General features: G+C 46.2%; 57 protein-coding genes and 1 other annotated feature (2 of these 58 cut by a window edge). Of the genes, 8 read left to right on the top strand and 49 right to left on the bottom strand.

Features of this window, described 5'->3' with window-relative positions; all coding sequences use genetic code 11:
* On the bottom strand, positions 1 to 423 hold the beginning of the coding sequence (gene secDF, locus Q9R36_RS15840; protein ID WP_009796196.1) for a protein translocase subunit SecDF. 1,839 nt of this gene lie to the left of the window's left edge; 423 of the gene's 2,262 nt are visible here — the first part of the coding sequence; the start codon lies at positions 421 to 423; the stop codon falls past the left edge of the window.
* 265 nt (positions 424 to 688) lie between these two features.
* On the bottom strand, positions 689 to 982 hold the full coding sequence (locus tag Q9R36_RS15835; protein ID WP_009796195.1) for a post-transcriptional regulator: 294 nt from the start codon (positions 980 to 982) through the stop codon (positions 689 to 691).
* Between the two features lie 127 nt (positions 983 to 1,109).
* On the opposite strand from Q9R36_RS15835, the gene spoVB reads away from it, so the two are divergent.
* Positions 1,110 to 2,672: a stage V sporulation protein B gene (spoVB, locus tag Q9R36_RS15830; RefSeq protein ID WP_009796194.1), complete on the top strand. Its 1,563-nt coding sequence runs from the start codon at positions 1,110 to 1,112 to the stop codon at positions 2,670 to 2,672.
* Between the two features lie 42 nt (positions 2,673 to 2,714).
* Here spoVB and Q9R36_RS15825 read toward each other — a convergent pair whose 3' ends face one another.
* Positions 2,715 to 3,362, bottom strand: a complete 648-nt coding sequence (locus Q9R36_RS15825; protein ID WP_022544224.1) for a DUF421 domain-containing protein — start codon at positions 3,360 to 3,362, stop codon at positions 2,715 to 2,717.
* A gap of 210 nt (positions 3,363 to 3,572) precedes the next feature.
* On the opposite strand from Q9R36_RS15825, the gene Q9R36_RS15820 reads away from it, so the two are divergent.
* Positions 3,573 to 3,962, top strand: coding sequence for a TIGR04086 family membrane protein (locus tag Q9R36_RS15820; protein ID WP_009796192.1), 390 nt, complete (start codon positions 3,573 to 3,575; stop codon positions 3,960 to 3,962).
* A 73-nt stretch (positions 3,963 to 4,035) separates the two neighbouring features.
* Here the strand turns inward: Q9R36_RS15820 and yajC are convergent, their stop codons facing one another.
* The 5 genes from yajC to ruvA are packed head-to-tail and all read right to left on the bottom strand — an operon-like array spanning position 4,036 to position 8,260.
* Positions 4,036 to 4,320 carry a preprotein translocase subunit YajC gene (gene yajC, locus Q9R36_RS15815; protein ID WP_022544225.1) on the bottom strand — a complete coding sequence of 95 codons (285 nt, stop codon included), beginning with the start codon at positions 4,318 to 4,320 and terminating at the stop codon, positions 4,036 to 4,038.
* A 25-nt stretch (positions 4,321 to 4,345) separates the two neighbouring features.
* On the bottom strand, positions 4,346 to 5,485 hold the full coding sequence (tgt, locus tag Q9R36_RS15810; RefSeq protein WP_311225508.1) for a tRNA guanosine(34) transglycosylase Tgt: 1,140 nt from the start codon (positions 5,483 to 5,485) through the stop codon (positions 4,346 to 4,348).
* Between the two features lie 27 nt (positions 5,486 to 5,512).
* Complete coding sequence (gene queA / locus Q9R36_RS15805; protein ID WP_094766983.1) at positions 5,513 to 6,541, bottom strand: tRNA preQ1(34) S-adenosylmethionine ribosyltransferase-isomerase QueA; 1,029 nt, start codon at positions 6,539 to 6,541, stop codon at positions 5,513 to 5,515.
* Positions 6,542 to 6,595: 54 nt separating this feature from the next.
* Entirely contained in the window at positions 6,596 to 7,597 is a 1,002-nt protein-coding gene (ruvB, locus tag Q9R36_RS15800) for a Holliday junction branch migration DNA helicase RuvB (protein ID WP_009796124.1), read from the bottom strand.
* A 51-nt stretch (positions 7,598 to 7,648) separates the two neighbouring features.
* Positions 7,649 to 8,260, bottom strand: a complete 612-nt coding sequence (ruvA, locus tag Q9R36_RS15795; RefSeq protein ID WP_009796123.1) for a Holliday junction branch migration protein RuvA — start codon at positions 8,258 to 8,260, stop codon at positions 7,649 to 7,651.
* Between the two features lie 133 nt (positions 8,261 to 8,393).
* Between ruvA and Q9R36_RS15790 the strand changes: the two genes are divergently transcribed.
* A complete protein-coding gene (locus Q9R36_RS15790) occupies positions 8,394 to 8,912 on the top strand; it encodes a hypothetical protein (protein WP_009796122.1) in 519 nt (172 codons plus the stop codon).
* Between the two features lie 55 nt (positions 8,913 to 8,967).
* On the opposite strand, the gene Q9R36_RS15785 is transcribed toward Q9R36_RS15790, so the two are convergent.
* The 7 genes from Q9R36_RS15785 to nadB all read right to left on the bottom strand — a co-directional run bounded on the left by Q9R36_RS15785 (position 8,968) and on the right by nadB (position 16,707).
* The gene (locus tag Q9R36_RS15785) at positions 8,968 to 9,492 is read right to left on the bottom strand and encodes an intercompartmental signaling factor BofC (protein WP_009796121.1); all 525 of its coding nucleotides are present in this window, start codon (positions 9,490 to 9,492) and stop codon (positions 8,968 to 8,970) included.
* Between the two features lie 266 nt (positions 9,493 to 9,758).
* Positions 9,759 to 10,376: a YhcN/YlaJ family sporulation lipoprotein gene (locus tag Q9R36_RS15780; RefSeq protein WP_022544228.1), complete on the bottom strand. Its 618-nt coding sequence runs from the start codon at positions 10,374 to 10,376 to the stop codon at positions 9,759 to 9,761.
* A gap of 87 nt (positions 10,377 to 10,463) precedes the next feature.
* Entirely contained in the window at positions 10,464 to 11,453 is a 990-nt protein-coding gene (locus tag Q9R36_RS15775; protein WP_069358531.1) for a phosphotransferase, read from the bottom strand.
* On the bottom strand, positions 11,437 to 12,957 hold the full coding sequence (safA, locus tag Q9R36_RS15770; RefSeq protein WP_311225507.1) for a SafA/ExsA family spore coat assembly protein: 1,521 nt from the start codon (positions 12,955 to 12,957) through the stop codon (positions 11,437 to 11,439). Before safA ends, Q9R36_RS15775 begins: the two co-directional genes overlap by 17 nt.
* A 240-nt stretch (positions 12,958 to 13,197) precedes the next feature.
* Entirely contained in the window at positions 13,198 to 14,304 is a 1,107-nt protein-coding gene (gene nadA / locus Q9R36_RS15765) for a quinolinate synthase NadA (protein ID WP_311225506.1), read from the bottom strand.
* Positions 14,301 to 15,152, bottom strand: a complete 852-nt coding sequence (gene nadC / locus Q9R36_RS15760) for a carboxylating nicotinate-nucleotide diphosphorylase (protein WP_311225505.1) — start codon at positions 15,150 to 15,152, stop codon at positions 14,301 to 14,303. The genes nadA and nadC overlap by 4 nt, the downstream gene beginning before the upstream one ends.
* Complete coding sequence (nadB, locus tag Q9R36_RS15755) at positions 15,121 to 16,707, bottom strand: L-aspartate oxidase (RefSeq protein WP_311225504.1); 1,587 nt, start codon at positions 16,705 to 16,707, stop codon at positions 15,121 to 15,123. The genes nadC and nadB overlap by 32 nt, the downstream gene beginning before the upstream one ends.
* A gap of 104 nt (positions 16,708 to 16,811) precedes the next feature.
* Here nadB and Q9R36_RS15750 point away from each other — a divergent pair, with 104 nt between their 5' ends.
* Together Q9R36_RS15750 and Q9R36_RS15745 are read left to right on the top strand one after the other, a co-directional pair.
* A complete protein-coding gene (locus Q9R36_RS15750) occupies positions 16,812 to 17,969 on the top strand; it encodes an IscS subfamily cysteine desulfurase (RefSeq protein WP_248137448.1) in 1,158 nt (385 codons plus the stop codon).
* Positions 17,970 to 18,031: 62 nt separating this feature from the next.
* Entirely contained in the window at positions 18,032 to 18,574 is a 543-nt protein-coding gene (locus tag Q9R36_RS15745) for a transcription repressor NadR (RefSeq protein WP_009796110.1), read from the top strand.
* A 64-nt stretch (positions 18,575 to 18,638) separates the two neighbouring features.
* On the opposite strand, the gene pheA is transcribed toward Q9R36_RS15745, so the two are convergent.
* The 30 genes from pheA to Q9R36_RS15595 all read right to left on the bottom strand — a co-directional run bounded on the left by pheA (position 18,639) and on the right by Q9R36_RS15595 (position 46,315).
* Positions 18,639 to 19,517 (bottom strand): prephenate dehydratase, encoded by an 879-nt coding sequence (pheA, locus tag Q9R36_RS15740; protein WP_129612107.1) that lies wholly within the window; start codon positions 19,515 to 19,517, stop codon positions 18,639 to 18,641.
* A gap of 155 nt (positions 19,518 to 19,672) precedes the next feature.
* On the bottom strand, positions 19,673 to 20,128 hold the full coding sequence (locus Q9R36_RS15735) for an ACT domain-containing protein (RefSeq protein WP_035403585.1): 456 nt from the start codon (positions 20,126 to 20,128) through the stop codon (positions 19,673 to 19,675).
* Positions 20,129 to 20,238: 110 nt separating this feature from the next.
* Positions 20,239 to 21,531, bottom strand: coding sequence for a GTPase ObgE (gene obgE, locus Q9R36_RS15730; RefSeq protein ID WP_094766974.1), 1,293 nt, complete (start codon positions 21,529 to 21,531; stop codon positions 20,239 to 20,241).
* Positions 21,532 to 21,642: 111 nt separating this feature from the next.
* The gene (locus Q9R36_RS15725) at positions 21,643 to 22,191 is read right to left on the bottom strand and encodes a sporulation initiation phosphotransferase B (RefSeq protein WP_009796106.1); all 549 of its coding nucleotides are present in this window, start codon (positions 22,189 to 22,191) and stop codon (positions 21,643 to 21,645) included.
* Positions 22,192 to 22,460: 269 nt separating this feature from the next.
* Positions 22,461 to 22,751 carry a 50S ribosomal protein L27 gene (gene rpmA, locus Q9R36_RS15720; protein ID WP_009796105.1) on the bottom strand — a complete coding sequence of 97 codons (291 nt, stop codon included), beginning with the start codon at positions 22,749 to 22,751 and terminating at the stop codon, positions 22,461 to 22,463.
* Between the two features lie 12 nt (positions 22,752 to 22,763).
* Positions 22,764 to 23,096, bottom strand: coding sequence for a ribosomal-processing cysteine protease Prp (locus tag Q9R36_RS15715; protein ID WP_009796104.1), 333 nt, complete (start codon positions 23,094 to 23,096; stop codon positions 22,764 to 22,766).
* Between the two features lie 11 nt (positions 23,097 to 23,107).
* Positions 23,108 to 23,416: a 50S ribosomal protein L21 gene (rplU, locus tag Q9R36_RS15710; RefSeq protein WP_009796103.1), complete on the bottom strand. Its 309-nt coding sequence runs from the start codon at positions 23,414 to 23,416 to the stop codon at positions 23,108 to 23,110.
* A gap of 13 nt (positions 23,417 to 23,429) precedes the next feature.
* Positions 23,430 to 23,511: a sequence feature (ribosomal protein L21 leader region), on the bottom strand.
* Between the two features lie 82 nt (positions 23,512 to 23,593).
* Positions 23,594 to 25,072 (bottom strand): Rne/Rng family ribonuclease, encoded by a 1,479-nt coding sequence (locus Q9R36_RS15705; RefSeq protein ID WP_311225503.1) that lies wholly within the window; start codon positions 25,070 to 25,072, stop codon positions 23,594 to 23,596.
* A 53-nt stretch (positions 25,073 to 25,125) separates the two neighbouring features.
* Positions 25,126 to 25,992 (bottom strand): M50 family metallopeptidase, encoded by an 867-nt coding sequence (locus Q9R36_RS15700; RefSeq protein ID WP_101550413.1) that lies wholly within the window; start codon positions 25,990 to 25,992, stop codon positions 25,126 to 25,128.
* A complete protein-coding gene (locus Q9R36_RS15695) occupies positions 25,985 to 26,761 on the bottom strand; it encodes a M23 family metallopeptidase (protein ID WP_129612109.1) in 777 nt (258 codons plus the stop codon). The genes Q9R36_RS15700 and Q9R36_RS15695 overlap by 8 nt, the downstream gene beginning before the upstream one ends.
* A 433-nt stretch (positions 26,762 to 27,194) precedes the next feature.
* Complete coding sequence (gene minD, locus Q9R36_RS15690; RefSeq protein ID WP_094766970.1) at positions 27,195 to 27,998, bottom strand: septum site-determining protein MinD; 804 nt, start codon at positions 27,996 to 27,998, stop codon at positions 27,195 to 27,197.
* Between the two features lies 1 nt (position 27,999).
* Positions 28,000 to 28,680 (bottom strand): septum site-determining protein MinC, encoded by a 681-nt coding sequence (gene minC, locus Q9R36_RS15685; RefSeq protein WP_311225502.1) that lies wholly within the window; start codon positions 28,678 to 28,680, stop codon positions 28,000 to 28,002.
* A gap of 424 nt (positions 28,681 to 29,104) precedes the next feature.
* Complete coding sequence (mreD, locus tag Q9R36_RS15680) at positions 29,105 to 29,629, bottom strand: rod shape-determining protein MreD (RefSeq protein ID WP_009796094.1); 525 nt, start codon at positions 29,627 to 29,629, stop codon at positions 29,105 to 29,107.
* A 3-nt stretch (positions 29,630 to 29,632) separates the two neighbouring features.
* On the bottom strand, positions 29,633 to 30,499 hold the full coding sequence (gene mreC / locus Q9R36_RS15675) for a rod shape-determining protein MreC (RefSeq protein ID WP_311225501.1): 867 nt from the start codon (positions 30,497 to 30,499) through the stop codon (positions 29,633 to 29,635).
* A gap of 86 nt (positions 30,500 to 30,585) precedes the next feature.
* Entirely contained in the window at positions 30,586 to 31,605 is a 1,020-nt protein-coding gene (locus Q9R36_RS15670) for a rod shape-determining protein (RefSeq protein WP_009796092.1), read from the bottom strand.
* A gap of 158 nt (positions 31,606 to 31,763) precedes the next feature.
* Complete coding sequence (gene radC / locus Q9R36_RS15665; RefSeq protein WP_009796091.1) at positions 31,764 to 32,435, bottom strand: RadC family protein; 672 nt, start codon at positions 32,433 to 32,435, stop codon at positions 31,764 to 31,766.
* Positions 32,436 to 32,504: 69 nt separating this feature from the next.
* Positions 32,505 to 33,080 carry a Maf family protein gene (locus tag Q9R36_RS15660; RefSeq protein ID WP_224951586.1) on the bottom strand — a complete coding sequence of 192 codons (576 nt, stop codon included), beginning with the start codon at positions 33,078 to 33,080 and terminating at the stop codon, positions 32,505 to 32,507.
* Positions 33,081 to 33,257: 177 nt separating this feature from the next.
* The gene (locus tag Q9R36_RS15655) at positions 33,258 to 34,373 is read right to left on the bottom strand and encodes a hypothetical protein (protein WP_009796089.1); all 1,116 of its coding nucleotides are present in this window, start codon (positions 34,371 to 34,373) and stop codon (positions 33,258 to 33,260) included.
* Positions 34,374 to 34,483: 110 nt separating this feature from the next.
* Positions 34,484 to 34,942 (bottom strand): type II secretion system protein, encoded by a 459-nt coding sequence (locus tag Q9R36_RS15650; protein WP_022544235.1) that lies wholly within the window; start codon positions 34,940 to 34,942, stop codon positions 34,484 to 34,486.
* Positions 34,943 to 34,968: 26 nt separating this feature from the next.
* Positions 34,969 to 35,742 carry a pilus assembly protein PilO gene (locus Q9R36_RS15645; protein ID WP_311225500.1) on the bottom strand — a complete coding sequence of 258 codons (774 nt, stop codon included), beginning with the start codon at positions 35,740 to 35,742 and terminating at the stop codon, positions 34,969 to 34,971.
* On the bottom strand, positions 35,739 to 36,377 hold the full coding sequence (locus Q9R36_RS15640; protein WP_311225499.1) for a fimbrial assembly protein: 639 nt from the start codon (positions 36,375 to 36,377) through the stop codon (positions 35,739 to 35,741). The genes Q9R36_RS15645 and Q9R36_RS15640 overlap by 4 nt, the downstream gene beginning before the upstream one ends.
* A gap of 3 nt (positions 36,378 to 36,380) precedes the next feature.
* A complete protein-coding gene (gene pilM, locus Q9R36_RS15635) occupies positions 36,381 to 37,361 on the bottom strand; it encodes a type IV pilus biogenesis protein PilM (protein WP_009796085.1) in 981 nt (326 codons plus the stop codon).
* Between the two features lie 15 nt (positions 37,362 to 37,376).
* Positions 37,377 to 38,123 carry a prepilin peptidase gene (locus Q9R36_RS15630; protein WP_311225498.1) on the bottom strand — a complete coding sequence of 249 codons (747 nt, stop codon included), beginning with the start codon at positions 38,121 to 38,123 and terminating at the stop codon, positions 37,377 to 37,379.
* A 15-nt stretch (positions 38,124 to 38,138) separates the two neighbouring features.
* Positions 38,139 to 38,570, bottom strand: coding sequence for a prepilin-type N-terminal cleavage/methylation domain-containing protein (locus Q9R36_RS15625; RefSeq protein WP_311225497.1), 432 nt, complete (start codon positions 38,568 to 38,570; stop codon positions 38,139 to 38,141).
* A 115-nt stretch (positions 38,571 to 38,685) separates the two neighbouring features.
* Complete coding sequence (locus tag Q9R36_RS15620) at positions 38,686 to 39,891, bottom strand: type II secretion system F family protein (RefSeq protein WP_311225496.1); 1,206 nt, start codon at positions 39,889 to 39,891, stop codon at positions 38,686 to 38,688.
* A 1-nt stretch (position 39,892) separates the two neighbouring features.
* Positions 39,893 to 40,933 (bottom strand): type IV pilus twitching motility protein PilT, encoded by a 1,041-nt coding sequence (locus Q9R36_RS15615; protein WP_009796081.1) that lies wholly within the window; start codon positions 40,931 to 40,933, stop codon positions 39,893 to 39,895.
* Positions 40,934 to 40,943: 10 nt separating this feature from the next.
* Positions 40,944 to 42,605 (bottom strand): GspE/PulE family protein, encoded by a 1,662-nt coding sequence (locus tag Q9R36_RS15610; protein ID WP_311225495.1) that lies wholly within the window; start codon positions 42,603 to 42,605, stop codon positions 40,944 to 40,946.
* Positions 42,606 to 42,626: 21 nt separating this feature from the next.
* Complete coding sequence (locus Q9R36_RS15605; RefSeq protein ID WP_311225494.1) at positions 42,627 to 44,024, bottom strand: G5 domain-containing protein; 1,398 nt, start codon at positions 44,022 to 44,024, stop codon at positions 42,627 to 42,629.
* Positions 44,025 to 44,041: 17 nt separating this feature from the next.
* Positions 44,042 to 44,794, bottom strand: a complete 753-nt coding sequence (locus Q9R36_RS15600) for a PRC-barrel domain-containing protein (RefSeq protein ID WP_311225493.1) — start codon at positions 44,792 to 44,794, stop codon at positions 44,042 to 44,044.
* 78 nt (positions 44,795 to 44,872) lie between these two features.
* Positions 44,873 to 46,315 carry a hypothetical protein gene (locus tag Q9R36_RS15595; RefSeq protein WP_311225492.1) on the bottom strand — a complete coding sequence of 481 codons (1,443 nt, stop codon included), beginning with the start codon at positions 46,313 to 46,315 and terminating at the stop codon, positions 44,873 to 44,875.
* Positions 46,316 to 46,460: 145 nt separating this feature from the next.
* On the opposite strand from Q9R36_RS15595, the gene Q9R36_RS15590 reads away from it, so the two are divergent.
* Genes Q9R36_RS15590 through Q9R36_RS15580 form a run of 3 tightly spaced genes read left to right on the top strand, consistent with a single transcriptional unit; the run spans position 46,461 to position 49,510 of the window.
* Positions 46,461 to 46,961: a type IV pilus modification PilV family protein gene (locus Q9R36_RS15590; RefSeq protein WP_009796075.1), complete on the top strand. Its 501-nt coding sequence runs from the start codon at positions 46,461 to 46,463 to the stop codon at positions 46,959 to 46,961.
* Complete coding sequence (locus tag Q9R36_RS15585) at positions 46,945 to 47,529, top strand: PilW family protein (protein ID WP_148973640.1); 585 nt, start codon at positions 46,945 to 46,947, stop codon at positions 47,527 to 47,529. The genes Q9R36_RS15590 and Q9R36_RS15585 overlap by 17 nt, the downstream gene beginning before the upstream one ends.
* Positions 47,522 to 49,510, top strand: a complete 1,989-nt coding sequence (locus Q9R36_RS15580; protein ID WP_311225491.1) for a hypothetical protein — start codon at positions 47,522 to 47,524, stop codon at positions 49,508 to 49,510. The genes Q9R36_RS15585 and Q9R36_RS15580 overlap by 8 nt, the downstream gene beginning before the upstream one ends.
* 62 nt (positions 49,511 to 49,572) lie before the next feature.
* Here Q9R36_RS15580 and Q9R36_RS15575 read toward each other — a convergent pair whose 3' ends face one another.
* The 4 genes from Q9R36_RS15575 to Q9R36_RS15560 form a co-directional block, all read right to left on the bottom strand.
* Complete coding sequence (locus Q9R36_RS15575) at positions 49,573 to 52,395, bottom strand: VWA domain-containing protein (protein WP_311225490.1); 2,823 nt, start codon at positions 52,393 to 52,395, stop codon at positions 49,573 to 49,575.
* Positions 52,396 to 52,591: 196 nt separating this feature from the next.
* Positions 52,592 to 54,316, bottom strand: a complete 1,725-nt coding sequence (locus tag Q9R36_RS15570; RefSeq protein ID WP_253618077.1) for a diguanylate cyclase — start codon at positions 54,314 to 54,316, stop codon at positions 52,592 to 52,594.
* A 118-nt stretch (positions 54,317 to 54,434) separates the two neighbouring features.
* The gene (locus Q9R36_RS15565) at positions 54,435 to 55,748 is read right to left on the bottom strand and encodes a bifunctional folylpolyglutamate synthase/dihydrofolate synthase (RefSeq protein WP_253618078.1); all 1,314 of its coding nucleotides are present in this window, start codon (positions 55,746 to 55,748) and stop codon (positions 54,435 to 54,437) included.
* Between the two features lie 78 nt (positions 55,749 to 55,826).
* A protein-coding gene (locus Q9R36_RS15560) for a valine--tRNA ligase (protein WP_311225488.1) crosses the window boundary here: on the bottom strand, positions 55,827 to 57,671 show its 3' portion. The gene runs 798 nt beyond the window's last position; only the last 1,845 of its 2,643 coding nucleotides appear in the window; the start codon falls outside the window, past its right edge; its stop codon occupies positions 55,827 to 55,829.

Below are 57,671 nucleotides of genomic sequence, written 5' to 3'. Positions count from 1 at the left end.
GTTTTCATCGAAAGTCTGTTTAGCTCCGCCTTCTACAAGGTCAGACCCATTCATCATTTCACGGTCATTGACATCCCTGAATGACAGATTGGCTTCTGTGGAAAGCATCTCACGTGCCTGGTTTTGGTCTTTTACACCGGCCAGCTGGACGCGGACCCTGTTGTCGCCCTCAATCTGGATGATAGGCTCATTTACACCAAGGGCATTGACCCGGCGGTCGAGGGCCTCAGCTGTGCTGTTTAGCACCTCTTTTGTGGCTTTCTTTCCATCCTTGGTCTTTACATCGTAAAGTACCTCAAAGCCGCCCTGCAGATCCAGGCCGAGCTTGATATTATTCAGTATGTTTTTGGTTGTGCCTCCCATCAGACTGCCGATCAGAATGACAATCAGGAAGAAGGCGACAATCCTGCTGCGCTTTACCATTGTGCTGTTATATCCCCCTTAAACTTCCGGCCCCTGCAGGCATGCCCTCTTTCAGAGCATGCTGCAGCGCCGGGTGCTGCTTGCAATCTTTAAGCCTGCTCCGCTTTACTGCGGGCAGTCTTTTTCTATAAATAGACCGAAAAAACCAACATATCCATTATGAAATAGAATGGAATGGCTGTCAATTTGTCCCTTCATAATAAACTGGCTCTTACATTAAAAAAATGAATTGTACATACCGCAACAGCCGCTTACAATCCTATCCTCACTCAAGCAGCTTCCTTCTGTCTTCCTCACTCAGCTCGCCAAGGCCTTTTCCTTTAAATGCCTCGACTGTCGCATAGCTGAAATAGTCAGCCGCTTTCACTTCCAGGATACCGCCCACTATTTCGAATAGTCTGGCATCTTCATGCGGTTTCCGCCATTTTTTTTCAGTCAGATACCTCCAAAGCTCATCTTCTGCAACAGCTCCATAATTCAGCAGCCGGAATTCCTCGAGCTTGCTTTGCAGTGCAGGCTGAACCTGCCGGCGAAACTTTTCATATACATGGCCTTTCATCACTAGGGCTCCTCTCCCGCAGTTCTATCAAAAATAGAAAAATCAAGAACTTGTCATGCTTTGTCCTAATCGCGGCATATAGTTAATTGTATATGATTATACCTATTTTGAGAAGGCAGGGAACAGGATGTCTAAGTTTTTAAAAGGAACGATTATTTTACTGGCTGCCGGCCTGGTGACAAGGGTTCTCGGATTCATAAACCGTATTGTGATTGCCCGCTTCATCGGTGAAGAGGGTGTCGGCTTATATATGATGGCATTTCCCACTCTGATCCTCGTCATTACAATTACACAGCTTGGCCTGCCAGTTGCCATCTCCAAAAATGTAGCGGAGGCAGAAGCCAGGGGCGATACGGCAAAAATCAAAAAAATACTGGCTGTATCTCTTGCTGTGACCATTTCTCTATCTGCCATTTTCACGCCGGCCTTGTTTCTGCTCGCTCCTATATTGTCTGAAACTCTTTTCACTGACCCAAGGACACATCTGCCCTTGCTGGCAATCGCCCCCATCGTGCCGATTGTAGCTGTTTCTTCTGTCATAAGGGGATATTTCCAGGGAAGGCAGCAGATGAAGCCCGCAGCATATTCACAGGTTCTTGAGCAGATCGTGCGAATCGGGCTTATCGCCTTGCTGACGAAGGCTTTCCTGCCTTATGGCATCGAGTATGCCGCTGCAGCGGCAATGTTTGCATCTGTAATCGGGGAACTGGTTTCACTGGTTTATCTTGTGGCAGCTTTCAAACTGAAGAAAAGGTTCAGGCTGAGAAAAAATTTCTTCGGCTATGTCCAGTCCGGTAAAAGCACCTTCAGCGATTTGATGAAGATTGCTCTGCCGACTACGGGCAGCAGGATGATCGGATCGATTGCCTGGTTTTTTGAGCCTATTGTTGTCTCGCACAGTCTTGCGCTTGCGGGAGTAGCCGCCATCGCCGCCACAAAGCAATACGGGGCTCTGACAGGCTTTGCCATGCCGCTGCTGCTGCTGCCGTCTTTCGTCACCCACTCCCTTTCTACCTCGCTTGTGCCTGCAATCAGCGAGGCCAACTCGAGAAAGGATATGAAGCTGATTGAACACAGGCTCCAGCAGGCACTCCGGTTCTCTTTTATTACAGGGGGAATGGCAGTCGTGCTTCTCTACGTTCTTGCCAGCCCTTTGATGGAGGTTATGTATGGAAGTTCAAGCGGAGACCAGTTCATCAAACTGATGGCTCCTTTCTTTCTGTTTTACTATTACCAGGGACCGCTTCAAGCCACCTTGCAGGCACTCAACCTCGCAAGGGCCGCCATGATCAACAGCCTGATCGGGTCAATCGTAAAAATCGCCGTCATTTTTCTCCTAGCCAGCCAGCCGGCATTCGGCATCAATGGGGTGGCTCTCGGCATCCTGGTCGGCTTTGTTCTTGTCACACTGCTTCATTTCGCAACCGTACTGAAGACCATTTCATTCACTTTTTATATCATGGATTATGTGAAAACCTTTGCTGTCATGGGCCTTGCTGGCTGGGGTGGCCATGCTTCATTCAGCATGATGCCGGAGGAGATGCTTCTGGCCTTCAAGGTTATGATATCCACGCTGATCATGGGCATACTGTATCTGATTTTCCTGCTCATCTTCAGGCTGATTACAAAAGAAGATCTGCGGCGGATCCCGGTCATCGGCCAGCCTCTTTCAAGGCTAGCCTTCAAATAAAAAAATAAAAATGGCGTCCTGAACGCCATTTTTTTGACCATCTTATTTTTCATCGATGGGATCAATATAAAGGTTTCCGTTAGAGTAGCTGCAAAAAGATATCTGCTGTATTTCATCATAGCCTTTTTTCTTCAGCTGTTCTGCCAGCCACTGGCGCGATTTATGGACTGAAGCAAGATTGGCTTCCTGAAGGTTTCCGTCTATGATCAGAGGATGGTCTATGTCGCTGCCTTTCATATTGTCCTTTTGAAACACAGAAAGCTTGCCTGAAGGCTCCAGGATCGCAAATTCGACGTCTGCTATATTTTTAATATCTTTGTCCCGCAGCTGGGTGAGAAGATCATCGAAATTATATCGCTGCTGCCTCATCGTATTTTCATCGATTTTCCCCTGATTGATGATAATAGAGGGCTTGCCGTCCACGATATCCCTGAATTTTTTGCTTTTGAGTGATAGGATGGCCAGAACGATTTGTATAACCATGAGGAGCATCATCGGAAGTATGTTCTTCACCAGGCTGCCGTCAGGATTTTCAATCGCCACCACTGCCATTTCGGCAATCATGATATATACCACTAAATCCAGCACGCTCAGTTCGCCTATTTCCCTTTTGCCCATCAGCCGAAAGATCAGGAGGATGACCCCATATAAAAAAAGTGTCCTCGCAATGATTATCATATATTCCGCCAAAACTGCCTCCTCCTCTTTCATCACATTCCAACATTAGTATGCTTCACGTCCAGGACTGTCATTAAGAAAGCTTTTTCCATTTGGCACTGATGCTTAGCCCCTCCATTCAGGAGGAAAAAGCCCGCTATTATGCTAAATATTTAATTCTAAAAAGCAGCTGCTGCGAATATGCTTGTACTAGGATTTATCGTTTGAAGGGAGAGGAAATCAATGGAAGAATCCAAACATATGGGGAGTGCGGTGCTATACGGGATAGGGAGCATCTTTATCATTGCGATTGCCAGCAGCCTGGTGTTCTCGCTGCTCTTGAAGTTCACTTCAATGGATGAGTCATCCATAAAGCTTCCCGCTGAAATCCTGGCTTTCATTTCACTGTTTGCCGGCGGCTTCATTTCCGGGGGAAAAGGAAAGCAGAAAGGATGGCTGCTGGGGGGGCTGACTGGCGCCATATATACACTGGTCATTTTCCTGTTCCAATATCTCGGGCATGACAGCCTGTTTTCCGCGGAGCAGACCATTTATCATACGTGTTTCCTGCTGGTCTGTATGATGGGCGGGATCCTGGGAGTCAACATGTCTTCAAAGTCAAGGGCAGCATAGATGCCTAAACTGAAACGCAACGGTTTTCTAAAGCCATAAAAAAAGAAGCAGAACAAGGTCTGCTTCTTTTTTATTATGATTTTGCCAATGTTGTTTCGGCTGCTGCCCGCACTTCCCTGATCGCTGCGCGATCATATGTAAGTCTGCTGCCGTCACCGCATTTGATGACGATCTTATCTTCATCGATGGCATCGACAATGCCATGGAGGCCGCCGATCGTCACAATTTTATCTCCCTTTTTCAGATCCGACTGCATCTGCTGCACAGATTTCTGGCGCTTTTGCTGCGGACGGATAAGAAGGAAATAAAATAAGATGAACATCAGTAATAATGGTCCTAATGTACCTAAAATATCCATTCCTTTTTTTCACCCCTTTCGTGTATCAGAAATTTTTCGCATCCGGTTTATTGAAACCGTAACGTTCGAAAAATTCTTCTCTAAAATCACCCAGGCGATCTTCGCGGATTGCTTGTCTAACCTGTTCCATTAAGTTTACCAGAAAATAAAGGTTATGGTAAGTTGTAAGTCGTATGCCGAATGTTTCGTCAGATTTAATCAGGTGGCGTATATAGGCTCTGCTGTAATTACGGCATGTATAGCAGTCGCAATTTTCATCAATCGGGCCAAAGTCGCGGGCAAATTTGGCATTTTTAACGACAAGGCGCCCGTTGCTGGTCATCAGTGTTCCGTTGCGGGCAATCCGAGTCGGAAGGACACAGTCGAACATGTCGATGCCCCTGATGCAGCCATCAATCAGGGAATCCGGAGATCCAACCCCCATCAGATAGCGCGGCTTATCAGCAGGAAGAAGCGGCGTCGTGAATTCCAGCGCCCTGTTCATGACATCCTTCGGCTCACCGACAGAGAGTCCGCCCACTGCATAGCCCGGGAAGTCCAGAGATACAAGGTCACGGGCACTCTGCTTCCTTAATTCTTCGTATTCTCCGCCCTGGACAATCCCAAAGAGGCCCTGGTCATTCGGGCGTTCATGGGCATTCAGGCAGCGCTCAGCCCAGCGCGATGTCCGCTCAACTGATTTCTTCATATACTCATATGTAGCCGGATAAGGAGGGCATTCATCAAAAGCCATCATAATGTCAGAGCCAAGTGCGTTCTGGATTTCCATCGCTTTTTCCGGTGAAAGGAACAGCTTATCTCCGTTCAGATGGTTCCTGAAGTGGACTCCTTCTTCTTCAATCTTCCTGAATTGGCTGAGGCTGAATACCTGGAAGCCCCCGCTGTCTGTAAGGATGCTGCCATTCCAATTCATGAATTTATGGAGGCCGCCTGCTTCCTTGATAATATCATGCCCCGGGCGAAGCCAAAGGTGATAAGTGTTGCTGAGGATGATCCCGGCACCCATGCCTGCCACTTCCTCCGGCGACATTGTCTTAATTGTGGCCAGTGTTCCCACTGGCATAAAGACAGGCGTTTCAAATGAACCATGCGGGGTGTGAACCCGGCCGAGCCGCGCCCCTGTCTGTTTGCATGTTTTAATCAATTCATACCGTATTGCTGTCAAGTTATTCGTTCTCCTTCCGTTTCCATGCTAGATGATCAGCATGGCATCTCCAAAGCTGAAAAAGCGGTAGCTTTCCTTCACTGCTTCATTATAGGCGTTAAGCACATTTTCCCGTCCTGCCAGTGCACTGATCAGCATGATCAGCGTCGATTTAGGCAGATGGAAATTGGTAATCATCCCGTCAATTGCCTTGAACTCATAGCCAGGGTAGATGAAAATGCTTGTCCATCCACTTCCAGCCTCGAACCTGCCTTCATTGGCGTCTGCAATCGTCTCTAGTGTACGTGTTGAGGTAGTGCCGACAGTAATGATCCTGCCTCCATTTTCCCTGACCTCATTCAAAAGCCTTGCAGTTCCTTCCGTGACCTGATAGTACTCGGCATGCATACTATGCTCATGGATATCCTCGACACTGACTGGCCTAAAGGTTCCAAGCCCTACATGCAGGGTAATAAAAGCGATATGCACACCCTTTTCCCTGATTTCATCCAGCAGTTCTTCAGTAAAATGAAGCCCGGCGGTCGGGGCAGCAGCCGATCCCCTTTCTTTGGCATACACAGTCTGGTACCGTTCGCGGTCATCAAGCTGCTCTTTGATATAAGGCGGCAGGGGCATCTCTCCAAGCTGTTCCAGCACTTCATAAAAAATGCCTTCATAGTTGAATTTCAGCAGCCTTCCGCCCTGCTCTTCTGTACCAGTGCAGACTGCTGACAGTAGGCCGTCCCCGAATTCGATCCTTGTTCCTTCCTTGACTCTTTTTGCCGGTTTAATGAGCGTTTCCCATACATCGCCTTCCTGCTGTTTCAGCAGCAGAACCTCAATTTTGGCGCCGGTCCCTTCCTTGGCGCCGAACAGCCTGGCAGGCAGAACTCTTGTATCATTGAGCACAAGGCAGTCGCCCGGATTCAAATATTCGGGCAGATTTTTAAATGTTTCATGCTGCAATGCCCCATCTTCCTTGTCGAGCACCATCAGCCGGCTGCTCGTTCTATCTTCTAGAGGAGTCTGGGCAATCAGCTCCTCTGGCAAATGAAAATCAAACATTTCTACTTTCATGGTGTTTCACCCTATCTGTTTTTTTAACTCAATTTTATTTTTCCAGTAACAGCTTCAAGCCTCTGGCAGCTCAAGGTTAAGGTGATGGTAGACAAGGTGCGTCACAATCCTTCCCCTTGGGGTCCTTTGTAAAAAGCCGATCTGAAGCAGGTACGGTTCATATACATCTTCGATTGTATGGGATTCTTCCCCGATTGTAGCGGCTATCGTCTCAAGCCCGACAGGACCGCCGCGGAATTTCTCTATAATTCCTCTTAATAATTTATGGTCAATATGATCCAGCCCTAAACGGTCGACCTGCAGAAGTTCGAGAGAATCATGGGCAAGGGCTGCATCAATACTGCCGTCGCCCTTGACCTGGGCAAAGTCCCTTACCCGCCTCAGGAGGCGGTTGGCGATCCGCGGGGTTCCCCGGGATCTCCTGGCAATTTCAGAAGCCGCCAGATCGTCAATGCCTGTTTCAAGGACATCGGCCGTCCTTGAAACAATATTTTTGAGCTGACTCTCATTATAATACTCAAGGCGGCAGAGAACACCAAATCTGTCTCTGAGCGGTGCTGATACTGAACCCGCCCTTGTCGTTGCCCCCACGAGAGTGAATGGAGGGAGATCGAGCCTCACAGACCGCGCACTCGGGCCTTTCCCGATGACGATATCAAGGCAGAAATCCTCCATCGCCGGATACAGCACCTCTTCTATCGAACGCGGCAGCCGGTGGATTTCATCGATGAAAAGAACATCACCCGGCTCAAGCGCAGTCAGTATGGCAGCAAGGTCCCCCGGCCTTTCAATGGCGGGACCGGCGGTTGTCCTGAGATTAACCCCCATCTCATTGGCTATGATGCTGGCCAGCGTCGTTTTTCCAAGACCCGGGGGGCCGTATAGCAGGACATGGTCCAAAGTCTCTCCGCGGATCCGGGCAGCCTGGATGAAGACCTCCAGGTTTTCCTTCACTTTATCCTGTCCGATATATTGCCTCAGAGTCTGCGGCCTCAAGCTCTGCTCAAAGGAGACATCCTGAAGGTCCGCTTCACCTGAAATGATCCGATCTTCCATAAGCTGTATTCACCCCTTGGCTGCCGGGCGCTGCAAAAGGAGACTTCCGTCCTACTTAAGCAGCAGCTGCAAGCCTTTTTTAATATATTCATCTGTTGTAAGCTTCTCTTTTTCCAATGCCGGTTTGATGCGCTTGACCTCTTTTTCCGAATAGCCAAGAGCCCTGAGTGCCAGGATGGCCTCCTCAAGAAGAGCAGCGCTTCCTGTAGCAGCAGGCCTGGCTGCATCAGGATTGAACAGATTGGGAAAGAAGTCCGGAATCGCCTCCTGAAGCTTGCCTTTCAAATCAAGTATCATCTGGCGCGCCGTTTTTTTGCCCACTCCCGGGAATTTGACCAGGAACGCTTCATCTTCGTCCTCAATCGCCTGGACGACCTGAGCCGGCTCTCCGGATGCAAGGATCGCAAGGGCTCCTTTTGGCCCGATGCCGGAAACGTTCAGCAGCTTTGTAAACAGCATTTTTTCCTCACGGGAATGGAAGCCGTATAAAGCGAAAATATCTTCCCTTACATAATGATAGGTGAAAATCTGGATTTCCCCTCCCTGCTTATTTGAATAGCTGAATGGGTTGGGTGTGCTAATCTGATAGCCTAATCCATTATTTTCGACCACTATATATTCAGGGCCGATAAATTCGACCGTGCCTTTTATATATTCAAACAAATGTCTCGCTCCCCAAATTTTCTGTACCTCATTCTATCATACTACAAAGATTTGCCGAAGAAAAAAGTTGCAATTTTCAGGGTTATTTCTATATAATGGGAGAGGTTTTAAAAAATGACTGGGGGTCACCGAATTGAAGAAACTATTATCTCTTTTAGCAATTTTCACACTATTATTTGCCGTTGCAGGCTGCTCTTCAAATGAAGATGAGGGCAAAGAAGAAAAAGCTGCTGAAGAAAAGACAGCTGAACTGAATGATGCTGCTAAATCAAAGATCTATAATAGCGTCCGCATTGCGGAGCTGAAGGTAAACGAAGTATTCAACAAAGAAACCGCTGCTGACGAAGAAACGATCGTCATCAACTCAAGCTTTGCAGATGAAAGCTCTGCATCCGCATTCCTTTCAAAATACTACAGTGAAGATCTGGCAAAAGAAATGTATGCGCACTATGCTACAGACCAGAAATCTGAAGATGGCAAGATGATAGTCAATACTGAGCCGTTCTTCAATCCTTCTTTCCTTGACACAACACAGGAAGACGTTAAGATTGAGGGCGATGCAGACAAAGCCACTGTGACAACTGCCGAAAATGCAGCTTATACAGTGGAAATGCAAGACGAAAATTATGTAATAACAGGCTATGAAAAGTAATGAAGCCGGCCCTGGCCAATTGGACCAGGGCTTTTCTATCTTCACTCTGCTTATGCTACTGGCCGCTTCCGCTTTTTGAATAAGACTGGAAGGCCTCCAGCACCTCCACATACCTGTTCTTCGTCATGATTGGGATGCCCTTTTCAAGCTGTTCCCTTTTCTTGCTTTCAAGCTTCCCTATATCAATCTGAAAAAATGACTGGATGATTCGGCTTTTGTCCGGCCTGCCGTTATAGATGGTCAAAATGCCTTCATCCGTCAATCCAAAATACCCGTTCGATTTTAATAAAGGTGAAATGTCGTCCACCTGCTGGCGGAAAACCATTTGGCCTTCATCCATTTCAACCAGCTGCCATTCGTCATACTTGGACCAGAAATCCTCCAGGGACCACACGGTTTCCTGAATTTCTTCTTCGCTCATTTCCCCGTCGAGATACACTCTCTCCAGTATGACTGAGAGCTCGAGCGGGCCGCTTTCAGATGCACGCACCAGGATTCCTGTTTCTGTACCTGCAATTACAGCAAACCATACAGCTATCAGGAGAAATGAGGCAAGCAGCCGGATTGGATTGGTTCTCATAACAGATCACCCCTGGTTTGGTTTCCAAAACTTTATTTTTATTGTTTCCAGCTTCACATTAAATATGCCAATTTTTTTAGGGATAATAGGAGCTTCAATTTTAGAAAAACAGCCTCCTCAGCATGGATAACATTAAAAGGAAAGCGACGGTAAATAATATGACGACCAGAATTTTTTCCTGTTTATTTTCTTTTTTCAACTCCTTGTCCTCCCTTTATTTTTTTATGTAAAGAAAAAGCAAAGCCGCAGCTCTGCTTTTTCAAAAATCAGCGGCCATTGCCATTGAGCCTGTGCCTGAGCGAATGGAACATATCCTTGATGTCCAGGTCAATCTGCTCTCTTGGCCCGCCATCCCGCAGGTCATTGTCTATATTGCGGATGCGGCTGAAGGTGCCTTCGTCCGCAACCACTGTACAGGATCTGCCCCGCAGATAAGGGGACACAGCCTGCTGTATGTCCTGCTTTGTCTCCTCTTCCCTGCTGTAGTCGGCCAGATCGACTGCAATCAGGACATCGCTTCCGTAAACGACAGAACGGACGTCTTCCACATTGCTGACGGCTGCTGTTTCATCGCCTATCTTTTCCGCAAGCTGCCCTTCGTAAGCCGTATAATAGGATCTTTTTGCTTCCCTTGTATTATCATCAAGATGCCCGTGGTAGTTGGCATCACTGTGGCTGAAGCGATTATCATGCTGGTAGAAATTCTTATCATAGGCTGCAAGCGGACTGGACGGATTCTTATCCCGGTCCATGCCTGCCCCAAGCGACTCTGTGCGATGACCCGATTCAGAAGCTGTATCTCCGCCGTTTCCTCCCATAGCGCAGCCTGCAAGGCCAAGGCTTAATAATGCTGCAAATGGTACTGCCAGAAATTTCTGGTTCAAGCGGGTGACCCCCTTCGCCAATTTTGAGCTGTGCTCATTAATAGCTTTCCGGCGAAGGTTTGATTTCATCCTGAAAGTTTTGTCCAGCTAATCAGGCAGGTCATTCGCAAGGTCCATCAGCTCTTTGATGAAAGCCTTCCTTTCGGTAAACTGCCCTGCAGTCATATCGAGCAGCTGCCTTGTTTTATAAGGATCGTTGTATGTCCTTTCTCTGACTAATCTGTTCCATTCCCGGAAAATGTCGGAGGGAAACGCCAGAGCAAAAATAAACCCCTTTTTGCTGAGATACGGAGACAAAACATCATACTCTCTCAGCGCTTCGGCAGACCAGCCAATAAACGGCAGGATCCGGTTGGCATATTGAAGATAGTCCATGCATACTGCTCCGATGCTGATTAAATCAAAGTCGATCAAATGGACTTTACCGTTTTCATCCCTAAGAAAATTATGGTGGGCCACATCACCGTGAAGGACTGTTTCATTTTCAGCTTCAAAAAATGCTTTTTCCCGCTCCATGCCTTTCAGGGACCAATCCGCCCAGCCCATCAGCTCTTCAATCATTTCTTTCTGGACGAAAAATTTAACCACTGGCTGATTGTTCAGAAACAGCGCTGCCCTTTCTCGCCATTTTTCAATCTGGCTGAAACGCGGCAGGACACGATCATAGCGACCGGCCACCTTCGCAGCTGTTTGGTGGTACCGGCATAACAGTTCAAGTCCGGCACTGCGGTCAGCTTCATCATGATAAGAAAAAGAGTCACCCGGGACAATGTATTTCATGACTCCATAGTAATACATCCCATCATAAAGCGGCTGGACGGATGACACTGTTTCAAAGCTGCAGGCAGAATCAAAACCTTCTTTTTTGAGGGAAGAGGTGAAAGCCTCCTGAATTTTAAGGCGCTGATAAGAGGAATACCCTTTCACCACATACATGTCCTGCCCGGTATCAATCAGCATGACATTGTTTCTGACCGGTGAGAGTTCTTTAACGGGAAAAGGGAGGATTTGGCGTAAATAGGAGAGGAGACGATTGCAATAAGAATCGTCTCCCCAGCTTTTAACCATTAAATTCATAGCTTTCATCGTCAAAGCGCGGCATTCCGAATGCCTGGCCGCCCATCGGGCCATATCCCTGCGGCTGGCCCATGTATGGCGATTGGCCGAAGCCCATCTGCTGTCCATACTGAGGCTGGTACGGGGCTCCATAGCCCATTTGCGGCATGCCCATCCCCATATGGTGCATTCCTGGCTGCATACCATGGTGCATGCCCGGCATCATCTGCGGCATGCCTGAGCCGCATCCGCAGTCATCAGACATTCCCTGGACGCCCTGCTGAGGCATGAGCGGCATCTGGGCTTCGGAAGGCATGAGCGGCATTTGGCTTTGCGAAGGCATTAATGGCATTTGGGCCATAGAAGGAGACTCATATCCCTCCATCGCTCCCTGTACCATAGGCTGCTGAGGATATCCGTATGGCATACCCGGTTCACAGGCACCATAGCCAGGGCCAGGCATTACTGGTGAAACCGGGTGAAGGCAGGCTGGGTACGGAGGAAATGGATATTGCTGCTGCATGGCAGGCATGGTCTGCGTCGGCTGGAGCGGAAGCTGCTGCTGGGACATAGGAGATAATGGCAGCTGCTGCTGCTGATCTGACATTCCCATTACACCTGTAGGCTGGGCATACATCGGATTCGTGTTTGCCATAGGCATAAAAGATGAAGATTCTTCATAATGGTGCTGCATCTGGCCGGCACCTTCCATTCCAGGCATCATGCCGTATGGCATCTGCTGCTGGTATGGCATCTGCTGCTGGTATGGCATGGAAGCCCCCTGAACCTGTGGATAATGGCCAGGCTGCTGATAACCATGCCCCGGGTTCACCGGAGATCCTTGATAATAGTTTGGCTGATAAGGATACATAGGCTGTTTATAACCTCCTTGCAGCGGCATCTGCGCTGTTTCTGGACTTTCCATCTCAGGGCTTTCTTCACCAGCCGGTTTAATGCCGGGAAGAATATTCATTGGCTTCGGCGGCAGCTGCGGCTGCTGCTTTGGCATGGTGATCGGCATCTGGGCTGCCGGCTCTTCCAGAGGCTTCGGCTTGTATTCCTGTTTCGGCATGGCCTTTGGCTTTGGCTGCGGTTTAGGGGCAGGCATGTTCATCATATAGTAATTGTTGATATCAATATCCGGAATGATCGGCTGCGGCATTTTTGGAACAAAAGGTGCTTTCGGCTGTTCCATCTTTGGAGCCGTCACCTGCGGCTTTGGTGCTTCTTTCTTTGGCTGCGGCGCTTCCACAGCCTGCATTGGCTTTTCTTTTGCAAAAGGATGCTCTGTTGTTGGCATTTCCTTCTTCGCGCCCATATTGATTTTTGCTTCAGGAGACATTCCCATCGGGGCTTCTTTCTTTATACTTCCCCCTGCTGTAGGAACTTTTATCTTCATCCCGGGCATAATCATATCAGGGTTGCTGAGCTGCGAATTCATCTTCTTCAGCTCTTCAAAGTTCACGCCGTACTTCTTGGCGATCTTCCAAAGAGTATCCCCTTTCTGTACGATATGGATCTTCACTCTGATATCCCTCCTATGCATAAGTCCATACATTGTATGACGGAATGGGCAAATTGCTAATCATTATCAAAAAAACTTATGCGGTTCCGGATAAACTTTGCGCCTCAAGCCTTGCAGCCGTGCCATGCATCAATTGAAAAACTAAATAAAACAGTCCCTTCGTCTTCAATGATATGAATGGCAGGCTTGCCATATAACAAGGAAGAAGAGGGACTGCTGAAAACCTCCGATATTTATTTGTCAGGACCGTGCTAGCATCCTTTCAAGGGCAAGCCTTGCATTGGAAGCAACAGGCTCCGAAACTGTGATCCTGTTCACAGCATTTCCTTCCGCCGCCATCTCAAGCGACCAGGCCAAATGCGGAAGGTCGATTCTGTTCATGGTCAGGCAGGGGCACATATTCGGGTTGAGTGAGATGATCTTTTTGTCCGGATGGGATTGAATGATCCTGTTCACAAGATTCATTTCAGTCCCGATTGCCCAATGGGTCCCCGGAGCTGATTTTTCGATTGCCTGGATGATGAAATTGGTTGATCCGGCCAAGTCAGAACGTTCGACTACCTCTCTCCGGCATTCAGGATGCACGATGATTTTCATGCCAGGATAGTCTGCCCTGACCTGCTCGATGTTTGCCACTGTAAAGTTTTCGTGGACAGAGCAGTGACCTTTCCAAAGGATAACCTTTACTTCCTCCAGATTGCCTTCGTATTCAAGAATTTCAGAGATGGGATTCCAGACGGCCATTCTGTCAAGCGGGATAGCTAGATTGAAGGCTGTATTCCTCCCAAGATGCTGATCTGGCAGAAAAAGCAGCCTTTCTTTTTGTGTAAACGCCCACTCCACCATTTCTTCTGCATTCGACGAGGTAACGGTGGCCCCTCCATGTGCACCTACAAATGCTTTGATCGCAGCTGTTGAATTTACATAAGTCAGAGGCAGCATCGTATCGCCGAACATGGCAGATAGCCGGCTCCACGCTTTCTCAGTCTGGCGGATATCGGCCATATCAGCCATGGAACAGCCAGCCCTCATATCAGGCAGGTAGACCTTCTGACTTTCTGTAGTCAGGATATCCGCTGTCTCAGCCATAAAATGGACCCCGCAGAAGACAATATGCTCTGCGTCTTTATTCTCAGCAGAGAGCTGGGCAAGCTTCAGCGAATCTCCGGTAGCATCGGCAAATTGGATGACTTCATCTTTCTGATAATGATGTCCGGGGATGAAGAGCTTCTTTCCAAGCCTGCTTTTTACAGCCCGGACCCTTTCCTCAAGCTCTTCTGCTGACATTGTTTTATATTTTTCCGGCAGCATCACTGCCCCTTGCTCTGCTATCTCAAAAATATTCATCCTTTTACCTCCTGAAGCATTTTGACTTTCACACTGATATCCAGCGATTTGACAGAATGTGTGAGAAAACCGAGCGAGATATAATCAACATCTGTTTCCCCATAAGCGGCAAGTGTCTCCATCGTAATCCCGCCTGATGCCTCTGTTGTGATTCCTTCCGGGACGAGCGGCAGCCATTCCCGGATTTCTTTTGGTGACCGGTTGTCAAACATGATGACATCCGCCTTCACTTTAACCGCCTCAAGCACCTGTTCCTTCGTTTCTGTTTCAACCTCTATTTTCACCATGTGGCCAAGTCTCGACCTCACCGCTTCGACAGCATTAGAAATACTCCCTGCGAAGGAAATATGGTTATCCTTGATCATGACAGCATCATACAATCCATACCGGTGGTTAAAGCCTCCGCCTGTACGGACTGCATATTTCTCCAGCATCCTCAAACCCGGGGTCGTTTTTCTTGTATCCGTGATCCTCGTGCGGCTTCCGGCCATTAACTGTACGGCTTCATTTGTCCTTGTTGCAATCCCGCTCATCCGCTGCAGCAGATTCAGGATAACACGCTCCCCTTTCAGGAGGCTGTGAACCGGACCGTTCACCCTTGCAAGAGTCTGGCCGGCTCTTATCTGCCCGCCGTCCCTGGCGATTAAATCAATATCAATGCTGCTGTCCAGTAAAGGGAAGCCTGTCAAAAGGATATCAGCTCCGCAGAAAACGCCATCTTCCTTGGCCAAAAACACAATCTCCCCCTGCTCTTCTTCCCCAAATATTAATTCACTGCTCACGTCCCGGTCCCCGATGTCTTCAAGAAAAAATTGTTCAAGTAGCTGCCGCAGCTTTAATCTGTTCATTTTCCCCATCCTCTTCTTTTTGATCTTTCTGCTGGATTATTTGTACTCTCAGCCATTTCTGGTCATCCTCAAATGGAAAGTCGCTTCGGAAATGCCCTCCTCGGCTTTCGGTCCTTTTTAAGGCCGCTTCTGTGATGAGCCATGAGGCAATCAGCATGAAGATAACCTTCATATCCTCCCGGCGATACCCTTCAAGCGAAGCGCTGACCCACTTTTCCGCTCCAAATCTCTGCAGCCATTCCCTTTGTGCAAGAAGGCCGGAGGCGGTCCGGACAATCCCGGCATTCATCATCATTCGCTCTTTTATTTCCCCGATATTGGGCAGGTATGGCAAAGGGCGGGAATCTTCTGTCTCTACGCTCCTGGATCCCGCCTCATTGGGCTGCACCGGACATGATAAGATATACCGGGCAAGCTGCCTTCCAAAATAAAGTCCTTCGAGCAAAGAATTGCTCGCCAGCCGGTTCGCCCCATGGACACCTGTACAGGCAGCCTCTCCTATGGCATAAAGGCCGCTGACTGACGTCCTGCCGTCCAGATCGGTCCTGATTCCGCCCATCAGGAAGTGGCTGCCGGGAATGACCGGCAAAAGCCCCCGTTCAAGGGATATCCCGTTTTCCCTGCACATCTCCGTTATTGTCGGGAACCGGGAAGCGAAATTCCCGATAGAGGTAATATCAAGAAAAATGTCAGTTCCGCTATTTATATACTCGAAAATGGTTTGCGACACGATATGGCGCGGAGCCAGATCCTTCATAGGGTGGACGTTCTCCATGATCGCGCGGCCATCAGCTGTGACAAGCCTTGCGCCTTCGCCCCTCACAGCTTCAGAGATCAAGCCTGCGCCTTTTCCGCCGATTGACAATAATGTTGGATGAAATTGAATAAACTCCATATCTGCAACCTCTGCCCCAGCCCTGTATGCCAAGGCGATTCCGTCCCCCGTGACAGTTGCGGCGTTGGAGGTATAACTATACAGCTGGCCGCAGCCCCCTGTTGCAAGCACAATGTGATCTGCATAAAATTCAGCCTGTTTCCCATCCTGCCCTATGCCCCTCACCCCATAACAGCCGGAATCATTTGTCAGAAGATCATAGACAAAAAAGTCTTCAATGATCAAAGCTTTTTCATTTGTTTGTCCCAGTAAAAACCCTATCAGCTTTTTTCCTGTTGCATCGCCGCCTCCATGGACAATCCTTTTTTCCCGGTGTGCCCCTTCCATTCCCAGGAGAAGCTCCCCGGCTGTACTTCTGTCGAATGAACAGCCGGATGCAAGCAATTCATTGATCAATCCGGGAGCGGCTTCTGTCATACGTCTTGCTGCGTCCTCGTCATTATGCCAGCGGCCCGCTTCCAATGTATCTTTTAAGTGAAGAGAAGGGCTGTCCTTGCTGCCAAGAGCTGCCGCTATGCCGCCCTGGGCCATATAAGAATTGCTATCTGTCGCTTTAGATTTTGTGAAAATAATCACATTCATATCACGGCTGAGCTCCTTTGCCATTTGCAAAGCCGCCACACCGCTTCCAATGATAATCACATCGGTGCGATTTGCCATATTTTCTTCCTCCTGTTTTACAGGTGTCTTGACACCTATATTTACATAGAATTAAACTTATGACAAGTGATTTTTAATATTCATAGATTGGAAGCTGGTTTACGATGAAATATTTTGATTATGCTGCGACGTCTCCATTAGATCAGGATGCGGCAAATGTATATGTAAAAGCGGCCGGGGAATATTTCGGCAATACAGGCAGCCTGCATGACACCGGCAGCCGTGCAGCTTCCCTTCTCGAAAGCTGCCGTTCCCAGCTGTCCCTCATGCTCGGTGCCGAGAAGGAAGGGATTTTTTTTACAAGCGGGGGAAGCGAGGGAAATTTCCTTGCCATCCATGCACTGCTTTCTGCTGCGGAAAAGAAAGGAAAGCACATCATAGCAGGCAAGGCAGAGCATTCTTCTGTCCACAGTACACTCAGGCGGCTTGAGGAAGAAGGCTGTGATATAACACTCCTGCCTTTTGATGAAAAAGGAAGAATCAGAATTTCCGACTTTGAAGCTGCTATAAGGGAAGATACAGTGCTGGCTGTCATTCAGCACAGCAATTCCGAGATCGGGACCATCCAGCCAATGATGGAAATAAGCGCACTTTGCCGGAATAATGGAATTCTGCTGCACAGCGATATGGTCCATTCTTTTGGAAAAATGGAGCTGGCCGGCATTCTTGGACATGTCGACAGCCTTTCAATTTCTGCCCACAAATTTTACGGACCGAAAGGAGCTGGAGCTGTATACATCAGACCCGATCTTTCCTGGAAGCCTTATTATCCAGGCAGTTCGCATGAGAATGGTTTCAGGCCCGGCACTGTAAATGTCCCAGGGATAGCGGCTATGACAGAAGCCGCAGGCAAGGCATACAGCACCATGGCTGACTTTTCGGCGCTTGCTGACAGGCAGAGGAAAGAATTTCTTGGCGTGCTGAAAGAGGCGGACCTGCCTATTTCAGTATATGGTTCCGGCTTTTCCGGGGAGCAGCTTGCCTCTACGGTCGGGCTTGGGATCAGCGGGATTGAAGGACAATGGGTGATGCTTGAATGCAATCGGAGAGGATTTGCGATATCAACAGGAAGCGCCTGCCAGACAGGCATGCAGAATCCTTCCAAGACCATGCAGGCGATGGGGATAGAAGATGCTGCAGCAAAGGAATTTATCCGTATTTCCTTTGGGCGGGATTCTTCCTTTGAGGAAATCAGAGAACTTGGCAGCACAATTGCCGGCATCATCAGGGATTACAGCCGGCACAAGCCTGCCGCTGAATGATCGCTTTCAGGAAAATGCTGTGTTAAAATGGTTCATTATAAAAGGTGTTAGGAGAGTTTTGTATGAACGGACAGAAAAAAGTTCTGGGGGATGAACGGCGCTCTATGCTGCTGGATCTCCTGAAATCCCGCCAGGAGCCAGTCACAGGGAGCGAGCTTGCCAGAAAAGCGAATGTTAGCAGGCAGGTCATCGTCGGCGATATCACTCTTCTTAAGGCAAAGAATGAGCCGATCATTGCCACCAGCCAGGGATACCTCTATCTTCAGCAGGTTCCTCCCGCCCAGCTGTTCGAACGGACGGTCGCCTGCTCCCACTCTCCAGACAAGACAGAAGAGGAGCTGAATCTGCTTGTAGACCACGGGGCAACTGTTAAGGATGTGAAGATTGAGCATCCTGTATATGGGGACCTCACAGCATCCATCATGGTTTCCAACCGGCGGGAAGTCAAACAGTTTTTGGAAAAAATCAGGAAAACCAATGCTTCCTTCCTCTCAGAGCTTACCGGAGGCTTTCACCTCCATACCATCACTGCTCCTTCTGAGGCAATTCTGGATGCTGCAGAACAGGCCCTTTCGGAAGCTGCTTTCCTCGTTGACCTTCCGTAGAGCGGATGTTCATCCTAATACGCAAAAAGGCCGGGCTTCAGCAGCCCGGCCTTTCTTTTAGTAATTAATGCGCATTGGACGCCTTATCCCTCGTTTTCCTGCCAATCTGGTAATACGGATAGCTTCCCAGTATTTTCACTCCGCATCCCAGCGCTTCCAGCTCTGCTACCGCTCCCGGTATCAGGATATCATCGGCTTCCATATCAATATCAATGATGAAAAAATAATTGCCAAGCCCCGTTTTCATCGGCCTTGATTCAATCTTGGTCAAATTCAGCTTTCTCCAGGCAAATGCAGATAAAACCTGATGAAGCGCACCTGCCCGGTCTGAGGGCAAGGTCGCCATAACGGTCGTTTTAAAGCCCAGCGCCTTTGTTCTATCAAGCTTGACAGGCTTTTTCGAAATAACAGCAAAGCGGGTGTGGTTATATTGAAAATCATGAATATCCCTTTTTACAATAACCAATCCATATTCCTCTGCCGCGAGTTCATTGGCAATGGCGGCTGCCTTCATTTCCGGATTCTCTTTCACAAATTGAGCGGCAGCAGCCGTCGAGGTCATATTTTCTGACGGGATGCCCCTCAAATCCTGGTGCAGGAATTTATGGCATTGGGCGATTGCATGTGAATGGCTGTAAATGATTTCAGTATCCTGCCACTCTTCTGCATGCTCCGGATGCACCATCAGATGCTGGCTGATTGGAGCCGTTATCTCCCCGCAGATCGGCAAATCCACTTCATGAACCAAATAATCCAGCGTAATATTGACAGATCCTTCAAGCGCATTCTCAATCGGAACAACCGCAAAGTCAATTTCTTCATTCAAGACCGCGTCCATGCAGCCTGGAATGGTGCGGTAAGGGATAGATTCCGTCTCCGGAAACATCGCCCTTACTGCCAAGTCAGTGAATGTAGCCTTTGGCCCAAGATAGCCTGCTTTCATAGTCAATACTCCTCCCAAACAAATCCACAGTTCTTTTTATATACTTTAACACTTTACACTGTGTATGTCCTTAGTTTTCAAGATGGGAATGGATAAAACTCTACAAACCTGCAGGGGATGCCGCCCGGTTTTAAAAAAAGGCGCCGGGAATATGGCTATGCACCTGATCCCAGCACCTCTACTTTTTCAACAAATTCCAATTTTCTCAGCCTGGCCAAAAGCTCATCGATTTCAATTCCCATCCCGCTCGTATTGAGAGACATGGTGACATTCGCCCTGCTTTGCAGAGGGATGGTCTGATGAATCGTTAAAACATTGCAGCCTGAGGATGCAACAATCCCAAGCAGCTGAGATAATGTTCCTGACCTGTCCTCCAAATGGAAAAACAGGGTGATAAGCCGCTCTTTGATCACGGTATGAAAAGGGAAGACCGTATCCCGGTACTTATAGAAGGCACTTCTGCTCAAGTCGACCTTCTGGACAGCGTCCCACACCGATTCCGCTTTCCCTCTATCAATCATTTCCTTCGCTTCAAGCGTTTTTTTCATGGCTTCCGGAAGGACATCTTCACGGACCAAATAAAATTTCCTATCTGACTTATCCTGTCTCATTCCTTTCACCCCTTCGCGTAAAGCAGTGTCTATGTATGTATAATTTTTCCTTGAAAAAGCCATGAAGCCTGCACCGGCCCGTCACGGTTCCGGCGCAGCGGCTTTATATGCTATTCAACAAATTCAAATTCAAACTCAAGCAGCTTGATCGTGTCGCCATCCTTGGCTCCGCGTTCCCTCAGTGCCTCGTCCACGCCCATGCCCCTCAGCTGGCGCGCGAAACGGCGGACCGATTCTTCCCGTGAAAAATCGGTCATCTTGAACACTTTGATGACAGCATCGCCGGAAAGGACGAAGCTTCCGTCCGGATCCCTTGTGATTACAAACTCAGTCTGAGGCTTTTCATGCTTATAGACAACCCGGTTAATGCCATTATCCTCTTCTTCATCTTCCATGAGAGGGAATTCAGGCGTTTCCTCGATCTTATCTGCAACAGCAAACAGCAGATCCCTGAGGCCCTGCCTTGTAAAAGCGGAGATCGGGAAAATCGGGTGATCATCAGTCAGCCTGCTCTTGAATTCCTTCAGATTTTCTTCAGCTTCCGGCATGTCCATTTTATTGGCTACAATGATCTGCGGACGCTCTGTCAGGCGAAGATTGTACTCTTTCAGCTCTTTATTGATTGTCAGGTAATCCTCATACGGATCCCGGCCTTCCACTGCTGCCATATCAATAACATGGACAATGACACGGGTCCTTTCGATATGGCGGAGGAACTGATGCCCCAGTCCAACGCCTGAGTGCGCCCCTTCAATCAGCCCGGGCAGGTCTGCCATTACAAAGCTTCTTCCATCTTCTGTTTCAACCATCCCTAAATTCGGGGCGATTGTTGTAAAATGGTACTCGGCAATCTTTGGCCTTGCTGAAGACACAACCGAAAGCAGGGTAGATTTCCCGACGCTTGGGAATCCGACAAGCCCGACATCAGCGAGAAGCTTCAGTTCGAGGACTACTTCCCGCTCCTGGCCAGGCTCGCCATGCTCTGACAGCTCCGGCGCAGGGTTGGCAGGAGTAGCGAATCTGGTATTGCCCCGCCCTCCGCGTCCACCTTTTGCGATGATGGCCCTTTGCCCATGCTCAGTCAGATCTGCTATAACTTCTTTCGTATCCGCATCGGTCACAACCGTTCCCGGCGGAACCTTGATAATCATATCCTTTGAATTTCTGCCATGCTGATTTTTGGACATTCCATGTTCCCCGCGGGATGCTTTGAAATGGCGGTTATATCGGAAATCCATCAGGGTCCGCAGGCCTTCTTCCACCTCAAACACAACATCTGCACCCTTGCCTCCGTCCCCGCCTGCAGGGCCGCCCTTAGGCACGTACTTTTCACGGCGGAAAGCAACCATCCCGTTGCCTCCGTCTCCGCCTTTCACATATATCTTCGTTTGATCGACAAACATATTAAAAACTCCTCCTGTCTGCTGTATGTACACAAAAATGCGAAGCTACAGCAGTAAAAATCTGCTTTGCCCTAAGCAAGGCTCAGCGAATCCCCTTCCGGGCGCACCCAGCTACTCCAATCCCCTGCTGAATGGCATAAACACTTCCAGGGCCAGCTCCTGCTCAGACAGCTCCTCCATCTTCATCCTGATGGCCTGGTGCTGCTCTCCCAGATAAGATCTGATCGATTCTCTCTCTGTTATTATTCCGCTAAAATCAAAAAACAAACGGATTCCATCCTCCTGAGGCTCTATCAATACCGATAAATGGTTATCATGAAAGGGTTTGACCGAATCGTCCAGCCTTGCAAAAAAGGACCTTGTCCAGCTCTCCAGGAACTGGTCATCCAGTTTTCTGCACTTGACATCATCCAGCACCTCATACTCAATCTGGAACGAATGGTTTTCCCAATTGTAGGTAAACAGCAGGGAGGCAAATTGGGGAATATTCAAGTTGGAAAGCTTTGCTTCATTCTGGGCTTCTACAACGATTTCATCGATGATTTCCTTGGCTCTGTCATATTTGCTTAGGGAAAGATTTCCTTTAATTAATTGTATTTTATTCATCCAGTCATGGCGTGCATGCCGCAAAACCTCAACTGTGCTCCAATCTTTTTCCATAAATGCACTCCTACACAATTATTAGTGTCATAAGATTGCCTGCTGATAGTATATCAAAAAAGAAGATGGGAGTAAGCAATTTCCTGTTAAAATTAAGAATTCAAGGCAGCCGGGCACAAGCCGGCGAACCGCGGAAAAGCCACGGCAGCCCGATGGGGGATCCATGCCCTTTCCGCGGTCCACGCTTGATCATCAGCCCTATCGCTGGAATCGCATCTAAAGGAAAAAAGAAAACTCTAACCTGTCGGTTAGAGTTTTCTGTGGTAAGCTTAAGCTTCTTGAGCAGCTGGATAAACGCTCACTTGCTTGCGGTCACGGCCTACACGCTCGAACTTGACAACTCCGTCCACTTTCGCGAAAAGAGTATCGTCGCCTCCGCGTCCAACGTTCACTCCAGGGTAGATCTTTGTACCGCGCTGACGGTAAAGGATAGAACCGCCGGATACGAATTGACCGTCTGCACGCTTAGCGCCAAGGCGCTTAGAGATTGAGTCACGGCCGTTCTTTGTAGAACCTACTCCTTTTTTAGAAGCGAAAAACTGAAGATCTAATCTTAGCATTTGTTTCACCTCCTATTTTTTGAAGGTTATTTTTATGTGCTTGCCATACTCACGCTCAATCGTCTCCAATGAAACAATCATGCCTTCCAGCAGAAGCTGGACTTTCTCTTGCGTCTCTTCAGGAAGATCCTGCGGAATGTCGCATCGGAGAAAGCCGCTGTCTCCCTGTTCGATGTCAGGCTCGACTCCTGTCAGCGCCATGATGCTGTTGATGGCACCGATGGACACTGCAGAAACGCCTGCACATACGATATCTTTGCCATGGTTGGCAAAAAGGGCATGCCCGCTCAATGAAAAAGACCTGACGCGGCCGGCTTCAGTACGAATAATCGTCGTATGGATCATACAGCCAAACCTTATGCGTTGATCTTTTCGATCACAACTTTAGTGAACGGCTGACGATGACCTTGCTTTTTACGATAGTTTTTCTTCGCTTTGTATTTGAAGACAATGATCTTCTTTGCACGGCCTTGTTTTTCAACTTTAGCCGTTACAGTAGCGCCTTCAACTACAGGGCTTCCTACCTTTACATTGTCGCCGCCTACGAATAAAACTTTGTCAAAAGTAACTGTTTCGCCTTCTACAGTGTCCAGCTTTTCGATGAAGATAGCTTGGCCTTCTTCAACTTTGATCTGCTTTCCACCAGTTTCGATAATAGCGTACATGAACTGCACCTCCTTATAGACTAAGACTCGCCAATTGCAGGCGTTTTGCAAAAAGCAAAAACTTGAATACCTGCTCTGAGCGGTTGTAGCTTGGTGCGCTACAAACATAACATAAGAATACTATCATATATTCAGAGAGTGTGTCAATACATTATCCCGGTTTTAAATCAGGAAGCTTTATTGCTTTTTATGCTTCGCTTCAATTTCCTTCAGGCTTCCCAGCTGGCGGATTTCATAAAAAGGAATCCCGGAGTCTTCTGCAGCAAAAAAGAGCCTGAGGCCGCATGTTTCTTCCAGCCTTTTCCGGTGAATGCCCTGCTCGCCCGAAAAAACATCCAAAACATCTGCAGAGAGCCTTATGAGGGCGGCTTCATAATCGCTTCCCCGCAATTCCCAAATTTCCCGCTCAAGCCGGAAGGCCGCTGTCTCTGCACTGACCATCCGCCCAGTCCCTTCACAGGCAGTACACTTGACCGTAAGCGATTCAGAAAGGGCAGCACGCGTCTTTTTCCTTGTAATCTGCAATATGCCTAGCGGAGTGAACCCGACGATCCTCGTCCTCCGCTCATCTTTGCGGAGCTCTTTTTCCATCACCCTTGAAATATGCTGCCGGTCTCTTTCCTCTTTCATATCAATGAAATCAATCAGAATCATGCCGCCGATGTCCCTGAGCCTGATCTGCCTTGCAGCCTCTGCCGCCGCCCATTCATTAGTCCTGAGAACCGTGTCGCGCAGATTTTCCCGGCCGGAGTATTTTCCTGTATTCACATCGATGACAGTCAGAGCCTCTGCTTCGTCAAAGATAAGATAGGCGCCGTTATCAAGCCAGACGATTTTTTTTAGCGCCCTATCGATTTCCTGGTCAAGATTATAGGCAGAGAAAATGCTTTCCTTATTATTGTAGTAACGGACTACAGACTCTGCCGCTGCTTTTTCCAGTTTCTGCTTTACAGCAAGGTCGTCAACCACCACCTCGCCGGCTCCAAGCCTGGCCATCTCAGCTGCCGCTTCCTCCAGGAAGGTTTCTTTTTCAGCAAGCTTTGCAGGCTTCTTTACCGAAGCAGCCTTTTTAGCAAGCTCACGGTGTTCTGCACGAAGCTCCTCCAGTTCTTTTTGGAATTCTTCTTCAGATGCTCCTGCAGCAGAAGTACGGAAGATGAGCCCTTCTTCTTCTTCCTTCAGTTTCATCCCGAGCGTTCTCAGCTCTTCCCTTTCAGAGTCATTCTCTATTTTCCTTGAAACGGCCACATACCGGCCAAAGGGCATATAAATCAGCTTTTCGCCCTGGAATTCAATGACATTGGTAAGCCGGGGACCTTTCGTGCCCGCCGCATCTTTTTCAACCTGTACAAGCAGTTTTTCACCTTCACGAACAAAAGAGGAGATTGATTTTTTGTCTTTCTTCTCTTTGTCTTCGGCTGAACGCACATATGATGCGAGCCTGTCGCGGTGCAGAAACCCGCTCTTTTCTTCCCCAATCTCAACGAAAGCAGCATTCATCCCAGGCAGCACCTTTGCGACCGTCCCGAGATAAATGCTGCCTACTGCGGATAGATTTTTCGGCTGGTCAATGATCAGCTTTTCCGGCTTGCCCGATTCATTCAGAACTGCATAACGTTTTTCCCTTGTTGCGTAATTGATGACTAATTTTTTCAACTTTATTCCCCGCTTTGATATATCTAAAAATCTTTGTCTATTATTATCAAGCTTTAATAGGCATAAAGCAAATCAGCCATTCGTGCTGTGGTAAGCTTTTCGGAAAAATAGGCATGAAGGAGCTCATTCTCATCAAGTGCTGCATGCTCCTTTCCATCCTTTTCCACAATAATCGGATGCTTGGTGCCGCGCTGGAAACGCTCAAGCACTTCGACAACCATCTCATCCTCTTTGACGATCAATGGCTTCAGTACTTTGAACTCATTCCGGTTTCCATAATACCGCTCCAGCAGGAATCTCATAAAAATAAACCGCCGCTGCTTCCATTCAAAATGCAGGGAAAAAAGCAGGAAGCCGAGCACAATCCAGACATTCGGATTAAGGGGCGCTGCCAGCAGCATAACCGCAGCAAAAATAAGGGCTGCCCCAAGTGAAATCCTTAAGGCCTGTTTGTGGGCATCTGGGAACGCCTTCTTTTGGGACAGGTATAAAAACAGCAGTTTCCCCCCATCAAGCGGCCAGATAGGCAGAAGATTGAAAATCAGAATCATGATATTATATTGAAAAAAAAGCTCAAACAGTGCCCCGTCCAGCACTGACATACTATAAAGAATGTAGGAAAGGGCAATCAGCCAGACATGCTGGAGAGGCCCGGCCAAAATAACGGCCGCTTCTTCCTTCAGCGGCCTGTTTCCATGCTCATCCATTTCGGCTACTCCGCCAAATGGAAGCAATGATATTCTTTTAATTCGCCATGAAAAGCGGGCTGCCGCCCAGGCATGACCCATTTCGTGCACAAAGACAATCAGGAGGAGCATCATCACCTCCTGAAAACGGGCCGTTGCCACTGCCAGCCCGATGACAGCCCACAGCAGGGGATGAATGTGGATATACCGGAATAGACTGAGCATTTTAGTCAAATTGCATCACCTGGATCGGATCGATAAAATCATCGCCTTGCTTTAGCGCAAAATAAAAAGATCCTTTGCCGCTCTCCGGCACTTCAGCTGCTGTTCCCACTGCGACACCTTTGCCGATATAATCATAAAGATTGACCTTGATCTCGCTCAAATTTCCATACCATGTCTCAGTTTTATCAGCATGCTGGACAATGACGGTTTTCCCGAATCCTTCTTTATTGCTGGCAAACTTAACAAGCCCCTCTTCTACTGATTCCACATTTGCATCGATTGCGACCTCAATCGTCACCCTCTGGCCTGTCTCATCGAACTCCTCAAGAATTTTGCCGGAGGCTGGGAGCGCATATTCCTGGGCGGGAGCTGACTCATCCCTCTCCTTTTTTGAATCCGTAAAAGGCACCAGCGCCAAAGGCTCCCCGAACTGCTCTTCATACCATTCCGACACAGCGGCAAACTGAAAGTCAGTCTCCATCGTTTTGGCCACAAAGTTTTTGGCCGGCTCAAAGGCAGCTGACGGATTTTTGAAAAGGATGGCTGTGACTAGAACGAGGCATGCTGATGCCAGCAGCTTAAAGAAAAATACTTCTTTTTTAAAAAGGGGATGCTCTCCTTCAGGAGAGGAAGCTTCATAGGCAGGCATCTTTCCAAACCCGTGCTTTTCTTCCTCTTCTGCCCAGGGAAGCCTGTGCTGCAACTGTTTATTGATCCGTTCCTGGTCTTTTTTCCGCTTTTCGATTCTTTTGCGTATTTCATCTGCTCTTGAACGCATAATCTCCCCACCTGTCCCTAAACTGATTTGTACAAGTCTATGAGGGGTTTGGGGGGAGTATGACATTTTGGGGGAGAAAGAGGCGGAGAGATTGGGAGAATATCAACGATTGGGAACAGTTAAAAAAGCAAACAAAAAAAGCCGGAGATTACCGACTTTTTTGACTGAAGACCAATCGTATTAAACAGATTTTTTGTTGCGCTTAAGTATGAGGCTGTTGATTTGCGTTCCAGGCACTTCGCTTTCCGCGGGGCGGCGCTGAGCCTCCTCGGAGCGAGCTCCTGTGGGGTCTCAGCTCTGCCGCTATTTCCCGCAGGAGTCTGCGTGCCTTCCACTCCAATCAACAGGTTTTTCAAACTTATACGTGCTAAATCATAAGATCTCAAAGCAGATAGAATTTCTCAATTTAAAGCCCTTAATAACTTTGATACTCCTATTTTACACCAAAGAATCTTTTCAGTTTGGTGAACATGCCTGTGTTTTCTTGTTCGAGCTGCTGGAGCGGAACGGCTTCGCCGAGGATGCGGCGGGCGATGTTGCGGTAGGCGACGGATGCTTTGCTGTTCGGGTTGAGTGCGATCGGTTCGCCGTGGTTGGATGCTTTGATGACTTCGTCGTCATCTGCCACGATCCCGATCAGGTCGATGGATAGATGGGCCGTGATTTCATCGACATCCAGCATATCGCCATTTTTCATCATATGGCTGCGGATCCTGTTGATGACAAGTTTGGGCGCTTCGACATTCTCTTCCTTTTCGAGCAGGCCGATGATCCTGTCGGCATCACGGACGGCTGAGACCTCGGGAGTCGTGACGACAATCGCCTTGTCTGCTCCGGCAACGGCATTCTTGTAGCCTTGTTCGATCCCTGCCGGACAATCGATAATGATATAATCATAGTCCTGCTTCAGCTCTTCTACCAGCTTTTTCATCTGTTCAGGATTTACAGCGGTTTTATCACTTGTCTGGGCAGCAGGAAGCAAATAAAGAAGATCTTCAAAGCGCTTGTCCTTCACAAGAGCCTGATGGACCTTGCAGCGGCCTTCAATGACATCCACCAGATCATAGATGATGCGGTTTTCAAGCCCCATCACCACGTCCAGGTTGCGCAGGCCGATATCTGTATCGATAAGGCAGACCCGCTTCCCCTGCAAAGCCAAAGCTGTTCCGATGTTGGCGGATGTAGTCGTTTTGCCGACACCGCCTTTGCCTGAAGTAATTACAATAGCTTCTCCCACACTAGTGTCCCCCTTCCAATCTCGTTAAGTTTGGTCTGAGATGCATTAAAACCTGCAATCTATCAACTATCATTTGTTCATTTTCATCTATGTAGGCACATTCCATTTCCCTCATGTCCTCATCCTTGCTGTGATCAGGCGCCCGGTTGATGCAGTCGCTGATCCTTAGCTGGGAAGGCCTCATCATGCTTGCCGCTATGACTGCCTGCTTGTTTCCGTAGCAGCCGGCATGGGCAATTCCCTTTAAGCTGCCCATGATAAAAATGCTTCCTCCCGCCATGACAGTGCCGCCGGGATTCACATCCCCAATCAGGAGCAGGTCGCCAGGAACTTCAAGGACCTGCCCTGAGCGGATGATTTTTGCCACCGACATAATCTCATTTTCTTTCTTTTCCCTCTCCGCCTCTTCCTTAGTCAGAACATTTGAGCTGACAGAATCAACAACAAAGTTCTTCTTTGACCTGATCAAATCCTTCAGCTCTTCCTCCTGATCAGCGGTAAGATAGCGGTTTCCTGCCTGAACCCTTACAGACATAAGCGGAAGGTCTACATTGGTTCTCGCGCTTTCGGAGAGCTTTCTATCAAGCTCCTTTTTCAGTTCCTCATAGGAACAGGAGTCGTCCAGATGAAGAGTCAGGCCGTCCTTTGTCCCTTTTATTGTCACATTCTGAGTTTTCTTCATTGCAAGATGTTCACCTCAATAAGAAAAGCGCAAGCGCTTTGGTCACCCCCTAAAAGCAGAAGGCGATCCTCCCGGAAAGGCGTTCTTTGCCTTTGTGGAAGGATTGGCTTCTGACCTCGAGGGGGCAGGCGCTGTGGCTAGACAGTGATCAAATTAAAAAAATATAAACTTTCTTATCCTGATAAGAAAAACCTGGCATCTGCCAAGTCCTTACAGCCGGCTGACCGGCTTTCCAACCCTTCAGAACAGCTGTGCTGCCTCTGCAAAGGATACGAGCCGTACACCATACATAGAATCAATGTATGCCTTTTTTGCAGCTCCACATAATACAATTCGACATAAGCTCACAAAATCCTTTTTTCGCCTGTGCAGTTTTACATGCTGCCACAATATTTTTATCGGCTGCCCTCAAGCTTTTTCAATATCACTGGCCGTATTCATCAAGCTCGCGTGCAAACTTTTCGAAAAACTTCTTAAAAGGAAAGGATACCACAACAATGAAAGCGAGATTCAGCACAAGCGTCGGCAGCAGCCTCTGCTGCAGGAACACTGAAAACTCCATGTTTGTGCGGTGAATCAGGAAATTCATCTCGTACACACCCAGTTCCAGAAGCGCCAGTTCAAACAGAGTGATAAGGGCGACCACTGCAAGATTGGTATGCAGGATCCGGATGATTTTGGACGCAATATAGGCCAGCAGCGGCAGCATGAATAAATAGATGCCGATGATATCTGTATACACAATATCAAACAGCAGGCCGAAAATCAGTCCATAGATAATTCCATGTTTTTTACTGCCGTAGATGGTCAGGAAAATGATAATGACCGCCAGGAAATGCGGGACCATGATCCGTTTGCTGTTATACAATTCTGCAGACAGCAGCTGGACAAAAACGCTGTCCAGGACGAAAAAAAATAAAACGAGAAGAGGAAGAAGAAACCGTTTCATTCTCTATTCCTCCTCTTCTTCCAACTTGTCCAGGTCTGGCTTCTCCATTGATAGCTTTGCGACCATAACATGCTCTATATCATAAAAGTCTGCTCCAGTCTTTACATATGCAGTCTGGTTCAAGCCGAACTCATCGGGAACGACCTCTTCCACGACCCCAACAGGCAATCCGGATGGAAATACGCCGCCAAGTCCTGAGGTTGTGACGATTTCCCCTTTTTTAATTTTTGCGTCATATGGAATCCGCTTTAGCAAAAGAAGCTTTTTCTTTGTATCATAGCCTTCAATAGTCCCATAAATCTTTTCATTGATAACGGCTGAAATCCGGTTGGCTGGATCGGTGCTGCTAAGGAGCTGAACACTGGCGGAAAGATTGCTCGTATTTTTCACTTTCCCGATTAAGCCGCCGGCTGTTATAACAGCCATATCTTTCTTCAAGCCATCTTTTTCACCTTTATTGATAATCAGCGTCTCTTCCCAGCGGTCAGGATTCCTCGCAATCACAGTTGCCTGGATGGGCTCATATTTGCTTAAATCACCTTTTTTATCAAGTATTGTCTGCAGCTTTTCATTTTCATCCTTCAGGCGCTGCACATCGGCCTCAAGCATGGCAAGCTGATCAAGCCGGCCCTTCAATTCCTTGTTTTCTTCATATGTATTCTGCAAGTCTTTCACATTTTCGAAGAATCCGGCAACATAGCTTGCCGGCCGGGAAACGATGGTCTGCGCCCAGCTCGCTGTATCTTTCACAAATTGCTCTGCCCATGAAAGCTTTTCCCTTTCTTTCAGGGAAAATCCGATTAATGCCACCAGAATAATGATACTGACAAGCAGGATGATCAGGCGTTTATTCAGGAAAAACTGTGGCATGGTTCACACCTCTATTTCTTTAAAAAGAAGAGACTCCAGGATAAAAGCGAATGACTGCTTCATGCCCGGAGCCGCCCTTTTTGTTATTAATAAGAATCTTTGGATTTGTTTTTGAATAAGTGAATATGGTCGAGCGCCTTCCCTGTTCCGATTGCCACACAGTCAAGCGGATTTTCGGCGATCAGCACAGGCATTTTTGTTTCCTCTGCAATTACCTTGTCCAAATTGCGGAGAAGCGCTCCTCCGCCAGTCAGCACAATCCCCCGGTCCATGATATCAGCAGCCAGTTCAGGCGGCGTTTTTTCCAGGGTGACCTTTACGGCATCCACAATGCTATAGACAGTATCACGAAGGGCAGCGGCAATTTCCTCAGCTGTAATTTCTATCGTTTTTGGCAGTCCTGTCAAAAGATCGCGGCCACGGATTTCCATATTTTCAATGCCTTCAGGCTCACCGGCGGAGCCGATCTCCATTTTAATGCTTTCAGCTGTCCGGTCGCCGATCATCAGGTTATAAGTTTTGCGGATATAATTAATGATTGCATCATCCATTTCATCTCCCGCAATGCGGATTGACTGGCTCGTAACAATGCCGCCAAGTGAAATGATGGCCACTTCAGTCGTCCCGCCGCCGATGTCGACAACCATGCTGCCTGTCGGCTCCCAAACAGGAAGATTTGCACCTATTGCAGCAGCAAACGGCTCTTCAATCGGGTAAGCATCGCGGGCACCAGCCTGGCGTGTTGCATCAATGACAGCACGCTGTTCTACAGCGGTGATGCCTGAAGGCACACATACCATTACATACGGCTTGCCGGCAAAGAAGCCCTTTTTGACAGCCTGTCTTATATAATATTTCATCATGGTAGCCGTTGTTTCATAATCAGCGATAACGCCGTCCTTCATAGGACGCATCGCCACTACATTGCCCGGCGTACGGCCGATCATATTCTTCGCATCGTTGCCGACAGCGACAATGCTTTTAGTATCCGTCTGCATGGCAACCACAGATGGCTCCCTTACAGCGATTCCTTTTCCTTTTACATAAACGAGTGTATTGGCAGTCCCCAAGTCGATTCCAAGATCCCGTGTTCCGATTCCAAACATAGCTGTATCTCCCTTTCTGATACGAAATGCAATTTTTTAAGGTGATTTTTATATTCGAAGAAGGCTGAAAAAGCAGCCTGGTTAGCAGTTGGCAGACTTATTCTAGTCTAAAAAATCATAAATTATATTATATCCTAACAATCGGTAAAATCATAGTGTTATAAATAACCTTTTTCCTTTAAGCTGACATATTTGTTTTCCCCGATGATCAAATGATCGAGCACATCAATGCCGATGATTTTCCCGCACTCCGCCAGCCTCTTCGTGACTTCGATATCCTCCCTGCTCGGAGCAGGGTCGCCAGAAGGATGGTTATGGATGCAGATGATAGACGCAGCCGACCTTCTGAAGGCCTCCTTGAAAACCTCCCTGGGATGAACGATTGAAGCATTCAGGCTGCCGATGAAAATCGTCTGCTTATGGAGCACCTGATTCTTTGTGTTCAAGTAAAGGCAGACAAAATGCTCCTGCGAAAGGAAGCGCATGTCATTCATGACATATTTGGCGCCGTCCTCAGGTGAACGGATCACAAAGCGGTCATCATAGGAAAGGCTGGAAATTCGCCTCCCTATCTCGACCGCGGCCAGTACCTGAATGGCCTTGGCCATGCCGATCCCTTTAATGCTGGTCATCTCATCAAGCGTCGCATCCTTCAGGAGGCGGAGGCCTTCAAAATGGGTAAGAAGCCTGTTTGACAGCTGGAGCACAGACTCCTCTTTAGTCCCGGTCCTGAGCATAAGAGCAAGAAGCTCATGATTGGACAGGCTTTCCGGGCCATTCTGGATAAAGCGTTCGCGCGGCCTCTCATCCTGCGGAAAATCACGTATCATCAATGATTCAGTTTTCAATATGGTTCCTCCCTTGCCGGCGGGAAAGGGAGGCAGATGATCGTACAGTATTTAAAAAGGCAGAGTGAATCCCGCCTTTTTCAATTCTCTTGCTGTTCTTGAAAGCGGAAGCCCGACGACTGCGAAATAATCACCATCAATCCGCTTCACAAGCGTTGCACCAAGACCCTGGATTCCATAAGATCCGGCCTTGTCGAAGGGCTCGCCGCTTTCGATATATGCCGACTTTTCGTCATCTGTCAGCTCCCAAAATTCCACATCCGTTTTTTCGTAAAATTTAACTTTGCTTTTTTGCGGAGTAATAATTGATACTCCGGTATAAACCGAATGGACTCTGCCGGACAAACGAGTCAGCATATCGTATGCATCTCTGCGCCCATCCGGCTTCCCTAGAATAAGACCGTCTGCAAAGACAATCGTGTCCGAACCAATGACAAACGCAGCTGGATTTTTCCGGGCGACAGACTCCGCTTTCCTGGCCGCAAGCTCCATGACCACATTTTCGGGAAGCATTCCCGGTTCGAATGTTTCGTCCACATCACTGCTGGAGACTTCAAATTTCAGCTGAAGATTTTCAAGAAGTTCTTTTCGCCGTGGAGAAGAAGAGGCTAATATGAGGTTCTGCAAAAAAATCACCCTATCCTTTACTTGTATCATTTTGGGAGATACAAACTAATCGTACCAAAATTTATAGGTTCTAACAATTTTTAAAAGAGTTTTGTCAAAAAAAATGGGAGCTTGTCGAATGAAGTCCGACAGCCCCCTATAATGTGCGATATTTCCTGGAAAATATTCACCCTTTTATTAAAGTGCAGTGTACGCTGCAATGAATGACAGCAGATGCTGCTGAATTGCGTAATAGCCTTTTTCATCCGGGTTTTTCTGATAGCTGGCGATCAGTTCCGCTGCTTCTGAAAGCTCCTTCTGCATGACCCCCACACGATCCGCAGAAAGCTTTGCTCCATCAAATCCTGCAAGCTGTACTGATACATCGGCCGCCTGCTTTAATGCTTCTTCCGGAATCGCAGCTCCAGGTGAAGCAGCCCCAATTCCTGCAGCCATTGCCGAATATATCCCCGGGGCCGCTTGCAGGAATTTTTCATCTTCCTCCTGCAGCTTCTCCACAGTTTTTCCACCAGCAGCCAGTTCCTTGGCAAATGTATCAATGCCCTTGCTCTTATAATCTGTTCCAAGCTGTTTCGCATCTTCCAGCGACCCTGCAGCTCCAAGGAACAGATAAGATTTTCCTTCCATCTCCATCAGCTGTGCCGGGGCTCCTTTTTCAAAAATCGTGGTTTGAATCTTTTCAGCCGCATCCTTCGTTGAAAAGACACCGCCCTGAACAACAAAAACTGTAAGAGGCTCAAGGGCCAATGTTCCGTTTCCCGCTGAGCTTTCCTGATTGGTGCCGCTGGCATTGCCTGCTGCTGTCTGCACAGCTCCTTCAGGCTCCTCAGCACTTCCATCATGTATTACCATCTTCAGCATTAAAAAACCAAGGCTTGTCCCGAACAGGACAGCAAAGAATACAGAAATGACAACTGAACGGACCAGCGCTTTCTGATTGGAAGGCTTCCCCGGTGAGCTGAATATACTGCTTTTCTTCCCGCTTCCTTTTTCTGTCTTTGCGGCAACCTTGTATTCCTTCGGTTCTGGATCCTCCTCCATGATTTCAGGGAGAATCCAGTCAAACTCATCATCTGCCGCTTCCCTGGCAGGAGCTGCCTCCAATTCAGCCAGGTCCTCGTTTGCTGATAGAACCTTCCCCTCTGCAGACTCTTCTTCCACATTCTCTAAGTGCTGGACTTCTTCTGCAGGATCTCTTTCCTTTTGGGCCGTTTTGTCTTTCATATGCACGGCTTCCCGATCCTTGCCATTCAGCTTGATCGTAATGGTCCGTCCATTCCCTTGGTTTTCCACAGCTTGTCCTCCCCGTGTCGATTGCTGGATTTGCCTTCATCCTAACACAGGGTTTAAAAAAAATAACAAGACTTTTGTCGTCTTGTTATAGGATGCTTTCGTCAAATTTTTTAGTTGTCTTTCACAATCATATCCACTGACAGTTCATGTACCGGAATCGGTTTGCCTGAAACCCCCTGGTAAGAGCAAAGATTGCGGTTTTCGCCGTACAGGCATACCGTCCTGATATGCTCCCCCTCTATTTCTACAAAGCTGGCGTCTGAGGGTTCAACATAATTGCCGGTATAGGGATCCTTAAAAGCTTCCATGAAGCCGGCTTCGGAAACCATATTGAAAGTAATCCGCTGAGCGAGTGTATTGCCACTGGTCACTTCGCGCTTCACAAAATAGCCCGCTGCTTCATTCAGCGCATAGGCATTGCCGACAAAGGCTTTATCTCTTGATTTCTGGATTACATTTAATATGGAGACAGTTGCGATTGCGGCAACAATGCCTAATATCACTATGACAGCCAGCAACTCTATTAATGTCAATCCATTTTCATTTAGTCTAGCAAAGCTCTTCTTCATACTAGACCCCGTTTCTGTATACTAGATTAAGGCTGAGTATCTTCTTCCCCTTCAATCTCCTCCTGGTCGGAAAATCCGCTCAGTGGATTTTGCTTATTGGATACAGCCGGAACATCAAGCGGCGGCAGTTCTTTTTGCAGTTCTTCAAGCGAAGGGTAATAATAGGCTGCAAGAGATAACTCAAATTCTACTTTTTCAGTTTCCTGTTCTACCGAGTAGATTTCATTAAGGCCGGTGAAGCTAAACGCCTCTACTTTAACAATCCTTTTTAAAGATTCCAGACTTTCAATAAACCGCTCCAGTTCAAAATATGTTTCTGCTTCTCCGCCGAGGGAGAGTGTGATTTGCCGGATACCATTAGGGAGCTGTCCCTCGCCATCAACAGCCTCTGGAGATTCTGCCTCTTCTCCTTCTCCTACCGGTTCTTCTGCCGCTGCTGTTTCCAGCAGGTCAACCTCTTCGTCTTCATCAGTACCGTCCAGTCTCAATTCCAGTATATTGGAATCTGAGATCACCTCAGCTTTTTCGATGTCCAGCAGCAGCTGATCAAGCAGCCTCTTTACAGGAACTTGCTTTTGCAGTTCCATAGTAGTTAAAATTGTTTTTTCATTTGTCTGTGTCAGATTACTCTCCACAATTGTTAATTGCTGATTTGCCATTTGGAGCTCATTTTGCTTCCTCGAAAGCTGATCATGCAGCGGCAATACAAATATATAATAACTACCAGCTGTAAGTCCTATAGCTAAAAGCAATCCAGCTGTCAATATAATTAGGTTTTTTTTTGATAATTGAAGGTTCAAGGTGCTGTCCCTCCTTCACTATCTTTTTCCTTTGCCTTCCATTCGGCCTTAAGCAGTTCCGGATTGATTTTGAATTCATAGACTGCATAATACCTGGGAAGGTAGCCAAGATCAACGGCCGACACTTCAGAATCCCCTTCCACTGCCTCATTGATGGCTTCAGCAGTCTTGGCTTCCTTGAGGACCGCTTCGTCGAGCCAGCCTAATGTCAGCAGAGAGTTAAGATAATAGGCTGCCTGGCTCTTTGTATCAAACTGGACAGCTAATTTGATTAAGTTGTCCTCATCCATCTCAAATTCAGCGATATAGCCTCTGTCAGGAAGTATTTTTGTAATTTCCTGAAGGACATAGACCATACTGAAGGGCTGTTTTTCTGCCCAAGTGATTGCCTCTGTCAGCTGTCCGGCAGCATTGGATGCTTCAAATTCAATCAGCTTTGCATTTTGGATTTCCAAAATGGCATTTGTCTGGGCAATCTGCTTTTCTACCTTACTGATTTCATCTTTTTTGCTTCCTGTATAGAGAAAAAGTACAGCAGCTGTTACTGCCAGTAAAAGCAGCAGAGCTCCAGAATAGATGTAGACCGCCCGGCTTCTCTTTTCTTTTTTGGGGAGCAGGTTAATATCGACAAGCATGTTCTACACCTCTTTTAAGCCTAGGCCGACGTTAAGGTTGAACTGAGGGAGATAAGATGGTTTCTCCCTAAATTCAGCCGTTTCGGATAATAATACAACCGGTGCATCCAGCCGGCTGTTCAGGGCGGATTGAATTTCCTCCAGCAAAGGATGATCACCATCTACCAATATTTTTGTAATCTGTCTGTTCCCCTGATAAAGAGAGTACCGGTAAAAGCTCATAACCCGATCAAGCTCTTTATAAATATCCTCCAAGGGACTGATAATTTCCTCTTTATCACCAAGGTATGCCAGTTGATTCCCAGGTTCCAGCTCCCACTTGCCGCTGTCAATATCCATCAGCAGATGCCGCATAAATACCGGCTTATGATTTTCAAAGATACTAACATTAATCTGCTGGATGTCTGCTTGAACCATCATCAGGTTTTCCTCTGAACCTATCAGATCCAATTCATAATAAAGTCGATACAGCGCAAGGCATGATATATCCGCAAGAACAGGCTTCAGCCTGGCTTCCTCGAAAACAGAAACATATTCATGAACGATTTCTTCAGGAGCAGCAAAAAGCAGGATTTCTTTCATTCCACTTTCGCCTGTTTCTAATATTGTGTAATCAAAAACCGGGTCTTCAAAGGGCAGATGTATGGATGTTCCAAGCTCCATATAAAGATAGCCCTTGATTTCTTCGGCAGATACATCTTGCGGGATGCTCAGTTTTCTGATAATGATCACAGGATCCGGCACCAAAAATGCAATCTCCTTACCCTTGATTTTCCACTCTGAAACACATTCCTCCAAAATGGCTGTCAAGGTTTCCGCATCCTGAATTTTGCCTTCTCTTATTATACCGTTCGGCAAATATCGCTCTTCTGACCGCAGGACATGAGGTTCTTTATTGTTTTTTAATTCAGCCATCCGGACAACATGGTCCTTGACCGTTATGTTGATCACTCGATTTTTGCCGAACGATATAAGAGGTGCCATAAATAACTTAACTCCTTACATGAATGAATAAAGATACCAGTTTAGCAGCTTATCTCCCATAAAATAAGCAGTCAGGCAGCCTAAAGCTATGTATGGACCAAATGGAATAGGCTTGCCCTTTTCAATTTTTCCAGCAAGCAAACCGGCAATCCCAAAGAAAGCACCGAAGAGAGTTGCAAGGAAAAATGTTAACAAGACTAACTTTGTGCCTAAAGCCAAACCTATTACTGCAAACAGCTTGATGTCTCCCCCTCCCATGCCACCCTTGCTGACCACGGCTATGAACAGAAGCAGGAAAAATCCTGCCGCAGCCCCGGCTGCAGAATCCCACCACGGAGATAAGGGGATAAATATCCGCTCCAATAAAAAAATCACTGCAAACACAAGCAGGACTTTGTCGGGAATAATCATATATTTAATATCTGACACAAACACGATGACCAAAAGAGAAATCAGCGTCCATGCGATGGCCAGTTCAAATGTCCAGCCCATCATTAACGGGGCGAGCACAAATAATAATCCGGTAGATAATTCAACAGCAGGGTATAGAGGAGAAACCGGCGCCTTGCAGCGCCGGCATTTCCCTCCCTGCAGCAGATAAGAAACAACCGGTATGAGCTCAAACGGCCTTAAAGTATGCTGGCAATAAGGACAATGAGATCTTGGCTTGACTATCGACTGCTTCAACGGAATCCTCAGGCCGACTACGTTGTAGAAGGAGCCTAGGAGGAGTCCGTAGAAAAGAATAATAACAAAATACAACTCAGCCTCTCCCTATTAAGGCTGCTTAGCAGGTGGGATTGTCTCAGCACCTTTTGCTGCTTTATTGATTTCGTCGATTGTAGCTCCATTAAAACTGATATTGATCTTTCCTGCTTTCCCTTCACCTTTCAATGTATACTTTTTATCTTCATAAGTTACTGTATAACTAGTTAATCCTACATTTTCTACATACTCATCTAATTGTCCTTTTGTAATAGTAGATTTTCCTGTATCATCCAACGGATTTGCTGCCACATATACCTTAGCTGCATTCAATACAGCTATTGCATCCGCCTTTACTGCATCTTCCTTAGACTTCTGGATAATACCGCCAATACTAGGAATCGCAATCGCCGCAATAATCCCCAAAATAACAATAACTGCCAATAACTCGATCAGTGTCAAACCTTTTTCATTTTTGAGTTTTTGAGCCATTTTTTTAAACATTTTATACTCCCTCTCATATGAGTTTTTGCCTATTACTTTAGTAGGTTAATCCTATTATACTAGATTCTGCAAATAACAAAAGTTGAAAATGTTAATTTCTTGCAAAATTTTGTTGTCAGCCGACATGGTTGAATATTTCAAACATCGGCACCATGATGGACGTTACAATTGTTCCGACAATACCAGCTAAAAAAACAATCATAAGCGGTTCTATCAATGATTTTAGGCGGTCGGTGGTGCTCTCTACTTCTTTTTCATAGAAATCTGCAACCTTTGAAAGCATTTCGTCAAGTGATCCGGATTCTTCACCGATAGCGATCATCTGTGAGACCAGCGGCGGGAAGACCCAATGTTTGCGCATCGGTTCTGTAAGGGATTTCCCTTGTTCCAGGGATGTCCGGGATTTTTGAAGGACCTTTGCCACCACTTCATTTTCGACTATGTTCTCAACAATACTCAAAGCCTGGAGGATAGGGACCGAGCTTGCAAAAAGCGAACTGAGTGTTCTGGTCATCCTGGCCAATGCAGCCTTCTGGAGCATTTTGCCGAAGATAGGGAGCCTGAGCAGGAAATAATCAAAATAGTATTTCGTATTCTTGTTATTCCTGATAACCGAAACCCCAATAAAGACCCACACAAACATTAGTATGACTAGCCACCAGTATTTCTGCATAAATTCGCTGGAATTGAGAACGAATTGCGTGATGGCCGGCAGTTCTCCCCCAAAGTCCTGGAACATCTCCACAAACGTCGGGACAACACTTACTAGCAGAAATATGACAACTGCAACTGCTATAATGCCGACTGCAATAGGATAGGCAAGGGCGGATATGATCTTCTGCTTTGTAAAATGCTGCTTTTCATAATGAACTGCCAGCCTCTCCAGGGTATCATCCATGTTTCCGCCTGCTTCGCCTGCTTTAATCATATTGACAAACATACTGGTGAAAACCTTTTTGTGCTTTGCAGCGGCATCAGATAAAGAATTCCCCTCTCTTAAATCCTGCTCGACAGCAGCAAGCGCTTTTTTGAGTGCCTTGCTTTCTGTTTGCTGAGAGAGTATGCCGGTTGCATCCACGACCGTGACTCCTGCCCTAAGTAAAGTGGCGAATTGTCTTAAATAAATGACAAAGTCCTGGAGCTTAACCGGATTGCCGATTGATATCTCTTTAGTCAGCAATGTTTCAGGTATTTCATTAAGATCGAGAATCCTGATACCTGATTCTTTCAACTGAAGCATCGCTTCCCTCTTTGAAGCAGCTGTTACAATCCCTGACTTCTTCCCTTTTAAGTCGCGGCCGCTGTATTTATACCGAGCCATTTCAATTCACCTTTTCCAAAAGATAAGGCATTGCTGCCTCTTTCGAAACCTGGCCTGTCTGGACAAGTTCCTTGATGCTCGTGTCCAGTGTATGCATGCCATGAGCTTTTGAGGTCTGCATGATACTGGTAATCTGGTGTACTTTTTCATTGCGGATGAGGTTTGCTACGGCTGAATTATTAATTAATATTTCTGTCGCCGCTTTCCTGCCTCTGTTATCTGCCAGCGGAAATAACCGCTGCGAAACGATGGAGACGAGAACAGAGGCAAGCTGGATTCTGATCTGTGCCTGCTGGGAAGGCGGGAAAACATCGATAATCCGGTTGATCGTGGCAGGTGCACTCGAAGTATGAAGAGTACCGAGGACAAGATGTCCGGTTTCCGCCGCAGTGATTGCCGTTTGTATCGTTTCCAAATCCCTCATCTCCCCGACCATGATCACATCGGGATCCTGGCGCAATGCAGCCCGAAGTCCATTGGCAAAATTGCTGGTATCCAGGCCGACTTCACGCTGGTCGATGATGCAGTTGCCATGTTTATGGAGGTACTCGATTGGATCCTCTAACGTAATAACATGTTTTCTCATCGTCTTGTTCATAAAATCAACCATCGAAGCCAGAGTAGTTGATTTGCCGCTTCCGGTCGGCCCTGTCACAAGGACGAGGCCTTGTGGCTTGCCGGCCACTTTTTTCAGGACAGGCGGAAGATCCAGTTCATCGAGGGCTGGAATTTTCGTCGGCACAACCCTCACTGCAAGTGCAATGCAGGAACGCTGATGATAGGCATTAACGCGAAATCTGGAAACACCCTGCACACCATACGAGAAATCAAGCTCTCCCTTTTCTTTGAATCTCTCCCACATATGGGGAGGAATCATCTCTTTTGCCATTGCCTCTGTATGTGCAGGGAGCATGGATTCTTTTCCATATCTCTTCATCTCGCCATTGATGCGAAAAATGGGGGGTACGCCGACTGTTATATGAATATCTGAAGCTTTCAGCTCAAAGCCTGCTTTCAGCAGAAGGTCCACTTTTTCTGTCATATCAGTTCTCCTAATCAGGAATCGCCACTCGAAGCACTTCTTCTGTTGTGGTGATTCCCTGTTTTACCTTAAGCAGCCCGTCATCTATCAGAAAAATAGTCTTACTTTTAAGGGCCAGCTCCCTAAGCCTGGAAAAGGACTCACCATTCATGATCACTCTCCGCATGCTATCGTCGATAACAAGCACCTCGTGGATCGCAATCCTGCCCTTGTAGCCGGTCATATTGCAGGAGGCGCAGCCCCGTCCCCTGACAATTACTTCAATCTTCATGCCCCGCTTGGCAAAGATCTCTATCTCCCTTTTAGTCGGCTCCTGGGTTTCTGCACAATCACGGCACACTTTCCGGACAAGCCTCTGGGCAACAATCCCACTGAGCGAGGACGCCACCAGAAAGGGTTCAATCCCCATATCAAGGAGCCTTGTTATGCTTCCAAGGGAATCATTCGTGTGGAGGGTGCTAAGAACAAGGTGTCCGGTGAGCGAGGCCCTGATTGCCACCTCCGCAGTCTCTTTATCTCTTATTTCTCCGACCATTATGACATTCGGATCCTGACGCAGGATCGCACGCAGGCCCATGGCAAAGGTCATTCCTACGTTTGAGTTCACCTGGATCTGGTTGATTCCTTCCAGCTGATATTCAACAGGATCTTCAACTGTGATGATATTAACCTCTTCACTGTTGAGCCGGTTTAAAGCAGCATAAAGAGTGGAAGATTTCCCTGAACCGGTCGGACCGGTAATAAGGACGATTCCAGTCGGCTTCTCGATCATATCTGTAAAACGGTTTAGATTTACCTTATTGAATCCCAGTTTGTTAAGGTCATTCAGTGCACTTCCCAAATCCAGCAAACGCATAACGATTTTTTCACCATAAACGGTTGGAAGTGTCGAAATCCGCAGATCGATAGGATGAAAGTCTAAATTCATCTTTATTCTGCCATCCTGAGGGACGCGATGCTCGGTAATATCAAGGTTGGCCATTATTTTTATTCTGGCAGTCAGGACACTTTGCATATGCTTTGGCAGTACCCGTTCCGTTCTGAGTACCCCGTCAATCCTATACCTTATGGCCACCTTTGTTTCCTGTGGGTCAATATGTACATCGCTGGCCTTTACCGCAGCCGCATTTGCCATTATCTGATTGACCAGCCGGACTATGGGAGAATCTTCATCCACAATCTTCTCTTCCTGAATTTCCCGCGATCCCTGCCCTGCATCCAGGAGTTCTTCAAAGCCTTCATCCATATCATAGTATTTATTGATGGCACGGATAATATCATCCTTTGTAGCAATTGCTGCTTCTATATGAAAACCTGTTGATAGTCTAAGATCGTCAATGGTATAGAAATCCATGGGATCAGCCATGGCAACATACAGTTTTTCTCCATCCTTTTTTAATGGAAGGATCAGATTCCGCTTGGCCATATCTTTAGAAACAATACTGAACAGCTTTGTGTCAAAGGGATACCTAAAGAGGCTGACATGCGGTATACCCAGCTGGAACTCCAGTACTTCAATCAGCTGCTGTTCAGTAATATAACCTCTTTGAAGAAGGGCATCGCCAAGCCGCTGGTCCCTATGTTTTTCTGCCAGGGCAAGCTGAAGCTGTTCTTCAGTGATTAAACCGGATTCTACCAGCAAATCCCCTAAGCGCTTTCGGGTCTGTTTCATTGGCCATTCCCCTTTCCGCCATTATTTAGGCTCTTCATTCGGCTTGCCCCAAAGGCTCCCATCATTATCCTCATTATCTGAGGTGCTGCTGCCATCAGCTGTTTGAGTTCCTTTTTCCATATCCCCTGCTGCGCTTTCCTGTTTGTCGTCTTTCAGTGAACCGCTCTCATCTGTACCGTCAGTATTTTCTTCCTGCACTGGTGAAGTCCCTATGTCCCCAGGTACAGCATCAACTTGAGGTGCACTGGTTTCCGGACTGATTAAAGATTCCTTGATTGTAAGACTATGAACCTCAACTTTATGAACCGGAGGATAATAGTCTTCGGAAATGAGCTCAGATTTTAAAAGCGCTCCCTTTTCGTCGATCGTATCACGGTAGACCTTGACCAAAAGGCCTTCCTCTCCTTCAACAACTGTTTTTTTCTCCCCAAATTTCAATTTTGCATCAAACTGAACAACAGTTTTGGGCTTAAAGGTTTCTTTGTCTTTTAATTTGACATCATAGGAGTACATATACTCCTGGCCGGTCAATGCTACATAAAATAAATCATCGCTATAAGAAAATTTAAGCTTGTATGACTGGTCATTAGGGTTAAGGAATATCAGATCCATATTTTTGTTTTTATCAGTCCTGGCTTCAAAGCCGGCTTCCGTGAAAGAAGGGAGGGCGCGGCCGATATGCCGTTCTGCAATAGTAAAATTACTGGACAGGACAGCTCTATAGATGAGCGATGAAATGATACTCAAGGACCGTTCATTATAAACTATATTATTTTCTTTCAGGATCCCTAATATCGATATTCTGCTTTGAGGATCTATTTCAATGGAAGGAAATCTTTCAGCCCAGTCTGCAAGATCTTTTGAAGCTTCCTGATAGGTTATTGACGCTTCAGAAATAACCACTTCACTTTCGGAAACCGGCAGATATGTATCCAGCTTGATCATATGGCTGCCATCTTCGAGGACTGCAGCATACATTCTCAAGTCGGATATTAAACGTGATAAATCCAACTTCCCATCCACCAATTCAGCGGTAATCCCTTGCAGTAATTCCGTGAGAAGATTGTCGTCAACCGATGTAATGATCTGATTGTCACTTTTATCAACTGCAGCCCTTACCGACTCATCCATCTCAAACAAGAAGATATCAAGCGGAATACTTTTTTCTTTTTCTTTATATCGGAAGGTTAGCTGGGTATTTTCCCTCCAAACTTCCTGCCCGCTTGAAATCTTCAAAAGGGCGTCATCATGAGTTAACCCGCTTACATCCACATTTCCGATCCTTGTCCCAGACCCGAATATTTCATCTGAAGAAAATACATTTACATAGGCAGAGGCTCCAATCTTCGAAAACGAGAGAATGAAGGCTGTACTGATTCCCAGTACGAGAAAAAGCTTTAAAAATTGAGCTTTATTCATGCCAGGCGCCCTCCTTATTAAGCTTCAACATTCATTGACAACTCAACAACTACATTAGGCCCTTCTGTCTGGGCCTGTTCAATGATTGCTCTCGTAAGGAGAGTCCCGTTCGGAATTAATACGGTTCCATTTTGCCCCCATATGTCTGCAGTTACTTTTTTTCCGTTCAGAAGTTCAATCTGCTTTTCCTTAAGTGTCTCTATATCCGATTCTTCTTCCAATGCAATATCAGTAATGAATGCTTCATTTTCTTTCAATTGCTTATTCTGAGGGTCCAGCAATGAGATATCATTTAGGAAGCCATCTGCAGCATCCTCTTTAACAATAAGGATATCTTTCCCGTAAGTTAAAACATATTCAGAAGGCAAAGCCTCTTCATTGCTTCCCGATTTCATCTCCATGCCAAGGATATTGCCTGTTTCATCGTCAATATAGTATTCAATTGCTTCTCCAATCAGTTCTCCCTTTCGGGTCATTACTTTAGTGCTGATAATTTTGATTTTTTTGTTCACCAGCTGGTTGGCAATTGGAATTTCGTTTAGATCGATTACAGCATTGTCACTCTCCACAGTAACTGCATATTCACCAATCCCCACTACTTTTTTAAAAGGGATCGCCTTGACACTTACCTGCCAATCCTCATGTTCAATTGTCAAAAAGTCTACAGACCCTTTTTCCGGATTTATCACTAATGTTTTCACTTTACCGACCTGCTGACCGTCCGAAATGCTAATAATGGGAAGACCGGTAATCTGCGAACTGTTTTTCATAAAAGTCACCACACCTATATTAAAGTTTCGTTACACACATAACAGTAATATTACATTATTTCCTTATTTTTTATCAGTCTAATTATAAAAATATTTATTTTGTAAAAATTGGATTTCCTGCCGGATAATTGGATGTTTTGAATACTTCCCTTCAAGTTCTCCCAGTAGCCTCTTTAATTTAGCAGTTTCCTTAAATGACAGATAATGCTGAATCAAGATGGTGGCAAAGGTATAGTATTCAGCCGGCTGAAGATTTGAAATCATGCATTTTTTAAGCATTGCCTCATAATCATTGGCTGACATAGTCATCTTCATGGCTTTCAACTGGTCGACCGCAGTCTGCAGTACCTGATGGCGGAGCATTCTATTAGAAGAATTTTGCCCTTCTGCAGATGCCTGAATATCCAGCTCTCCTGTATTGGTTAAAGTGTTTTTGGTTGCATCATCAAAATAGTAGCCATATCCATTTTCAGTGTCATCAGAAAGAGCAGAACGGTCTAATTCAATAGATGCCTGGATGCTGATATCATAGATTGAATCAATATTTTCTTGAGTTGCATTTCCTTTATCCCCATTTGTTTGAGAATCCCGGTTTTCAGAGTCATCCAAAAATTCCCGCTCACCCCAGGCTACCTCTGAGCTTTCTTGTTCTTGTTCTTGTTCTTGTTCTTGTTCTTGTTCTTGTTCTTGTTCAGGCTTTAGAACTTGTTCTTCAATTTGATCTGGTTCAGATTCTTGATCTGGCAAATCCAGCATTTTTTCTATGTCTGCCAAGTAATAATATTCGTCACTTCTTTGTATTTCATCTAAATCCTGCAGATCCAATTCCTCTGATCCGGCCAGCTTCGGGATGTTTCCTGGCAAATCCCCTTCACTTCCAGCTTCTTCCTCATTTTCAGTGAATAAGGTTCCTGCATAAACATCCTCCAAGGTGCTTTCCCCGTCTTGCTGAACTGGCTCTATGTCATCAGACTCTTCCAAATAAGAAATTGTTTCGATATCGCTTAAGATTCCAACCTCGTCATCCTCTGCTGACTCTCTGATCAGGAAGTTTTCCAAGTCATCCACCATTTCCAGCGAAGTATCTGCCTTCTCTTGGGAATTTCCAGTTAACTCTGCATTGTACTCATCAGGAACTCCGGAAGACGGAAGACTTTCCGTATAAATGTTAACGGTATCGCTGCTGTATGCTTCATCCCCGCTGAAATCTGTTTCTTTATCTTTAAATTGACTATGCTGCATTGAATTCGTCCGCTCTTCGATGCCTGCTGACTCTGCCGCAAAAAATAATCCTGTCATTCTGGTTCCAAAGATATAAGCACAGACCATTATGAACAGCAAGATAAGAATAGCATTCTGCCAAAGAAGAAATGCATCCTGGGCAGCCAGTGCAAGGCCTGCTGCGCATAAGGAAGCAGCCACCGATATAATCTTCCCTTTCCTGCTGATGCCAAGCGGCAGGAAATACAAGATAGGAACAAGCAAAACAAGTGAACATAACGCAAATATATAATTGCTCATATCATCCACTCCCCCTAAGTGGTAAAATAGGCTTATTTGCCATATCTAGAAAATGAAAGAGAAGTATCATTTTTCGACCTATAAAGACAAATATAACTACAAAATATTGTATAATAAGATAAGAAAGAAAGAAAGAAGGGTCTAAATGAAACTCAAAAAAATTTATAATAGTTCAAAAGGCCTTACTTTAATAGAGGTTTTATTATCTCTTGCGATCCTGAGCATTATCCTGTTAGGTTCTATGAAATTTTTTACACAAGCTTATACTTATACCAGCGGAAGCCAAAATAAAACAGCTGCTGTTAACGTTGCCAGAAATGCACTAATGTTCATCGAAAATGAGAGTTTTATAGAAGTAAGAAAAAAATTTCTGGAAGACAATCTGTCTGGCCTGTCCCTTTACATATGCAATAACAGCTATATAGCCGATTGGCATGGCGATAGGTCTGAATTTCCGGCCGGCTGCAGAAAAGACAAGATTACCGTCAACAATATTCCGTTTGACGTTACAATCAGAAAAGGAAAGGATTATAGCAAATTTTCCTCATCCTTTATCCCTCTGGAAGCTTCTGTTAAGTGGGAAAACCAGGGAAAAACCGAAGAAACAAAAATTGAAGGGGCTATAAAAAGTGAAGATCTTCGATAATAAAGGTGTTACCTTATATGAACTTCTTGCCGCAATGGCCATTACCATGATTATTTTGCCAGTCATTTATGGGGTCTTCACTTCCGGTGTTAAGCTTTATAACAAAATACAGGTTGAAGGCCAGCTGAGGGATGATGCTGATTATGCAGCGACCATGATCATGAACACCTTTTATTCTTTTCCATTTGACTATGTAAAAGGCTGCGGAACCAATTGCCTTGAGCTGGTTGACTCCAGGCATACTGCGGTTGAAAAAGTTGAAGACAGCAGCTTTTATTCAGTTAATAAGAATGAAGAAAATGAACAGCTGACTTCTCTTCAAATAAAGCTGACCGATAAAGGCAGCGATAGCCAGGCCAGTGCCATTGAAATTAATAATTCCAAGCTAGATGTTTCTGCCGATTTTTCAAACTCAGAAATCAGCTTTGCCTGCAGCAATTCCGTCAGCGGGAACTGCCAAAGTTTTATGATCAGCTTAAATTTGGTCCTGGCTGATGAACGGCTCGACGATAAGTTGTACTTAGACAGCAAATTCGGCTTTACTGGAGGAGGCGCTTCTAATGAATAATGAGCGGGGCAATACCCTGATTACCGTCATGCTTGTTTCTTTGATATTTACGGTCCTTGGCCTGAGTATTCTTGCCTCCTCCATCGGCAGTGTCAAAAGAACAGAAACAAGAGAATCAGACTTAGATGTGACTTACGACTCCATAAAAGTGCTGGAAACTATGACAGCTGACCTGTCGGGAAAACTGTCTTCATTGCCGCTGGATTATTATATGGATTTTGAAAATAATAAGGTAAAAGGTTCCTATAATACTGATATGAGGAATCTGCTTTCGTCTCTGCTATCAGACACAAAGAAAAATTCCGGCTCATCTTTTGAATGTATTAATATTATTGATGTCAGCAGCGGACCTCCTGCCGCTGTTGATCCGTCTTCTTCCTGTGGAAGGCAGCTGGAACGAGACACGATTTATACCCTTAATACAGATAAGGACTTTACCAGAGTTCTTGATTTTGTTTTGGTAACGAAGAATCCGGCAGAAACAGAAGGTAAAGTTTCACGAACAGTAAAAAAGAGGATCATTCTATCTCCCCTGCCCAGCTTTCTAAAATATGCAGTCGGGTCAGAGGCGGATGAAGAGGATTCGGGACTTTTCTTGAACGGCTCTCCAAATATAGCCGGAAACACTTATGCCAACAGGCTTGCAATAGATGAGGATGCTCATTATATTTACCGGAATGGTGAGGAAAAAACAGTAAGCACACCGAAGCCATCCCTAATGGGCGACATATACAGCAGTACTTCTCATTTGCTGCCTGTTGTATCGGAGAGCAAAAATTTTTACAGGGAACAAATCCCCCCTTTAAAACACGACAGCCAGTTTTTTAATATCGATTTTGAGAAAACGATGAATCAAAGAATAGCTGCCCTGCAGAGAGATGCTAAACTCGATGTCAGGATGCCTGATGATACGGAAAAATTAAAAGATATTATAAGTTTAGGCATCAAAAAGTTAGCAGGAACCTCCTATCAAATTAACCCGGAGGGCTATGTAAAAAAAATTGAAAATGCTGAAAGCCAGACCTCTTTGACTAGCGAAGATGTCATCCCTCTGGCGGAAGGTTATGTTATTGACAGCCGGGATGAGAAAATTGAAATAAAAACTGATACAAATGTGAATGGCGATCTTGTGATAATGAGCACCCAATTTCCAATAGATATGGATAGCACAATCATTGTAAATGGTGATTTGTATATAATGAGCTATAAGGATATAACTTTATCCAAAAATATTTATGTGACCGGAAAAACTGTGATTTTAAATTATGGAGAGAAAATCGCTCTTGGCGGCGATCTCATTTCTGCTGAATCAATTTCTGCAGAGTCGTACAAGAATGCTTCCCTATCTTTAAAAGGCAATATAATGACCGGAACCAGTCTTACTCTTCTCCCTAATGAAACTTCCATCAATTTTAACAAGGATATTATTACGGGTGAACATTTTACCATCAATGGCAATGAAACAGACGGTTCTATCGAAGATGACGCCGTTGCCTTTGATTCAGTCGTATACACTGGAGGGAAAGCTTCCATATCAAATGCCAATATTGTAGGGGTTAAAGATGATAATGGAAATGAACAGCAAATCATTTTAATGGCAAAAGATGATCTGCTGATAACCCGGATAGATGAATTCAATAAATACAGCTCTGTGGATGAAGATGGAGAGCCTTATTTGCCAAAGAAGTTTGACAAGAATATCACTCCACTGAAAGGATTCTTCTATACAGAAAAGGAAGCAACCCTATATGGAGTCGGATCACTCTTCTATATACATGGCGGTGTTTTTGCGAAGCAAAAACTAACGATTAATGCAGTCCGGGGCGTGACTGAAAGTATAGATGATCTGCCTAAGTTACAGGAGGGAAAACTTTCCCGTTTTGTTGTTAAATATGATCAGGAAGTATTGCTGAAACGGATTGAGACTCTTCCTATAATGGAGCAGCTGCAAATATTTTCGGACAAATTGCTTGTATACTAGACTTAGTTTATGAAGATTAAAAAATAAATCAAAAAGGTGCTGAAATATCAGCACCTTTTTGATTACCACCTGCCTTCCCCGGAAGCCCCATTATCTCCGCCCGCTTGTTTATCACTCACTTCAAACAGTGCCGAAGCTTTTGGCTTGGATTTGTCCCGCTGCTCTTCTGCCTCAGCAGTAACAGTTGAATAGCCCACCTTCTCAGCCACCAGATAATACTTTCCATTTTCTTTTTTTACAGCAACACACCCTGGAACTGTAGAAGCCACTTGAACGATTTCTTTGTTGGTGGCGTTGTCTGGATTAAAAATAAGCACTGATTCAATCGCGATCTTTTCATTAAGATTCAATTTAAATACCGGCTTTTTAAACTTAATTTCCTCAAGACCGATATAAGGGTCCTTTACTATGATCCTGACTCTCGCTTCCAATTTTGAACCATCGGTAGTCTTGACGATAAGCTCAGTTATACCAGGCGTTCTGCCATTAATTGAATTGCCATTTACTATTGCAGCTATATCAGTATTGGAAACTGTAATATTGAGATTTTTATTGGTTGCATCCGCCGGCAGTATTACTAATTGGAATGCGGCAGTCTTGCCGACCTCCACTTCAATCGGATCCGGTGAAACGCTGATTGATTCTATTCTTTTCTCAATTGTCAGTGATTTTGTAACTGGCTGATCAGTAGCAGAGAATCCGCCAATCGCTTTAATCATAATCGTGTTTTCCCCAGGCTCTGTCAGAGGGATTTCTTCATCTGGTGAGAACTCCTTCCATTCGGTTGTGCCTTTTTCGTTTATAATCTTGTAAAAATATTTAACTCCCTGTCCTGCCACCAGCTTTGTCAGTTTAACATTGACATGTTCATTTGCCTTTTCGCTGCTGTTATAAGACTTGCCTGTGTCCACACCTGTCATTTCATAATCAAGTACCAGATAAATTGTAGCCTTGCTCCCATCACTGTATATAACTTCAATTGATTTATTGTTATCAGTAAAACGCATATCCATGATCGGCTTATTGAGCAGCCCGTGATCATTTGGGAATCCAGTCTGCGCCAGCTTTTTCCCATTGTCGCTAAGATCGATTTTGCTGATGATGCCTGCTGCATCACCATCATACGCCTGCTGCTTTGTCGTGTCCTTCAGCCTGACTTTCATATTGATGACCTGGCTGGAGGCGGCAATTGTTGTATCGTACTCTTTTCCGAAACGACTGTCCTTATAATATAATTTAGCAGCAGGCATTTTAACATTGCTGAGTGCCCACTCACCCTTAACCTTGAAAGATGCTGTCACCTGTTCCGGATTGAAGCGTCCGTTACTGTAGCTAATCGTTTTGCCCAACGTTAAGATAACTTCATCTTTACCCTCCGATTTTTCCGCTCCTGGGGAACTTACCAGTGAGAGACCTTTAGGAAGCGGTTGAACGATCTTCAGGTCGGTTAAAGAACCCTTCACAGTATTATTCACTAGGCCAAACGGATTGATCGTGTACTGCACCTCAAACTCATTCGTTTCTTCCGCTGACCCGCTAATCTTAATAAGGTTATCAGGAGTGTTGATGGTTCCGTTTAAATTCATTGTGCCCCTGAAGCCAGGAGGCGCATCCTCTTTAACCTCAATTGTAACCGGACTGTGAGGCTTGGTTATTTTACGCCCGTTCAAATCTGTATAAACCATGCTGATATTATCAAAAGTATAAATACCCAGATCTTTAAAACTTAGCGGAAGGTTTAAATCTATAGGCTGTGATGCATTCTGGTTTATTGGATAAGGGAGATTGAACTTGATGCTGGCGAAGCCGTTTTCATCAATTCTTGCTCCGGTGCCTTCAATCAAACTTACCTTACTGCTGTATTTCTTCAAATCTACCTTTATCTCCCCGCTTATTGATGGTGTATCCATATCAGCAGATATATCACGGAAAATAGATGAGATATTTTCCTGAGTGGCCTGCCGTGCAGTTACCCCGGTAGTAGAGGACAATTCTCGCAAGTAGCCCATATCAAGTTCTGTGTTGCTGCCGAATCCGATTGAAAAAAGTTTGATATCCTTCATGGCAAGTTTTTGAGCCATGCTTAATCCGTGCTTTTTTATAGCTGATTTTGTTTCAGCAAGATCAAAATCCTGTTTGTATGTGTGTCCGTTAGTCTTATGATAAACAGAAAACCCTTGATTATAAACCTCATAATTCATTACTACATTCCCAGTGATTTTTTTTCCTGTATCCCAGCAAACTATAAAGCAAGCTCTCTCATTATAGGTAGTTCTTTCAATGACTTTTGAAAACGTCGGCTCACCATCCGTCATAAACAATACATATTTATTATTAGTGCTATTACCAAACATGCCTAGAGCAGCGTCCAGAGATTGCGTATAGTTTGTTCCTCCAAGTGCCGATAGGCTATTTGAATTGGAGTTGATCAGGTTGAGGCTGGCCATATTATTTTCTGGAGCAAAGTTAACAACCTTCCCTGTTTCAACATCATCATCGAACGGCACAAAGCCAAACCGGTCATTCGGCCCTGCATTTTCCTTGAAAAAGCTCACAGCGGCCGTCATGGCGTCTTTTGCGCTCTGAAATTTCTGCGGATTCCTGCCTGAGTCATTCATCGAGCCGGATTTATCAAAAACAAACACTACATCAATCGGGTCGCGGTTTGCGTTAGTGGCTTTGCCTTTTGGCGTCAGGTGGAAGTCGATGCTTCCCTCGGCATTGCTGTTCTGCGGTTTAACGATGACAGATTGCGATGCCTTTGCGCTAAAATCCACCCCCGCTTCTTCTGCTGCCAATATATCCTTTCCTGTATAGGAAAGCATAAGGATCAGCAGCTGCAGCATCAGGATGGCAGATATAGCTCTGCTATACTTCCTCATCATGTTCCCCCTTTCTCATTTTCCTCTATATATAAAACTCTCAGATGTCAACTGTGTCATTTTTACTATTATTATACCAATTTACCTATAGATTCCAAAGCTTTATCTTGCGGAATTTATCATATTTTGCAGTTTGATTCTTCATAACAGGAACTGCCAGAAAACTACAAAATAAAAAAATCCCCAACAGGGGATTTTCCTATTTCATATATTCCGCCACCCGATTCCTCCCTGCTCTTTTCGCGCCTACATACAAAGCGCGGTCGGCATGGCGGATAAGGGCGAGCGGATCATCTGCATCCACTGGTGCAGAGGCGACGCCAATAGAGGCAGTGATGCTGACTGAGAGTCTGGAGCCGTCGCCGTCCATATGCTGGGTGATGGTAAAAGGCTGGGTAGCGATGGCAAGGCGGATGACTTCGGCAAGCTCAAGAGCCTCCTGCTTTTCCGCGTCAGGAAGCAGGACAACAAACTCCTCTCCGCCATATCGCGCTACAGTTCCGTATGGCTCTGTGAGCAAGGATAGCCTTTCTGCCAGTTCGATCAGGATCTCATTCCCGCTCTGGTGCCCAAAAGTATCGTTTACGCTTTTAAAGTGATCGATATCCAGGATGATGAGCGAAAGTACGCTTCTTTTTCCAGATTCCATCCTTATGAACTCTTCTCCAAGAAGCACGTCAAAATAGCGGTAATTATACAGCTTCGTCAATGCACAGCGTTCGCTGTTTTCCTTTGTTCTTTCATAGTTCCTTGCGTTTTCAATGGCGACTGCGAAGTGGGAACAAAGGATGTCCACAATCATCAGCTGATATTTTTCATAGGCCCTTTTCTTTCGGGACGCGAGAAGGAGGACACCGACAACTTTGCTTGAGCGGGCGATCGGAACGCAGAGGACGCTTTCGACCTCCTTCGGCATATAGCCTTTGGCTGCTGTCTTCCATTCTTTTTTCGTACTGAAAAGGGCAGCTTTCCCTGTCGCCCATACAAGCCCGCTGATGCCCTCATTTCTGCGCAGCGGGAGTGCTGACGGTGTGGTCCGCTCTCCATCCTCCACCTGATAAAGAAGCTTGAGCTCAGACTCATCGACCACATCAAGGATATAAGCATAGTCTACCGGCAGCATGCCGATCAGCTTTTCGATAAAAAGCTCCATCACTTCATTCCTGTTGAGGCGCTCAGCAAGCTGATGGCCGATTTCGGCTGCTTTGTGCAGATAATTGTTCACCTTTTCGCTGGAATTATAGAGTCCCAGGATAATAGACAGGCTGGCAAAGGGTACGCCTACAAACAGGATGGATAATAGCCCCACTTCACGATAGAGGATATAGAGCATGAATCCGACCGGCAGCGTCATGATCGATGTAAGCGACTCCCATATAAAATCCTTCCCGAAAAAATTCGTTTTCTGCTTATGCAGGAAAAAAAGGATCAGGGAAAGGACAAGCTGATTCACAACATAATAGACAATCGGATACAGGATGGACAGCCATAAGGAAGGGCCGTGCTCCATCAGGTCGGCTCCCTGCTTTCCGCCAAGGGAATAATAAAAAATCCCGCTTATGAAGGAAACCACAAAGAACATAAATGAATTGAGCGGAAACCTATAAGACTGGCTTTTCGGAAGCCGGAGCTTCAGAAGGAGAAAGATAACTGAAGCCTGTACTAGAAGCATTTCGATAAAGATGCCGAAAGTCAAAAAAACGGCAAAAGCCACCCACTGCAGCATAAACACGGGCACGTTATTGATGATGATCGGCATGGATGATACAAAAAACATAAGCAGCATAAATGCCAGGACATCGACGTTCAAAGCTGCAGGCTGCGGAGGATAGAGGGTATAGGTTAGCCAGACTCCGGCAGGCACAGTCAGCGCCCAGATGATCCATATGTATCTTATCGCTCCCTGCTTAACCATAATCCCCATCCTTCCGCCTTAAAATACCCAAATATTTACAATATAGTAGAATAGTCACAAAATAAATATTATTGTATCAAATTTCCAAAAATTTGTCACTCTAATAATGCGCTGCTCTGCCAAAGCATCAACACCTTTTTCCAATCAGTGAATTCAGAAATGGTTTTGCGGCAGAGAGGAAATAGAGCGACCCTGTAATCACCAGAACATCAGCAGACTGCAGGTTCGACAATTCTGTCCTGATGGCCTCTTCCCAGCTGGCACAGGCCGTTTTATTTCTGGATATACTAAGGCCGGCAAGCATTTCAGCATCCGCCGCCCTGGGGAAATCAAATTGGGTAAATGTAATTCTATCGGCAGCTCCATCAAGGATTCTGATCATTTTGTCCAGCTTCTTGTCTGACAATGCTGCGAAGACAACTGCTATTTTTTTGCCATCATACCTTTTGCCCAGCTCATCTGCAAGAGCCATGATGCCTTCTTCATTATGGGCTCCGTCCATGAGAACGACAGGATTGTCAGAAAGGAGTTCAAGCCTGCCTGGCCAATAGGCTTCGGACAGACCTTTCCTAAGATCTTTTTCTTCTATCATAAAGGAGTAGTACTGGTTCAGGATTCCTGCGGCCGCAGCTGCAAGCGCGGCATTCCTTGTCTGATGAGATCCCAGCATGCTGATTTCAAGGTTCTTATATTCCCGGAAAATCGTGCTGACGGTAAACCTTTCACCATGGTCAGACGATTGATGATCACTGATTCCGATTTCGCTGCCAAGCCGGTACAGCTTCGCGTTCTTTTCTTTAGCTGTTTTTTTAATAACAGAAAGGGCTCCCTCTTGTGAAACAGCCGTCAAGGCAGGGACACCGCTTTTGATGATTCCAGCTTTTTCAAAAGCTATCTGTTCATAGGTGTCTCCAAGGATGGCTGTGTGGTCAAGGCCGATGCTGGTGATGATGGACAGAAGCGGATGGACGATATTGGTCGAATCAAACCTTCCTCCCAGGCCGACTTCAAACAAGGCGATATCAACCGGATTGACGTCGGCAAAATAACGGAAGGCCATTGCAGTAATAACTTCAAACTCAGTCGGTGCCCCAAGCTCCGTCTTTTCCAGCTCCTCGCTGAGCGGGTAAATATCATTAACAAGCCTGAGGATTTCTTCATCGTTCACAGGATGGCCATTCAGGCTGATTCTTTCATTGAATTGTTCAAAATAAGGAGAGGTGAAGGTACCAGTCTTGAATCCGGCACTCACAAGGATGGAACGCAAATAGGCAACCGTTGATCCCTTGCCATTCGTTCCTCCGATATGTACACTCTTGAGCTTTCTCTCGGGATGGCCCAATTTTTCCATCATCCATTCCATCCGCTTTAGCCCTGGCTTGATTCCGAGGCGAAGGCGGGAGTGGATCCAGGATATTGCTTCTTCATACGTTTGAAACATAAGTATCTGCCTCCATACATAGGAAACCATACGGAAAGACGAATCCTTCCTGGATCCGCCTTTTCCGTTATGGGTGGTTTACCCTTTTAGTTCATTTAAGCGAGCTTCGACAATCGCTCTCTTTTCAGTATAGTCCTTTTCTTTGGCGCGTTCTTCTTCAATGACCTTTTCAGGCGCTTTTTTAACAAAGCCTTCATTGGAGAGCTTCTTCTGTACACGCTCAACCTCTTTGTCCAGCTTATCCCACTCTTTTTTCAACCGGGCAATTTCTTCATCGATGTTGATGAGCCCCTCCAGCGGAAGGATGATCTCAGCTCCGGAAACGACTGCTGTCATCGCCTTATCAGGTGTTGCGGCAGCAGGGCTGATCTCAAGCTCTTCCGGGTTGCAAAAGCGTTCAATATAAGCTTTATTGGCTGTGAGAGTAGCAAGAACCTCGTCATCATTCGGCTTCAGAATCATCTTGATCTTTTTGCTCAATGGTGTATTCACTTCTGCACGGCTGTTCCGGACAGAACGGATGATTTCAACAAGCAGCTTCATATCGCCTGCTGCCTTTTTATCAGTGTACTCTTCTTTCACCTTCGGCCACTCAGCGATCGTGATTGATTCACCGCTGTGAGGCAGGTTCTGCCAGATTTCTTCTGTAATGAAAGGCATGAACGGGTGGAGAAGCCTCATGGTATTATCCAGTACATATGCAAGAATCGAACGGGTCGTTTTCTTTGCCGCTTCGTCTTCCCCATAAAGCGGAAGCTTCGCCATTTCAATATACCAGTCGCAGAAATCGTCCCAGATGAAGTTATAAAGCACACGGCCGACTTCACCGAATTCATAGCGGTCTGAAAGCCTTGTTACCGTTTCAATCGTTTCGTTGAGCCTTGTCAGGATCCATTTATCAGCTACTGACTTTTCTCCTGTTAAATCGATGTCTTCAAATTTCAGGCCAGCCATATTCATAAGGGCGAAACGGGAGGCATTCCAAATTTTATTGGCAAAATTCCAAGTTGCTTCTACCTTTTCCATGCTGAAGCGCAAATCCTGTCCAGGCGAGCTTCCAGTCGACAGGAAGTAGCGGAGTGAATCGGCACCGTACTGGGCAATGACATCCATCGGATCTACACCATTGCCGAGTGATTTGCTCATTTTCCTGCCTTGCTCATCTCTTACCAGTCCGTGGATGAGTACATCTTTGAATGGGCGCTCTCCTGTAAACTCAAGGCCTTGGAAAATCATCCTGGATACCCAGAAGAAGATGATGTCATAGCCTGTTACAAGGCTTGCTGTCGGATAATAGCGCTTGAAATCAGGGTTTTCTTCATCCGGCCAGCCCATTGTAGAGAATGGCCATAGGGCGGAGCTGAACCAGGTATCAAGAACATCATTATCCTGGGTCCAATTCTCAGCATCAGCCGGAGGCTCGGAATCTACATACACCTCGCCTGTTTCCTTGTGATACCAGGCCGGGATGCGGTGGCCCCACCAGAGCTGCCTGGAGATGCACCAGTCGCGGATATTTTCCATCCAGCGGAGATATGTGTTTTCAAAGCGGTCCGGGATGAAGTTGACTTTGTCTTCTTTCTGCTGCAGCGCTACCGCTTCGTCTGCCAGCGGCTGCATTTTGACAAACCATTGTGTGGACAGATATGGCTCAACTACAGCTCCGCTCCGCTCAGAATGGCCGACAGAATGCATATGCTCTTCAATTTTGAAAAGTACACCCGCGTCCTGCAGGTCCTTTACGATCTGCTTGCGGCAGTCAAAGCGGTCAAGGCCGTTGTATTTGCCGGCATTTTCATTCATGGTTCCGTCCTCGTTCATGACAAGGATGCGCGGAAGATCGTGGCGGTTCCCGATTTCAAAATCGTTCGGGTCATGTGCAGGAGTGATTTTAACCGCACCAGATCCGAATTCCTTATCCAC

The sequence above is a fragment of the Bacillus sp. AG4(2022) genome (genome assembly GCF_031844465.1).
In the GTDB taxonomy this organism is placed as follows: domain Bacteria; phylum Bacillota; class Bacilli; order Bacillales; family Cytobacillaceae; genus Bacillus_AB; species Bacillus_AB infantis.
The sequence above is the reverse complement of the archived record's forward strand: the minus strand, read 5'-3'. Positions and strand labels throughout refer to the sequence as shown.

What these genes read in the sequence shown, in the direction of transcription:
- Q9R36_RS15570 (WP_253618077.1), bottom strand. Translation starts at nt 54,316, where the DNA reads ATGGGGATTATGGTTAAGCAGGGAGCGATAAGATACATATGGATCATC.
- minC (WP_311225502.1), bottom strand. Translation starts at nt 28,680, where the DNA reads ATGAAGAAAACTCAGAATGTGACAATAAAAGGGACAAAGGACGGCCTG.
- Q9R36_RS15745 (WP_009796110.1), top strand. Translation starts at nt 18,032, where the DNA reads ATGAACGGACAGAAAAAAGTTCTGGGGGATGAACGGCGCTCTATGCTG.
- Q9R36_RS15715 (WP_009796104.1), bottom strand. Translation starts at nt 23,096, where the DNA reads ATGATCCATACGACGATTATTCGTACTGAAGCCGGCCGCGTCAGGTCT.
- Q9R36_RS15580 (WP_311225491.1), top strand. Translation starts at nt 47,522, where the DNA reads ATGAATAATGAGCGGGGCAATACCCTGATTACCGTCATGCTTGTTTCT.
- radC (WP_009796091.1), bottom strand. Translation starts at nt 32,435, where the DNA reads ATGATACGTGATTTTCCGCAGGATGAGAGGCCGCGCGAACGCTTTATC.
- Q9R36_RS15615 (WP_009796081.1), bottom strand. Translation starts at nt 40,933, where the DNA reads ATGACAGAAAAAGTGGACCTTCTGCTGAAAGCAGGCTTTGAGCTGAAA.
- ruvB (WP_009796124.1), bottom strand. Translation starts at nt 7,597, where the DNA reads ATGGAAGATCGGATCATTTCAGGTGAAGCGGACCTTCAGGATGTCTCC.
- Q9R36_RS15595 (WP_311225492.1), bottom strand. Translation starts at nt 46,315, where the DNA reads ATGAGCAATTATATATTTGCGTTATGTTCACTTGTTTTGCTTGTTCCT.
- Q9R36_RS15610 (WP_311225495.1), bottom strand. Translation starts at nt 42,605, where the DNA reads ATGAAACAGACCCGAAAGCGCTTAGGGGATTTGCTGGTAGAATCCGGT.
- nadC (WP_311225505.1), bottom strand. Translation starts at nt 15,152, where the DNA reads ATGAACAGATTAAAGCTGCGGCAGCTACTTGAACAATTTTTTCTTGAA.
- Q9R36_RS15565 (WP_253618078.1), bottom strand. Translation starts at nt 55,748, where the DNA reads ATGTTTCAAACGTATGAAGAAGCAATATCCTGGATCCACTCCCGCCTT.
- mreD (WP_009796094.1), bottom strand. Translation starts at nt 29,629, where the DNA reads ATGAAACGGTTTCTTCTTCCTCTTCTCGTTTTATTTTTTTTCGTCCTG.
- Q9R36_RS15725 (WP_009796106.1), bottom strand. Translation starts at nt 22,191, where the DNA reads ATGGAAAAAGATTGGAGCACAGTTGAGGTTTTGCGGCATGCACGCCAT.
- Q9R36_RS15735 (WP_035403585.1), bottom strand. Translation starts at nt 20,128, where the DNA reads ATGAGACAGGATAAGTCAGATAGGAAATTTTATTTGGTCCGTGAAGAT.
- Q9R36_RS15835 (WP_009796195.1), bottom strand. Translation starts at nt 982, where the DNA reads ATGAAAGGCCATGTATATGAAAAGTTTCGCCGGCAGGTTCAGCCTGCA.
- pheA (WP_129612107.1), bottom strand. Translation starts at nt 19,517, where the DNA reads ATGAAAGCAGGCTATCTTGGGCCAAAGGCTACATTCACTGACTTGGCA.
- Q9R36_RS15620 (WP_311225496.1), bottom strand. Translation starts at nt 39,891, where the DNA reads ATGGCTCGGTATAAATACAGCGGCCGCGACTTAAAAGGGAAGAAGTCA.
- Q9R36_RS15600 (WP_311225493.1), bottom strand. Translation starts at nt 44,794, where the DNA reads ATGAAAAACAGTTCGCAGATTACCGGTCTTCCCATTATTAGCATTTCG.
- Q9R36_RS15820 (WP_009796192.1), top strand. Translation starts at nt 3,573, where the DNA reads ATGGAAGAATCCAAACATATGGGGAGTGCGGTGCTATACGGGATAGGG.
- yajC (WP_022544225.1), bottom strand. Translation starts at nt 4,320, where the DNA reads ATGGATATTTTAGGTACATTAGGACCATTATTACTGATGTTCATCTTA.
- Q9R36_RS15695 (WP_129612109.1), bottom strand. Translation starts at nt 26,761, where the DNA reads ATGCGTTCAAGAGCAGATGAAATACGCAAAAGAATCGAAAAGCGGAAA.
- pilM (WP_009796085.1), bottom strand. Translation starts at nt 37,361, where the DNA reads ATGGCACCTCTTATATCGTTCGGCAAAAATCGAGTGATCAACATAACG.
- obgE (WP_094766974.1), bottom strand. Translation starts at nt 21,531, where the DNA reads ATGTTTGTCGATCAAACGAAGATATATGTGAAAGGCGGAGACGGAGGC.
- Q9R36_RS15775 (WP_069358531.1), bottom strand. Translation starts at nt 11,453, where the DNA reads ATGAATTTAATGGTTAAAAGCTGGGGAGACGATTCTTATTGCAATCGT.
- rpmA (WP_009796105.1), bottom strand. Translation starts at nt 22,751, where the DNA reads ATGCTAAGATTAGATCTTCAGTTTTTCGCTTCTAAAAAAGGAGTAGGT.
- Q9R36_RS15670 (WP_009796092.1), bottom strand. Translation starts at nt 31,605, where the DNA reads ATGTTTGGAATCGGAACACGGGATCTTGGAATCGACTTGGGGACTGCC.
- queA (WP_094766983.1), bottom strand. Translation starts at nt 6,541, where the DNA reads ATGAAAGTAGAAATGTTTGATTTTCATTTGCCAGAGGAGCTGATTGCC.
- nadA (WP_311225506.1), bottom strand. Translation starts at nt 14,304, where the DNA reads ATGAATATTTTTGAGATAGCAGAGCAAGGGGCAGTGATGCTGCCGGAA.
- Q9R36_RS15640 (WP_311225499.1), bottom strand. Translation starts at nt 36,377, where the DNA reads ATGCTTGTCGATATTAACCTGCTCCCCAAAAAAGAAAAGAGAAGCCGG.
- Q9R36_RS15750 (WP_248137448.1), top strand. Translation starts at nt 16,812, where the DNA reads ATGAAATATTTTGATTATGCTGCGACGTCTCCATTAGATCAGGATGCG.
- Q9R36_RS15625 (WP_311225497.1), bottom strand. Translation starts at nt 38,570, where the DNA reads ATGTTTAAAAAAATGGCTCAAAAACTCAAAAATGAAAAAGGTTTGACA.
- Q9R36_RS15590 (WP_009796075.1), top strand. Translation starts at nt 46,461, where the DNA reads ATGAAACTCAAAAAAATTTATAATAGTTCAAAAGGCCTTACTTTAATA.
- spoVB (WP_009796194.1), top strand. Translation starts at nt 1,110, where the DNA reads ATGTCTAAGTTTTTAAAAGGAACGATTATTTTACTGGCTGCCGGCCTG.
- rplU (WP_009796103.1), bottom strand. Translation starts at nt 23,416, where the DNA reads ATGTACGCTATTATCGAAACTGGTGGAAAGCAGATCAAAGTTGAAGAA.
- mreC (WP_311225501.1), bottom strand. Translation starts at nt 30,499, where the DNA reads ATGCCACAGTTTTTCCTGAATAAACGCCTGATCATCCTGCTTGTCAGT.
- nadB (WP_311225504.1), bottom strand. Translation starts at nt 16,707, where the DNA reads ATGGCAAATCGCACCGATGTGATTATCATTGGAAGCGGTGTGGCGGCT.
- Q9R36_RS15575 (WP_311225490.1), bottom strand. Translation starts at nt 52,395, where the DNA reads ATGATGAGGAAGTATAGCAGAGCTATATCTGCCATCCTGATGCTGCAG.
- Q9R36_RS15605 (WP_311225494.1), bottom strand. Translation starts at nt 44,024, where the DNA reads ATGAATAAAGCTCAATTTTTAAAGCTTTTTCTCGTACTGGGAATCAGT.
- Q9R36_RS15785 (WP_009796121.1), bottom strand. Translation starts at nt 9,492, where the DNA reads ATGAGAACCAATCCAATCCGGCTGCTTGCCTCATTTCTCCTGATAGCT.
- Q9R36_RS15650 (WP_022544235.1), bottom strand. Translation starts at nt 34,942, where the DNA reads ATGAAGAAGAGCTTTGCTAGACTAAATGAAAATGGATTGACATTAATA.